Raw genomic sequence first — 57,671 nt, 5'->3', positions numbered from 1 at the left:
AGTCTCAGCATTTACTCATCGCGAGTATTTCGAGTTGGGAGTCGATGGTGAGCATCAGCGAGCTGCAGTACGACCACGCCGCGGCCTACGAGGCGGTCCGGCACGTCATCCCCGAGATCGAGTGGGCGATGTATGCCGACGACATCGAGGCGATCCAGCGCCTCAAGCGGGAGCAGGACGCGGTCATCCTGGCGCACAACTACATGACCCCTGAGGTGTTCCACGGTGTCTCCGACATCAAGGGCGACTCGCTCGCGCTGGCCCGCGAGGCGCAGCACGTCGACGCCGGCACCATCGTGCTCGCCGGCGTGCACTTCATGGCGGAGACCGCGAAGCTGCTGAACCCGAGCAAGCGGGTGCTGTTGCCGGACCTGCGCTCCGGCTGCTCGCTCGCCGAGAGCATCACCCCCGAGGACATCGCGCAACTGCGCAGGGACCACCCCGGCGCACCGGTCGTCACCTACGTCAACACCTCGGCCGCGGTGAAGGCCGCGAGCGACATCTGCTGCACCTCGGGCAACGCCGTGAAGATCATCACCTCGCTCGGCGTCGACAAGGTCATCATGATCCCCGACCAGTACCTCGCGAGGAACATCTCCGCACTGACCGGTGTCGAGGTCGTCACCCACCCCGGCGCCTGCGAGGTGCACGAGCGGTTCACCCCGCTGGACATCGTGCAGATCCGCGAGGGGCATCCCGGCGTCACCGTGCTGGCGCACCCCGAGTGCCCGCCGGAGGTGGTCGCCGAGGCGGACTTCGCCGGTTCGACCGCCGACATGCAGCGGTATGTCGAGACCGAGCGCCCCGCCAGCGTCGCGCTGATCACCGAGTGCTCGATGAGCGACAACATCGCCGCGCAGCACCCGGACCTGGAATTCGTGCGGCCGTGCAACCTGTGCCCGCACATGAAGCGAAACACGTTGGGCGCCATACGGGCTGCGTTGGAAACCGGTGGCCCCGAGATCGATGTGGACCCGGCGGTCGCCGAGCCCGCCCGGCGCGCCATCGAGCGAATGTTGCAGGTGAACTGAGATGAGCGAGAAGCCGATCGTCGTCGTCGGGTCCGGGCTCGCCGGCCTGACCTGCGCGTGGGCCGCGACCACCCCGGTGGTGCTGGTGACCGCGGGAACCTTGACAGAGGGCGCCGCCAGCATGTGGGCACAAGGCGGCATCGCGGCGGCCGTCTCACCGGACGACTCGACCGCGTCACATGCCGAAGACACCTGGCGTGCGGGGGCTTTCGCGGGTGACCGGCCGGTCATCGACCGCATCACCGGCGAGGCGCCCGAGATCGTCCAGGTGCTCGCGGACCTGGACGTACCGTTCGACCGGGCGTCCGACGGTTCGCTCGACCTCGCGCTCGAAGGCGGCCACAGCCGACCCCGCGTGGCGCACGCAGGCGATCACAGCGGTGCCACGATCACTGCCAGTATGGCGGCAGCCGTCCTGGCGGCGGCGGACATCGAACTGCGCGAGAACCACACGGTGACAAAGCTGCTCACCGATGACAGCGGCGCGGTGAGTGGCGTCGTGGTGCGCCGCGCCGACGGCACCGAGGAGACGATCGACACCGACCGGGTCGTGCTGGCGACCGGCGGTCTCGGCGGCCTGTGGCCGCACACCACCAACCCGCGGACCGCGCTCGGGCAGGGTGTGGCACTGGCGGCCCGCGCGGGAGCACGCACCGACGACCTGCACCTCGTGCAGTTCCACCCGACCGGGTTGGACGTGCCGCGCGACCCGATGCCGCTCCTCACCGAAGCCCTCCGGGGCGCCGGTGCCGTGCTGCTCGCCGACGGCGAACGCTTCACCGACGAGTTGCAGCCCCGGGACGTCGTCGCGGCCGCCGTGTGGGAGCAGCTGACGCACGGTTTCGCCGTGCGACTCGATGCCCGTGGAATCCCCGACGTGACAACAAGATTCCCGGCCGTTGCGGAGCTGGCTGCGGCGTCCGGCCTCGACCTGGCGAACGATCTGCTGCCGGTGCGCCCGGCACTGCACTACTCGATGGGCGGTGTCACCGTCGACGGGCGCAGCCGCACGTCCGTGACCGGGTTGTGGGCGATCGGCGAGGTCTCCCGCACCGGCCTGCACGGTGCCAACCGTCTGGCGTCCAACTCACTGCTCGAGGCCGTCGTGACCGGCCGTGCCGCTGCTCGCGACAGCAGTGCATGGCGCACTGGCTGGGACGTCCGGCTCTCCGCCACCGACCGAGCAACCGTGCTCCCCCGCGGCGACGCCGAACCGATCCCGGTGCAGGAGGTGCGCGACCTGCTCGGCGCGTCCTGCGGTGTGCTCCGGGACGGCCCGACACTGCAGGCCGCGGTCGATGCCCTCCAGCCCCACACCGGCGACGACGTAGCGTATGTCGCGTGGCTGATCGCCCGGTCCGCCCTCGCGCACCCGCACAGCGTCGGCGCGCACCGCCGCACCGACTCCGTCGAAATGCAAGGAGCACGAGTATGAACCGTCCCGGCCTCGACCGCGTCGTCCGGACCGCGCTCGAGGAGGACCTCGGCCTCGGCGGCGACATCACCTCCCGCCTCACCGTGCCGGACGACGCAGCGGGAACGGCATACATCGTCAGCCGTCAGACCGGTGTGCTCTCCGGAGTCGACGCGGCGACCGCGACCTTCATGGCCGTCGACCCGGACCTGCAGCTGGCCTGGGCGAAGGCCGCCGGTGACAAGCTGGCGCCCGGCGACCTCGTCGCGACGGTCTCCGGCTCGGCCCGATCGGTGCTCACCGCAGAGCGCACGGCACTCAATTTGCTGGGTCATCTGACCGGTATCGCTTCTCGCACCAGCGTTTTCGTCGACCTGGTGGACGGCACCAACGCCCGCATCGTCGACACCCGCAAGACGACACCGGGACTGCGCGAGCTGGAGAAGCAGGCCGTCCTCGACGGCGGCGGCACCAACCACCGTTTCGGGCTGTATGACGCGATCCTGGTCAAGGACAACCACATCGGGCTGGGTGGTGGTCTCGTGCCGGTCCTCGAGCGCCTCGCGGCCGGCTCCGGCCACCTGGTGCGCGTCGAGGTGGAGGTCGACACGACCGCGCAACTGGAAACTCTGTTGGCCTTCGACGCGCAGCGCGTCGCCGACGGGCAGGCGCCGGTCGTGCACGCGGTGCTGCTGGACAACATGGAGGCGTGGGAGGTCGCGACGTGTGTCGCCCGCATCCGCCGCCACCCGGCGCCGCTGATCGCCGAGGTGTCCGGCGGCGTGAACGAGGAGACCGTGCAGGACCTGGCGCGCGCCGGCGCCGACGCGATCTCGATCGGCGCGCTCACCCACAGCGTCCGCTGTCACGACTTCGGCCTCGACCTGCAGGTCTGACACCACCGGAGTCTCAACCCGGGATCAGTCCAGGACCAACCACTGGTGTCCGTCAATGAGCTCGCGTGCAGCATCCAGATGCCCTGCGTGCGAAGCTGTTTCGACGATCACGTGCATCACCGCCTCACCGACCGTCGCGAGCCTCCAGTCGCCGAACAGGTCCGCCGGCCACCATGCGGGAGGCGCGTCGAACTCTGTGTCGGCAAGGACACGGTCCGCCTTCGCGCACTCGTGGCGATAGGCCGTGAGCACGAGGTCCGGCGGAGCATCCGTCGGGACGCGCCAGGCGTTCGACGGGCGGTCGAAGTGCGCGATCGCGGCTGAGTCTCCTGCCGCCACGGCGTTGAACCACAGGCGCTCCACGTCGATCGTGAGGTGCTGTACGAGGCCCAGCATGTTCCACCCGCTGGGCAGCACGGCCCGATGCAGGTCTGCCGCTTCCAGTCCGTCGACCGCCTCGAGCACGTGGTTGCGTGCCTCCTGCAACGCCGCCAGGCAGGTTGCCTTCAGGCTCTCGTCAGTCATGTCGTCCTCTCCTGTCCACTGACCCCATCGTCCTAGCGCGGGCCGAGTCCGGTGCGCCCGTCGAGAAGTTCACGCGCGATGTCCAGATGCCCGGCGTGCCGGGCAGTCTCCTCGATCATGTGCAGCACGATGGTTCGCACGCTGGTCCCGAGCTCCTCGTGCCCCGGAGCGACCGGGCCACGCGGCGCCGCATCCAGTGACGCCGAGGCAAGCACCTCGTCCGACGCACGACATTGTGCCCGGTATGCCTCCAGCACCTCCTCGATCGGGTCGTCCGTGCGGAATCCCTCTGCCGGTGCCTCCTCATCCGGCTCGTCCTCGTGCTCGTCGTCATCGGGCACCCGGTCGGCCAGCACGATCTGGAACCAATACATCTCGGCGCCACCGAGGTGCCAGATCAGCCCGATCGGTGTCCACCCCGACGGCACCACCGACGCCCGGAGCGCTGCCTCGTCCAATCCCTCGACGATGGCGAGCACCGCCGCACGCTGTTCGCGCAGGTAGGCCAGCAGCGTGGCCTTCTCGACGCCCGTACCGGCCTCGACAATCATGTTCATTCGTTCGGCTCCTTCTACGGGCTCATGTCCCGATCGCTCATGTTCCGACATGGGTGAGACGCCGCATTCGCGGCATACTCATCGGGTGTGAGCAACATTTCTTCCCAGGTACCCTCCGCCGTGCCGACCCCGGGCGTGGACAACGACCTGGCACTCGCCCGCGGGGGCGACCACGCGGCATACGACCGTCTCGTACGACCGTTGCTTCCCGAACTGCATGCGCACTCCTACCGGATGCTCGCATCCTCGCACGACGCCGACGACGCGCTGCAGGACGCGCTGGTGAAGGTGTGGCGGGGACTCGGCGACTTCGAGGGACGCAGCACGCTGCGTACCTGGCTCTACACCGTGGTCACGCGATCGTGCATCGACCTCGCTCGCGCCCGTGGTCGACGGGCGCTGCCGATCGATCTCGGACCGTCCAGTGCCCGGGCGGTCGTCGACGACGCACCGAGCGACGACATCACCTGGCTCGGCCCGTATGTCGGAGACGATCCAGGAGGCTTCGCCTCGCCCGCAGCACGCTACGAACAACGAGAAGCGGTGGAGCTTGCCTTCGTCGCGGCGTTGCAGCACCTACCGGGAAACCAGCGTGCCGCACTGCTGCTGTTCGAAGTGCTCGGCTTCCCGGCCGACCAGATCGCGACGATGATGCGCACCACGACGGCATCGGTCAACAGCGCCCTGCAGCGAGCCCGCGCGACGGTCGCGCTGCGCGTGCCCCAGCAATCGCAACAGGCGACCGCGCGCAGCATCGGCGATCGACAGTTGCACGCGGTCGTCGAACGCTTCACGACGGCGCTCGAGCGCCGTGACACCGACGCGCTCGTGGATCTGGTGACCGAGGACGTTACGTGGGCGATGCCTCCGATGCCCCACTGGTATGCCGGGCTGGCGGCAGTCGGCGATTTCGCGGCGCAGGTGCCGATGGGCAGTTGCGGCAGTTGGCGGACCCTGCCGACAAGTGTCAACGCGCAGCCCGCAGTTGCGTGTTACCTACGACCGGAGGGCGCGCCGGCCCATGGGGCGTGGGCCATCACCGTCCTGACCCTGCGCGACACCCGAGTCTCGGGCCTCACGTCATTCCTGGGTGTCGAGCACTTCACCGCACTCGGTCTGCCGACGCAGCTGCCACCGATCGATCAGTAGCCGAGCAGTCGCCGCACCACCGTGTCGGCGAGCAACCTGCCACGCAGCGTCAGCCGCGCCACGGCGTCATCACGCCGCACCGCCGCGGCGCCGTCGAGCAGGCCGTCCGCGATCAGCGCCGCAACCGCATCACGGCCACGATCATCCAGCACGACGAGAGGCAGTCCGTCCGTCAGGCGTATGCCGAGCAACACCTGCTCGTCATACGCCTGATCCGCGGTGAGCAGCTCGCGCCCAGCGCCCGGCGAGCCGCCCGCCAGCACTCGATCTGCATATGGCGCAGGGTGTTTGACGTTCCACCACCGCACTCCCCCGACGTGACTGTGCGCACCCGGCCCGATGCCCCACCAGTTGTCACCGCGCCAGTAGAGCTCGTTGTGCCGGCACCGGGCATCCGGGCAGAGCGCCCAGTTGCTGATCTCGTACCACTCCAACCCGGCGTCCGACAGCGCCCGATCGGCGTATTCGTACTTGCTCGCCTCGTCATCGTCGTCCGGCATCCGCACCTGCCCGCGCCGCACCTGGGCAGCCAACTTGGTGCCCTCCTCGACGACGAGCGCATAGGCGCTGAGGTGGTCCGGCTCCAACGCAAGCGCAGCGTCGATGCTGCGTCGCCAGTCGTCCAGACTCTCACCCGGTGTGCCGTAGATGAGGTCGAGACTCACCTGAAGACCCGCTGCCTGCACCGCACGCGCTGCGCGCACCACGCTCGCCGGGTCATGGGTGCGCTCCAGCGTCGAGAGCACGTGCGGGACCGCCGACTGCATGCCCAGGCTGACCCGGGTGAAACCACCGGACGCAAGAGCTTCTGCGACGGCGCCGTCGACCGTGTCCGGGTTGGCCTCTGTTGTCACCTCGGCGTCGGGCTGCAGGCCGAAGCGGGACGAAACCCCGGACACCATACGGCCCAGATCCCGCGCGGCAAGCATCGTCGGGGTGCCGCCTCCGATGAAGATCGTGCTCACCGCGGGCGCTCGCTCCCCCAGCACCCGCTGGGCCAGGTCCAGTTCGGCGAGTGCGGCGTCTGCGTAGGTCCCGACCCCCGCACCGTGCCCACCCAGCTCGGTTGCGGTGTAGGTGTTGAAATCGCAGTAGCCACAACGGACCCGGCAGAACGGCACATGGAGGTACACCCCGAGGTCGCGATCCGCCAGTCCGTTCAATGCAGGCTGCGGGAGCGCACCATCGGCGGGGACGGGCTCACCATCGGGCAGGGCGGAAGGCACCGGACCATGCTAGGTGCGCGAGCCGCGACCCGAAGCGGCACCACCGCACGGATGACCGATTGAATGGACCCATGGACCTCTTCCTCACTCTCGACGCCGGTGGCACATCCACCCGCGCCGTCGTGCACGACGCGACCGGCACCTGCCTCGGCTATGCCGTCGGAAGCGGCGGCAACCCGACCGCCTCGGGGGTGGAAACCGCCTCCGCCACAATGCGTTCCACGACCGCTGAAGCGCTGGAACACGCGGGGGCTCAGCCGAAGCACGTCGGCCACGCGCTCGCCGCGATGGCCGGGTCCACGGTCCGCCTGGCGGGGGTCGACGACGGCCTGCGCGCCCTCGGCGTGCCGGTGCCACTGCATCTCGGCAGCGACATCGAGGCGATGTTCTTCTCGGGAACGGCTGCACTCGACGGAGCCGCCCTGGTGTCCGGCACCGGCGCGGCCGCGATCGTGGTCACGAACGGCACCACCACCGCCCGCAGCGACGGACGAGGCTGGTTGCTCGGTGATGCCGGCTCCGGCTACTGGATCGCGCACCACCTCGTGCGCGCCGTGACCGCGGATCTGGACCACCGGGGCCCCCGCACCGCCCTTACCGATGCGCTGCTGTCGGCCGCCGGCGTCGCCAGCGGCCGGACCGACGACAAGGATGCGTTGCTCGACCAACTGGTGTCGATCCTCTATGCCATCCCGACACCGGGCATCGCCCGCTTCGCGCCGCTCGCGTTCGACCTCGCGGACAGCGACGCGGTGGCCGAGGACATCGTGCAGACCGCCGCTGAGGGCCTCGCCGACACGGTCCTCGCTCTCCCGTCAGCGGACCGGAGCGCGCCACTCGTCGTCGGCGGCAGCGTCCTGTTCCATCAACCCGGGTTGCGCTCGCTCGTCGCCGAATTGCTCCGCGGCAGCGGCTGGACCGGTCCGGTCAACGCGGTCTCGGACGGCACGGCCGGCGCCATGAGCATGAACCTGCGTAGCGCGGGTGTGGTGATCGACGAGTCGTCACACGCACGAATGCTGGCCTCGTTGGCCGACGTTCGCACCCGCAGCTGAGCAGGGCGGCTCAGAGGGTTCCGGTCAACGCCTGCAGGCCGAGGCTGGCCGTTGCGACGCAGATCCACAGCAACGCGCCGAGCAGCAGCGGGCGGTGGCCCGCCTGTCGCAGCTGGGCCGGTCGCATCCCCAGACCTATCGCTGCCAGAGCGACGGTGATCAGGAAGGTCCCCACGAAGGTCAGCCCGTCGTGCCAACCCGTCGGGATCAGGCCGAGCGAGTTCAGCGCCGCCGCGATCAGGAACCCGATCAGGAACGCCGGCACGACCTTCCGCCACGGGATCCGCACCTGCTCGCCCTGCCGCGCCGCATCACGGCGCGCGGTGAGCAGCGCCAGACCGATCACGATGGGGATGATCATCAGCGATCTGGTGAGCTTCACCACGATCGCGTAGGGCCCTGCACCGTCCCCGAAGCTGTATGCCGCCGCAACGACCGACGAGGTGTCGTTGACCGCGGTGCCGCTCCACAGCCCGAACGAGTGACCCGTCATACCCAGCAGGTGACCGATCGGCGGGAAGAGAAGCACCGCAAGGATGTTGAAGGTGAAGATGGTCCCGATCGCATAGGCCACATTGGACTGTTTCGGGCGCATCACCGCGGTCGCGGCGGCGATCGCCGACGCACCGCAGATGCCCGTTCCCACGCCGATCAGGGTCGACAGTTCGCCGTTGATGCCGAGCAACCGGCCGAGCACGAAGGCACCGCCCAAGGCGACCGCGAAGGTCCCGAGCATCACCGGCAGCGAGCCACCGCCGACCTGGACCACCTTCGCGAGCGAGAGCCCGGTGCCGAGAACCACGATGGACAACTGCAGCACAGTCTTGCCGGCAAAGCCGACGCCCGGAGCGAGGCTGTCGTGCCGCAGGGCCGGGATCGACGATCCTGCAACGATGCCCAGCACGATCCCGAACACAGGCCCACCCACCACGGGAGCGAAATGACCGAGCACGGTGGCGACCGCAGCAACCAGCAGCGCCACGGCGAGCCCGGGCAGCAGCGCGGACGGACCAGGTCTCGCTACGCCGCCCCTGCTGCGCCGAGCGCGCACTCCATCCGCGAACCCGCAATCCTGGTCGCCAACCTGCGTCGAAATTCCCACGACTACATCTTCCGGGCACGGGCAGTGGCGCGGTAGCCGTCATTCCGCCATGACGATATATCCTGTGCATATGCCCACGACTTGGCCGGATCTGGCCGCACTGGAACTCCTCGTCGCGGTCGCGGATCACGGCAGCCTCTCCGCCGGCGCCCGCGCCGCGGGTATGGCGCAGCCGAACGCCAGCCGTTCCATCTCCCGCCTGGAACGCCATCTGGGTGTCACCCTGCTGCACCGCTCGACGCGCGGCTCCACCCTGACCGACTCCGGGCTTCTGGTGGTCGAGTGGGCCCGCGCTGTGGTCGATGCTGGGCACGAACTTCTCGACGGCGCAAGGTCACTCGCGTCCGGGACGACCGAGTCGATCGTCGTCGCTGCGAGCCAGACCGTCGCCGAACACCTCCTGCCCGCCTGGCTGGGGGCGTTGCGTGCGGTGCGGCCCGACCTGCGCGTCGAGGTGCACGTCCGGAACACGCACGACGTGCTCAACGAACTGCGGGACGGACGCTGTGATCTCGGCTTCATCGAGGGGCCGCGGCCGCCCCGCGGCGTCAACCATCTCGTGGTAGCGCACGACGAGCTCATCCTGGTGGTGCCGCCGGGCCACCAGTGGGTCCGCCGTCGGCAACCCGTGACCGCGGACGAGTTGCGCAGCACACCGCTGGTGACCCGCGAGGCCGGCTCCGGCACCCGCAACGCCCTCGACGACGCTCTCGGCGGTCCCGCGCAGCCCGCCCTGGAGCTGTCCAGCAACGCCGCCGTCCGGGTGAGCGTCGCGTCGGGCACAGCGCCGGCCGTGCTCAGCCGGCTGGCCGTCACCGAGGCCCTGGCGGCGGGCACCGTCCGCGAGGTGCCGACGGCCCTCGGCATACGGCGGGACCTGCGGGCGGTCTGGACCGGTCCGCGCCGCCTGCGTGGGGTGGCCGCCGATCTGGTCACCATCGCGGGTCGGCCCGGAGGCTCAGGAGGTCGGCCGCTCGGTCACCCATAGGGGTATGACGCCACGGACGACTTCCGTGCCGTCGGCCAGCCGGCCGCTCACCCGCACCCGGACCTCGTGCGGTGTCTCCTGCTCCCAGTCCTCCGGGTCGGTTTCCGCGACGCACTCCACCGCGGTCGGAACCTTGGCGAGGTATTCGAGCTCGATTCCCTTGGGGATCCAGCGCGTCCCCCGCCTCACGGTCGCTTCGGCGAGCAGCCCCATCGCGGCCTCCATCCCGTTGGCGACCGCGATCGCGTGGATCGTGCCGAGGTGGTTCTGCACGCCACGCCAGTTGCGGATGCGCACCGCGCCGCGATTCGGCGCCATCTGGCGGATCTGCGGCTGCACGGTCGCGAAGTACGGAGCGCGCCACATGAAACCGAGGCCGAAGAGCTGGCGGCCGAGCGGTTTGGCAGTCAGGCGCTGATAGAGGCGGTACGTGGACGTCATGCCCGCAGATGTTACCGGTCAGTAGCGACCCGGGTGCCCAAACCGGCCTCGCGGGTCACGAGCGGGGTGTCGCGCAACTCGTCCGGAGTCACCGGGGTGCGGCGCCGCGTCCAGGGTGATCGCGCGGTGCGACCAGCACCATCTCGTCGTGCGCGACCGTCAGGTGGTTGACTCCGCGCGGCGGTCTCGGGCCCTCAATGAAGCCGACATCGCACCCGCCCTCCCGCAGGCTGTCCAGCACGTCGTGCGTGTTGTAGACGTGCACCTCCACGCGCACGCCGGAGTCGGTGAGGGTCGATCCTCGCGTGGACCGGTGCAGCAGGGTGACACCGGGGTGCCGCTCCAGGCGGGAGATGGAACGGCTGGCGTTCGGCTGCGCCATACCCGCGGCACGGACAGCCGCCGACAGGCTGCCGTGCTCGGCAACCGCGACGAGCAACTCAAGGACGCCGAGGTCCGGCCAGGGCGTGGACATATGCACAGGACATATCGGCATGGTGAACCGACGCTACCGCATGCTTACCCCTTGTTCGACAGGGCGCTGTCCGCGCGTTGCCAGAAGTCCTCGGCCAGACCGTTGAACGGATTGCCGACTTGAGGGACCATATGGCGTCGCCCCGGCAATGTGCATCGTTCGGCAACGGTGCGACGGGCGATGGTGTCGGCGATTTCCTCAAAGCCGGCGTGGTGACCACCGGAGATGACGAGCTTGGGAAACTGCGCGCTGCGCAAGGTCGTCCAATCGGGCCGGGCCTCCCACGGCCCTCGCGAGTGCATCAGGGCACGAACCCCGTCATCCAGCTGCGGAGGCAACGGACGGCGTGGCCACGGAGGCTCTCCAATGAGTTCGCAGAATCGCGACCAGAAGTCGAAGCGGTCAATGCTATGGTCTGCCCACAGTTGTTTGAGCTGGTCGCGAGTGGCCACGACCTCGGGCGAGTCTGAGATGCCGAACGCCGGTGGTTCGACGAGCGTCAAAGACCGAATCAAACCCGGAGCTGCCGCGGCCAGATACATGGCTGCGACGCCACCGTAGGAATGGCCAACCACGTGCGCTCCGCTGCCGAGCAGTGGTATATAGCAACCAGACTCGGCCTCGAAGTCGACTCGTGGGGACGGGCTGCGACCATAGCCGGGGCGGTCGGGAACCACGAGTCTCCATCGATCGGCCAGCGGCATCTGTGCGCGCCACGCACCGAGTCCAGTCGCAGCGTCGCAATGGATCAGCACTGCGCGAGTGCCATGCCCGAACTCGGCTGTGTGAGGGACCGTGCAGGTGCTGGCCTGGCTCACTCGTGTGCTCCGATCGCGCTGTCCACGAAGTCGGTCCAGAAGTCGAGCGCAGCGTGCTCGAGTCTGAGCCCGAGTCGCAAGGGAACGAGTCGCGCCTGCACCTCAGGGATTTCGTCGTATCTCACGAGCATCGCGTCATAGGTCGCTATCCGTTCCGTGTGCTGTTTGATTTGCTCCTGCGCGAGTTCGAGTGTGTCTTGTTCCGTGGACAGCTCCGCGAAGAACAACTTGAGCTCGGCGATGTCGCGAACTTGCATCGGGTCGGTGACTGGCTCTGCGAGCCACTCTTGCAAGCGCTGCTTGCCCGAAGCGGTCAACGAGAAGGTCTGGCGACGTCGCCTACCGTCCTCGGTCGCGACATCCAGTAGTCCAACGTCAGCCAGTCGACGTGGCTCGGAGTACAGCTGTGCATGTGGGAACGGCCAGAAGTAGCCCACCGACCGTCCGATGGCGCGTTTGAGGTCGTACGAGGTAGACGGTCCGCGAAGTCCGATAAGTCCAAGCACAACGTAAGACGTCGTCGACAGGCGAGGCGTTGACACAGACACGACGCTACATTACCGTCATCATCCATGACAGACCATATGAAAAAGATCGTATGAATCAGATGATAAGGTCATGTGTATGACTCCGGACACCTCGAGCAGCGCCCGATTCGTCGGGCAGCCACTGGCTCGAGTGGAGGATCCTGCTCTGCTGACCGGTCGTGGTCATTTCCTCGACGATCTGGATCCACTGCCGGGGACCCTGGTGGCGGCGGTGGTGCGCAGTCCGCATCCGCATGCGCGCATCGTCGATATCGATCTCGATCGAGCCCGTCAGCACGACGGAGTTGCCGCGGTGATCGGGCCCGACGAAGTGCTCCGGACGCTCAAGCCCTTTCCGCTGTCCTTGCGTGCCCCGATGCCGTATTACCCGACGGGGACCGACAAGGTGCGCTTTGTCGGTGAACCGGTCGCCGTGGTCGTCGCGACCGATCGCTACACGGCTGAAGATGCAGCCGAACTGGTTCGCGTTCAATACGATGTACTGCCCGCAGTTGTCGACACGACGAAGGCATTGGCGCAGGACGCGCCACGGCTTCATGACACGGCCGACAGCAACGTGGCCAGTGATCGAGAATTTGTCTTCGGTGACGTCGAGGAAGTATTCGATAACGCAGACCACGTCATCACCGGCACCTACAGTTTTCCGCGCTATTCCTCCACCCCGATGGAATGCTATTCGGTCATCGCCGACTGGCAGCAAGACGTTTCTGGACCACAGATCACGGCGTACTCCAACTTCCACGGGCCGTTCTCGATGGTGCCAGTGCTCTCCGGGGCACTGGGGGTCGGACCGTCCCAGCTTCGTCTGATCGTGCCCCAGGACAACGGCGGAAGCTTCGGCATCAAAGCAGGCATCTATCCCTACATCGCATTGATGGCGTTGGCGAGCAAGTACGCGGGTCGTCCGGTCCGCTGGACCGAGGATCGGATAGAGCACCTCACCGCGTCGTCGGCCGGCTCCGACCGGATCATGCGAATGTCTGCCGCAGTGGATGCCGACGGTGTTGTGCAAGCGCTCGACATCGACTTCAAGGAGAACGTCGGTGCCTACCTCCGGCCACCTGAGCCGGCAACGCTCTACCGCTGTTTCGGGAACCTCACCGGTGCCTATCGGATCGATGCTGTGCGATTGCGCTCGCGTGCTGTCGTCACGAACAAGGCGCCGACTGGACTGAATCGAGGTTTCGGGGGCCAGCAATTGTATTTCGGTCTTGAACGCATGATGGACAAAGTGGCAGACACCCTCGGCATCGATCCGTTCGAACTGCGTGAACGCAATCTCATCGGGTCGGACGCGTTCCCATATGCGACTCCGACGGGTGGCATTTATGACTCTGGCGACTATGCGAAGGCGCTGCGCATCTTGAAAGAGTCAAGTCAATACAGTGAACTGCGGCGGACTCAGGCGCAGGCACGCGAGCGCGGCGAGCTTGTCGGCTGCGGCATTGCTGTCGTTGTCGAGCCATCGGCGACGAACATCGGTTACGTCGGCCTGGCGACCCCGAGCGACCAACGTGCGGCAGGACGCGACAAGTCGGGTTCGACCGAACATGTGCGCATCAGCGTCGACCTCTTGGGCGTGGTCACGGTGTTGCTGGGCACCGTCCCGCAAGGCCAAGGTCACGCAACGGTTGCCCGACAAGTCGTCGCCGACCAGCTCTGCCTGCCGCTGGAGTCCGTGGTTGCCAAGGTGGACATGGACACTTCGACAACTCCGTGGACGGTGACCTCTGGAAGCTACTCTTCGCGATTCTCACCACTCCTCACCTCCGCGATCGTGGAGGCGTGCGACCGGATCGCAGCCGCAATCAAGGTGGCTGCCGGTGTGCTGCTCTCGGCTGATCCTGAGGAGCTGGAGCTGCACGAAGGCACGGTACGGGTGCGCCATGAACCGGACAAAACGGTCAAGTTCCGGCACGCCGCAGGACTCATTCACTGGGATCCCGGCGCATTGCCCGCGGGAGTCAAGGCCAGTTTGTATGCCGAGGCAGCATTTACGCCCCCGGAGGCCAAGGCACCTTCACGCACAGACCAGGTGAATTCGTCGCTCTGCTATGGATTCGTCGCCGAACTCGTGCAGGTTCGGATCGATCCGGCCACCTACCAGATCGAAATCGAGAAGGTCACCGCCGTTCACGATGCCGGAACGGTTCTCAACCCGTTGCTGATCGAAGGGCAGGTGCACGGGGCAGTTGCGCACGGTCTCGGCGGGGCGCTGTACGAGGAGCTGGCGTACACGGACGCTGGCCAGCCCACCTCGACATTCATGGATTATCTGGTCCCGACCTCCGCAGAAGCGATGTTCCCGCTCGACGGGCACCGCATCATCACTCCGTCGCCGGTGACCCGGCTCGGTGCCAAGGGATCCGGGGAGGGCAGCTCGATGAGCTTCCCGGTCGCCGTCGCGAACGCAGTGCAGGACGCACTCAGCGCACATGACGTCGAGATCACCGCGTTGCCGTTGCACGGCAACGTCATACACAACTTGTTGTCACCCACCATCAACTCCAACAGAAACGAGAAGTGATGCCACTGACAGGCGGAGAAGTCCGATTGACCCGAAGCCATGACGGGCGTGTCGCGAACCTGAGTCTCGATCATGGCCGCTACAACATTGTCACGATGGCGATGCGCGCGCTAGTGGCGGAGCGCTTCGCCGAAATCGATCAGGATGACGAAGTTGCTGTCGTGGTGATTCGCGGAGAGGGAGACCATTTCACGTCCGGCGGTGACATTGCTGGGTTCATGGAGGTCGCGCCGTTCGACCTGACCGATCTCGGACACGATGTGACAGCAGCATCACGATCGCCGAAAACGGTGATCACGGCTGTTGACGGCTACTGCTTCGGCGTAGGACTCGAGCTTGCGCTATCCACCGACATTCGACTGGCCACGACCCGGTCACAGTTCGCTCTTCCGGAGATGCGGCTCGGCATGATGCCAGGAAGCGGCGGCACCCAGCGCCTTGCGCGCTTGATCGGGCTGTCGCGCGCGAAGTATCACATTCTCACCGCCGAACGGATCCGAGCTGCGCAGGCGTTGGACTGGGGCCTGCTCGCGAGTGTTTCGGAGGACCGCGCAGCGCTGGAGAACGAGGTCGAACGGGTGGTGTCGACATTGCTGGGTTATTCGCCGATCGCACTGCGCACCGCCAAGGAGGTCCTGGACCGCGGCGTGGACGCGCCGTTGGCAACCGGCGTGGAGCTGGAGCGCAAGTCCTACTCCCTGCTGCGCTCGACACACGACTTCGCCGAGGGCGTCGCCGCATTCGGCGAGAAGCGTACTCCGAGGTTCGAGGGCCGCTGAGATGAAGCCCGCTCCCTTCGGATATGTCCGACCGGCCGAGGTCGGGGACGCTGTCGCCGAACTTGTCCGTGCGGATCAGGAAGGCGGCGGCAAGGTGCTTGCCGGAGGTCAGTCCCTGATGCCGGTGCTGGCGATGCGGCTGGGCCGGCCCGCCACGCTCGTAGACATCACCCGCATCGCGGAATTACAGCAGGTTCAGGTCGCAGACGGTGAACTGCGCATCGGTGCTGCGGTGCGCCAGCGCCGGATCGAGCGCGACTTCGGCGGCGTCGTCCCACTGCTCAGCAGGGCACTGCCCTGGATCGGGCATCGGGAGATACGCAGCCGCGGCACTGTGTGCGGGTCGTTGGCACATGCGGACCCGTCCTCGGAGTTGCCCGCTGTGGCCACCTGTCTAGGAGCGACGTTGGACGTCATTGGCCCGTACGGCAAGAGATCGGTACCGGCAGCGGAATTCTTCACGGCCGCGATGACGACGGTATTGGCACCGGTGGAACTGGTCGCTTCGGTTCGGGTGCCGCTGCCGTCGTCCGGCTCAGGGTTCGGTTTTGCCGAGGTCGCCCGACGGCATGGCGACTTCGCGCTCGCCGGCGTTGCGGTCTCGGTGACTTCGCGCGAAGGCGTCCCGCGGTCGGCAGTCGTCACGGCATTCGGAGTGTCGGATAAACCGCAGCGCCGGGATCTGACGCGGCAAGTCGTTGCGGCCGTCAATGCAGTCGGCCCGGCACCCGAGGCGCTCACCTCGCAGTTGGTGGCGGCCACCGAGGAGTTGGCCGACGAGGTGGTGACGACCGAGGGCGACAGCAGCGGATCTCCTGCTTACCGCCGCCGGTTGATCAGCGCACTGGGCGCGCGGGAACTCGCACGCGCCTTCAACTCAAGCATGGAGCGGAGCACTCGATGAGTACGTTGCATCGGTTGAAGCAGACAGTCAGCACGCGCATCCAGCAGCGACCCGTGACGCAGGCGGCCACTAGTCGGATCGCGCCTGACGAGACCGTTCCGGTCAACTTCACCGTCAACGGACGTCCGGCGACCGTGCATGTCGCGCCTCGGGTGACGCTGTCCGATGCGCTACGCGATCATCTCGGACTGACCGGGACGCACATCGGGTGCGAACACGGAGTGTGCGGAATGTGCACCGTGCTCGTCGATGGTGATGCTGCACGGGCGTGTCTTCTGCTGGCATGTCAACTGGACAGTGCGGAGATCATGACCGTTGAGGGCTTGGGCAAGCCAGAGGACCTGCACCCGTTGCAGGCATCATTCGGCAAACACCACGCTCTTCAGTGCGGCTTCTGCACGCCCGGTCAGCTGATGAGCGCCTACGACCTGTTGGACAAGGACCCTGGCATCGGGCGGGATGAATTACCCGAGCAATTGTCCGGAGTTCTGTGTCGGTGCACTGGCTACCGCAACATCGTCGATGCCGTCGCGGAGGTCGCCGAGACCCATCCCAATGGTCTTCCGGCGCCGCGAAACTGCGCTGCTACGGAGCTGTTGCCCCGTGCCAGCGTCGGCGGGCCGTCACGTTCTGCTGTTGGTGTCGACGAGGTCGACCTCGAAGGGATCGCTGAGATCCGTATGCCACAGGCCGAACCCACGGTCTCCATCGCCGTGCATCAACAGGTGCGGGCTGAGCCGCAGCAGCTGTGGAGCGTTATGTCCGATACCGAGCGCCTGGCGCGCTGCCTGCCCGGCGCAGAACTGGTCGTCGACTTCGGTAACGACCGATACAAGGGCCGTGTTCAAGTGGCTCTCGGCCCCGTCAAGCTGGCATTCCTGGGCGACATTCATGTCGTGGAACGCGACGAGACCACACACACGATCCGCGCACTTGTCCAGGCTGCCGATGCCAGTAGCGGCAACGTTCAGGCAGAGGTGGTCGTGGCTGTGGACGCTGCGGGTAGTGGGAGCGCGGTCCGCGCTGATGCCCGCGTCCATATGACCGGTCGGATCGCTCAGTTCGGCAGGTCGCTCGCAAGCGATGTCAGCAAGGACATGTTCGGGCAGTTCACGGCGGCGCTGGACGCGATGGCGCGCGGGGAGGAACCGGCCGAGGTGAAGCCACCGAGTGCGCTGGCCATGACCTTGCGCATCCCTGCAGCTCGCGTCCGCGCGCTACTTAACCGCATCAGAGGAAGGAACTGAGCATGGAGATCGGTCGGATGCTGACGTGGTCCGCAGAGCGGTTTCCGGAGCGGCTGGCAGTCGCGGGATCGAGGCGCATGACCTATCGCGAATGGGACGAGCGCACGAACAGGATCGCTTCGATGATGCTTCGCCTGGGCGTCCGGCCGGGCGATCGGGTGGCGATGTTTCTCTCCAACTCGGAGGTGATGGCATCGACCCACCTCGCGCTCCAGAAGATCGGGGTCATGTCCACGCCGTTGAACATCCGGCTCGCGGCGTCAGAGCTGGCGTACTGCGTTCGCGACGCCGATCCGAGGGTTGTCATCGTTGACGACCTGGCGCGAGAGGTTGCGGAGCAGGCACTCGCACAAGCACCGGTCGATCCGGTGCTGCTGTATGCCGGGTTGGATCCGCTGGGCGGGGCACGTTCATTCGAGGATTTGGTCGCCGATGCGAACCATGACGCGCCAGATGTCGTTGTGCGGGACGCCGACCCGTCGGTCATGCTCTACACCTCGGGCACCACGGGCAGGCCCAAAGGGGTGCCGCGCACGCAGCACGCCGAGGTTTCGGCCTCGGTCGCGCATGTGATGCAGTGCCAATACGCGTATGGCGAGTCCACGCTGGGGGCGATGCCCATGTACCACACCATGGGACTGCGCGCGTTGCAGTCGATGATCGTGGTCGGTGGCACATTTGTCGAGATGCCGGTGTTCGAAGCGCCAGCCGCGATCGAGTTGATCCTCAAGGAGAAGATCTCCGCGCTCTACCTCGTTCCGACCGCCTATTGGGCGCTCGCGGAGACCGGCCGACTGGATGAAGTCGGTCAGTCCGTCCGAAAGCTTGCGTTCGCAGGGGCAGCGATGACCTCGACACTGTGCGAGACGCTCGAAGCGTCGATCGCACCCGAAGTCTTCGTCAACCACTATGGCTCAAGTGAGGTCTATACCTTCGCGGTGGAAGAGCGCGCATCGCGGAAACCAGGCAGCGCCGGACGGCCAGGACTGTTTACCCGGCTGCGCGTGGTCGACCCGGCAGTCGGAGGTTCGCACGAACCATTGGCGCCGGATGTCGTCGGCGAAATTGTGGCATCGCTGGACGCCGACGAGGCATTTCAAGGCTACTGGAATCGTCCAGATGCGGATGCAAAGAGCATCCGTGGCCGGTGGTACCACACGGGCGACCTCGGTCACTTCGATGCCGATGGAGATCTATGGGTCGATGGTCGTGTCGACGACATGATCATCTCCGGAGGAGAGAACGTGCATCCCGTAGAGGTGGAAGACGTTCTGTCACGTCACCCTGATGTGTCTGAGGTTGCTGTTGTAGGACTCCGAGACGAGAAGTGGGGTCAGGCTGTCACCGCCTTTGTAGTGCCGACCAACCTCGCAATCGATCCGGAGACGTTGGTGGCCCGATTGGAGCAGTGGTGTCGAAACGATGCGCCATTGTCGCCGTACAAACGCCCAAAGCGGTTTCGAGTGATCGCATCCATCCCCAAGAGTCCAGTTGGAAAGATACTACGTCGGAAACTAGTTGTTGATGATGAAGTCTGATCGAGACTTCATTGTGGGCACCATCATATGGTAATTATTTGAGAAACATCTGTCCAATCCCATTGGAAATCTCCAGTGCGAAATTTGTGGCAAGAAATCGGCAAATAGGTCGGATAAACAAACAACGGCTCCGTCCCGGGCCGTTAGATATACCGGAGGAACGTAATCGTGCCTGTCGAGACAATTGTTGATAGGACCTCGCAGATTGATGACACTAAGCGTGAGTCGCAAGTCAATCCTGCGCCGCTCGCATTCGGAGCATTTGCAGGAACCACTTTTCTGCTCAGCTGGGTGAACGCAGGAATGGTTGGCGAAGTGAGTATTGATGCTGCGGTGTCAACAGCATGGATTTTCGGCGGAACAATCCAGATCCTGGTCGCATTCTGGCACTTGCGCAACAACGAGCTCTTCCCAGCTGTAACGTTCGGGTCATTCGGATCATTTTGGTGTTCATTCGCACTCTTTTCAACCCTTTACCTTGACAATATTCCGCCTGCGGAACACGGCGTGGTTACCGCGTTGTTCCTCTTTCCATGGGCCGTGTTCAGCCTATACATGCTGGTCGGAGCACTCCGAGTGAGTATCGGCATTGTCATTGCATTCGTCGGAGTTGAAGTGACCTTGATTTCCCTGATCATCGGAAACGCAACAGGCGTCGAAGCATACGTTCGAGTGGGTGGATGGGCCGGTGTTGCGCTTGCTGCCGTTGTCTGGTATCTCGCAGCCGCTGAGGTGATAAACCATCAGTTCAAGCGTCATCTTCTCCCGATTGGCGATCTCACGCGCTGACCGGGAACTGCGCCCGACGCGATGCTGAATTGCGCGCCACCCCTATCTTTGGCCTGAGACCAGAGGCTCGGCAACGTCGGGGCATGAGGTGGACCCGATTGAGGCTGATATGGAGTACATCTTTGTCAAGAGGGCAAGGGGTATTTCTCCCGAATAGTGAGATGCACTGTTGGGAGGAATGTTTCGTTCTGTGGCGCGTGGGGGCCGGCGCCGGCCGGTCTGGTCAGCGTGTCTTAGCGACGCGTGGTCCAGGCTGATATGCGCGGGTTGGTTACCGCAGGACCGTGTGTTCGGCGGGAACGGGAGCCGCTGTCTAGAGATCGAACGTAACCAGTGAATGTCGTTGACACTCTTGGCTGTTCATAGCCTCGAGGCGGGTCGTTCCACACGCTGCAAGCCCATGTCGTGGCGCTGGCCCCCACGGCCAGCTCAAAGGGGCTCTTCCCAGATGAGGGTGTAGGTCGGCCGGGCGCGTCGGTCCGCAGATAGACGTCGAGGTCTCCCGACGATGGAGGTTCCTACGCCATCCATCCGAAAGACCTCGACGTGACCGACGCTACCCCGCCGGCCGGCTTCGGCCGCCCTGACCTGAGCGCCTTCGCGTCTCATCCCAATCGACCCTGATCGAGTCTGCTGACCCCCTCGACGAGAACGCAGCGACATCACAGCCACCCAACCCCGACCGTCCGGGAAGCCGGGACACGTCACATGGCTTGTGCTGCGGGCGTGTCGAGTGGGTCGTCCAGGGGCGACGCAGAAGCGTCGACGCGACGTGCTGAGACCTGAGTTGGCTCACGGTGCCGCGGTTCGGGACTGGGGGTCGCTGTGACCTGCGGTGATTCGTTCGTGGCGGTGGTTTTGAGGCACTAATTGGTGCGTTCTATGGTCTGCAGGTGGCGTGGATTCGACGGGTGAGGACGGCTTCGGGCGCGACCGCGGTGCAGATCGCGGAGTCCGTGGGTGGCCGGCGCCGGATCGTGGCGCACGTGGGCTCGGCGCATACCGAGGCCGAGCTCGGACAGCTGCTGGTACGGGCTCGGGAGCTTTTGGACGATGCTGCGCAAACACGTTTCGACCTGGGTGTCGAGCCCACTCCACGGCCGGTGCCACTGGTCGCTCAACCCGCCGACCTGACGCTGCCGGTCTCGCAAGAACCTGATGCCCCGCCGACGTCTGTGAACGGTGGTTCGGCCCGGGTGACCGCGACCAGCTCGCGGGTGTTGTTCGAAGCGCTGACAACGGTCTTCGCCGACCTCGGCTTCAGTACCGCTGTCGGTGACAGTGTGTTCCGGGATCTGGTACTCGCCCGAGTCGTTGAGCCCACCTCGCTATTGGACGTCGGCCGGGTGCTGACCGACCTGGGACAACGTCCGGCCTCGTACGCGACGATGAAGCGCACCCTGGGCCGGTGCCTCACGGGCGGCTACCGGGACCTGATCGCTTCGCAGTGTTTCGAGCACGTCGTCACTACCGGTGACATCTCGTTGTGCATGTACGACGTCACCACGCTGTATTTCGAGGCTGAGCACGAAGACGCGCTACGCAAGGTCGGCTACTCCAAGGAACGCCGCGTCGACCCACAAGTCGTCGTCGGGCTGCTGGTCGACCGCAACGGATTTCCGTTAGAAATAGGGTGTTTCGAGGGAAACAAGGCGGAGTGCGACACGAGGTCGCATGCGTTGAGTGGATCGCGACGAAGGAGGCACCGATGGTGACGTGATCCCCGGTCCGTGCTCACTGGCCGGTCTCCTCCCTGGCGTGCGTCGCGGGTAACTGCGGGGTGCGAAGCCCAGGGTTCAAGCCGAAGGGTCCTCGCTTCTTCCCGAGGACCACGGGCGAGGAGAAGGATGGGCGGGCGAACACGTGAACCCTTGGTTGATGCCTCGTCATGTTTGAAGGTCCGAGCGGAAGGATTGCAAGAGCCGGGCCGAGAGTAGGGACATGCCGCTGAGATGCGGCGGATGCCGGCTGCTGATCGGCACGTGGCTGGATGAGCACCATCGTCCCCGGGGTATAGAGGGCGCCCACACCATCCGTGTCTTACGCATGTGGAACGTGGAAACCCCGTCTGGGTCCAATCGCGGCCGCTGCTGGGATTGGTAGGCCGACCGTGAGGAAGGCGTAAACCCCAGCCGGGAACAGGATGACCCGAGAAGCGAATGTCGGCGCGTCGAAAGACGACGGGAAGGGCATCACCAGATGCGGCGATCTCCAGCGCCGCGGTGACGTCGAACCGGCCGGATACGAGCGGTGTGCTCGGCCCGAGAGGGAGCCCACGCGGGTCAGGTGAGTTCGTGGAGAGAGACGATGATCGTGACGTCAGCACCCGCGGGGACGTTGGACACCGCCGCCATCGCGGCGGTGAACGGACCGCGAGACTTCTTGCAGGAATGGGACCAGATCGATTGGGACCATGCCGAAACGGAGGTACGACGACTGTGGCAACGCATCTTCACGGCGTCGAAGGCAGGCGAGCACCGCAAGGTGCGCAGCCTGCAACGGCTGATGCTGCGATCCCGGACGAACGCGCTGGTCGCGACGCGACGGGTCACACAGATCAACCAGGGACGGCGAACGGCGGGGATCGATGGCCGGGTCGTGCTGATGGACCAACACCGGGTGCAACTCGCTCGGTGGGTCCAACACCGCGGCCACAAACCACCGGCCCTGCCGGTCCGCCGGGTCTACATCCCGAAGACGAACGGTAAACAGCGTCCGCTCGGCATCCCAGTGATCGCCGACCGCGTCGCTCAAGCCGTGACGCTCAACGCGTTAGAACCTGAGTGGGAGGCCCGGTTCGAGACACGAAGCTATGGCTTCCGTCCCGGACGGGGCTGTCACGACGCGATCGAGGCCATCTACACCGTGTGTAAGGGCAAAAGCCCTGCCCGCGCGTGGGTCCTCGACGCTGACCTGACAGCGGCATTCGACCGCATCGACCACGACCGGCTGCTCGACCACCTGCACGGGTTTCCTGCGAAACAGCAGGTGGCCCGGTGGCTGAGGGCCGGAGTGATCGACAAGGGCCGATACGCCCCGACCGCCGAGGGAACGCCACAGGGCGGAGTCATCAGTCCATTACTGATGAATATCGCCCTACACAGGATGGAGACAGCTGCCGGTGCCCGGTACAAGCCGTGGCGCTCAACGCGGGGCTGGTCCGCACCGGGAACACCGGTGCTCATCAGGTACGCCGACGATTTCGTTGCCTTGTGCCACACCCGGCAACAGGCCGAACAAGTCAAAGAGCGCCTCGCCGAGTGGCTGACACCTCGAGGATTGTCGTTCAACGAAGACAAGACAAGGATCGTCCACTTGTCCGAGGGGTTCGACTTCCTTGGGTTCAATGTCCGCCACTACCCCGACCCAGGAAAACTGTTGATCAAGCCGTCGAAAGCAGCGATCAAACGGTTCCGTGCCCGACTACGCACGGAAGTGCGCGGCCTTCACGGCGCCAACGCTGCGGCGGTCGTCAGCAGATTGAATCCCATCTTGCGGGGATGGTCGGAGTATTACCGGACGGTTGTGTCCAAGAAGGTTTTCGCGAGCATTGACTCCACGTTGTGGTGGCTGTTGTTCAAATGGGGACGCCGCCAGCACAACACGAAGACCGGCCAATGGATTGTGGACCGCTACTTCGGGCGGTTCCACCCGCGACGACAGGACCGCTGGATCTTTGGTGACCGGGCCACCGGCGCCTACCTGCGGAAGCTGTCGTGGACGCCGATCCGTCGCCACCGTATGGTCAAGGCCGATGCGTCCCCGGACGACCCGGCACTGGCGGATTACTGGCAGCGACGGCGAAGTCGTCATCGGCCACCAGACACGCCAGCACCACAGCCCCATTACCTTCGACGTCCATAGGGACTTGCTTGAGCCGGATGCGGTGAAAAGTCGCACGTCCGGTTCTGAGGGGGCTCCGGCCCGGCAACGGGCCGGAGCTACCCGACGAAGCTCACGATCGTGCCGATCGTGCAACAGTTCATCGAACGCCACCAGCTGGCCGACCTGGTCATGGTCGCCGACGCGGGCATGCTGTCCGCGGCCAACCTCAAGGCCCTGGATGAGGCGAACCTGCGGTTCATCGTCGGTTCCCGCAGCACGAAGGCGCCGGTCGACCTGGAGTCTCATTTCCGGTGGCACGGCGATGCGTTCACCGACGGGCAGGTCATCGACACCATCACTCCGAAGTCCGGCAAACACCGCCGGGAGAACGACCCGAAGCACAAGGCTGAGCCCAAATGGGATCCGAAGGAGCATGAGGCGTCGTGGCGGGCGGTGTGGGCGTACTCCCACAAACGCGCCGTCCGAGACCGCAAGACCCTCGGGCTACAGGAGGACAAGGCTCGGGCAGTCGTTGCGGGCGAGAAGGCAGCGCACAAGCCGAGATTCGTCAAGACCACCGGTGACGCGAACGTGGTCGACGAAGCGTCGCTGGCGCGGGCGTACCGCCTGGTCGGGCTCAAGGGCTACGTCACCAACGTGGCCGTCGAGACGATGTCGGCGGCTGAGGTCATTGCCAGCTATCACGATCTGTGGCACGTCGAGCAGTCGTTCCGGATGTCCAAGACCGATCTTGCCGCCCGGCCAATGTTCCACCGCAAGCGCGACGCGATCGAAGCGCACCTGACCATCGTGTTCACCGCCCTGGCCGTCGCCCGCGAAGCTCAAGCACGCACCGGACTGGCGATCCGCAACATCGTGCGCCAACTGCGGCCACTACGCAGCGCGACCATCACCATCAACGGGGCGACGCAGACCCTCCCGCCCGCGATCAGCCTCGACCAGCAAGCAATTCTGGACGACCTGATCGACCCATCAGCGAGGCACTAAACCTGGATCCACCGATGAGCCTGCGGTGTCGACGTGCTCGGTGTGATTGGTGGGATCTGGGGTCGCGGACAGGCTGACGCGCCGGCCTCGCTGCCGGGGTTGTTCCACTGTGTCCTTGGTTGCGCAGTGACGGGCTGCTGGGTGGTCAGGCCGCGGGGACGGCGGGTGGGTCGCTGACGCGGTCGAACATCGCCGCCCACGCGGTTTCCCATGGCCAGTCCCGTGGCAGGTGCACGGTGATCCGGCGCGCTGAGGTCGCGACTCGTGCGGGCACGGTGATCAGCTTGTGCCGGATCGTGGCGGTGGTCGCCGTGGCCAAGTCAGTGCCGGACAGGGCCGTGGCGGCACGGGTGAGGTTGAACGCCATTACGGCCAGCACCAGCCAGGCAGCGTTCGCGTTGAACCGTCCGGAGGGTAGGTGGGCCAGGGCTGAGTTCTTCAGGTCCGCGTGGACCTGCTCAATGATCGCGTGATGCCGGTGGGTCTTGTCCGCGGCCACGGTGTCCAACACGGTCTTATCGGAGGTGGTGAAAAACGCGTGGAAGCGCCACACGTCGAACAGGGTGTCCTGCCCGGCTGCCTTGTTCCTGTCGGCGTTGAAGTCCGGGATTCGGCGCACCACCAACCGGCCGGGGACCCGGTCAGCTTTCTTCGCTGAGGCGAACGCGGTGAAGTCGATTTCGGTGACCTCGGCCCGCGAGATCCACGTCTTGGTTTCTTCGTCGAAGATGGCGTCGGTGTACTCGATCGGGGTCCATCCGTCATCACCGATCGCCGAGATCGCTTTCTTCACCGCGGTGTTCATCCTAACCGTGACCGACACCGCGGCACCCCCTTTGAGAGCGCCGTGGACTGCCCCGCGGGTATAGAAGGCCGAATCCGCCCGAACCAATACCGGCCGGTCTTCACCCAGCACGCGGCGGGTGGTTTTCACCGCGTCGGCGACCAGTCGTTTCGCGCCGCGTGGTGACCCGCACGCCCCCTTGCGCAGCCGTTGGGCCACGATCACCGGCGCGCGGCCGGCCGTGGTGACCGTGGCCAGGAGCGCGTTCAAGCCGCGGACCCCGGAATAGCCGAACCCGGCACCCTGCTTGGCGTGCCCGTGGACCTCGATGATCGTGTCATCGACATCGAGCAACATGTAGCCGCCGTCGGTACCTGGCCCGGTTTCAGTGCTCCGGGCCCGATCGGCCAGGCCGATCAGGAACCGGGAGGCGACCGCGTCCAGTTGGCGGACGTGACCGAAGGTGAACGCTCGCAGGAACGATCCCAGCGTCGAGGGGGCGTACGCCCGAGTGAAGACCCGGCCCATCCCGCCGTGTCGCAGGAGCGCCATGTCGTCGATGCTGTCCGCGCCGGCGACCATCCCGGCGACCAGCGACGCCACCTTCAAACCAGCGTTCGCGCCCTTGTCCGTCGGCACCGACAACCGCTCATCGGTCAGTTCCTCCAGCCCCGCGGACTCGGCCAGCGCCAGCACCGGGACCAGTCCGCCAGCCGACACGAGATTCGGATCATCGAACGCTACTGAGGTTCGCCCAAGAGTGTGAGAGAGTCGCACCTACGAGATGCCCTTCGTGTCGCGGTCGAATTGTTGCCTCAAGAACTCCAATTCTCCCGCCCCACAAGGGCATTCTCACTTCACGACGCGCTCAACCAACCGATCCCATCGGTGGATCGAGGCTAAACGAATGAGCCAACTCAGGATCGAGTCTGCTGACCCCCTCGACGAGAACGCAGCGACATCACAGCCACCCAACCCCGACCGTCCGGGAAGCCGGGACACGTCACATGGCTTGTGCTGCGGGCGTGTCGAGTGGGTCGTCCAGGGGCGACGCAGGAGCGTCGACGCGACGTGCTGAGAGGTGGTTCCAGTCGAGCACTAGGACACCGGCTACAGGCATGGCGATAGGTCAGGAACGGCGTCGCTCCCTGCGCAGGAGGGAGCGCAGAGTCTCAGCGTTCGCGTAGCCGACCCGTAGCGCGATCTCGGCGGAGGTGAGGTCCGTGGTTGCTGAGAGGTGCCGAGCTCGTTCGATGCGAAGCCGTTGGACGAAGCCGAGCGGAGTGAGGTTGAGCGCCGCACGGACTCGTCGTTCGAGGGTGCGCCGGCTGGTGCCGAGCGACTGCGCGACGAAGGCGACGTTGAACGGTTCGTCCAGGCGGGCGCGCACGAAGCGTTCGAACTCGACGACGATCGGGTCCTCGTGCCGGAGATGTTCGTAGGCGACGAAGGCCGCCTGCGACGGACGCTCGTCGATGATGAGGAGCTTGGCGACATGTTGGGCCAGGTCGGGGCTGATCGATCGCACGAGTGAGAGCGCGAGGTCGATGTGGGCGAACGCGGCGCCGGCGGTGACGAGGTTCCCGTCGACCACGACCATGGTGTCGAGATCGAGGGCGACGGTCGGATAGCGCTTCAGGAACTCCGGCCCCAGGAACCAGCTGGTCGTCGCCCGCCGATGATGCATCCGTCCGGTCTCGGCGACAGCGAACACGCCGGTGCACGCCGCGGCGATCCGGGTGGTCGCCTCGTCGAGGCGCCCGAGCGAGGCGATGACCGAACGAGCATCTCGGCTCTGGAGGACGTCGTTGGTAGCGGCGGCCGTAAGGGTTCCAAGCGCAGGCACGACGACCACGTCGAACTCTGCCGACTCCGACAGCGGGTGGTCCACCGACAGGGTCATCGATGCCGTCGTGGTCACTCTCCGTTTCGGTCCGAGGATGGCGAGTTCGATCGGGCCGATCCGCGGGTCGACATCGCCGCGGGCTCCGTCGGCCACCCGCACGATGTCGATGACCGACGCGACAGCCGAACCGAAGCAGCCGTCGATCGCGATCAGTCCGATACGCATGGCGTGAACAATAGCAATACTGCCGTATACGCCACTTCTCACATGCCCTTGCTCGTCATACGCTGAACTCGTCCCACGAAGAACCCCGACGTCAAGGAGAGTCCCTCATGTCCACACCCGCATCACTTCCGTATGCCTTCGTCGCCAAGATCGTCGCGGCCGATGGACAGCACGACGCGCTCGCCGATCTGCTCGCCGGCGCTGTCGCACTCGCCAACGAAGAAGAAGGAACGATTGTCTGGTTCGCGGTCAGGACCCACGCCGACACCTTCTGGATCTTCGATGCATTCCCCGACGAGGCCGCTCGCGACGCCCACGCCAACGGCGCCATCGTCGCAGCCCTGACGGCCAACCAGCACCTCCTCGGCGCAGCACCCGAGATCCTGGCGGCCGACGTCCTCGCTTCCAAGCTCCCGTAGTCCGCCAACGCACGAGACGATCGCGCCCCGCCGAGCCGTCGCCAGGTCGCGACGCAACGCCACGCTGCGTTGCCGAGCGGTGCGAGGCCTATCGGCACACGGACAGGATGCCGGCCGCGAGCGCTCAGCCGGCGAGGGGTCCGTCGCAGAGGAGAGCGACGTCGGTGTCGGGCAGAGCCGTGAGGCCAGCGCATCGCGCGACCACCAGAGCCGAACCGCCCCTGCCCTGCGTTTCCGCAGGTCAGGGGCTGTTCGCCGGAGCCGCCTGTCGGAATCGAACCGACGACCTAATCACGTCGGCTTTGCGTCTATCGCTTGATGCGCCCACTGGGCGAACGAGCCGCTGACCTGCGTAAACGCCGAGCGTGGAGGACGCCGCCATCCGGTGGTGACCGACGACGACCGACCAGTACCGACCGTTTCACCGGAGCTTTCGGGGCTCTTCACGATCCAGGGTGTAGTTGTGGTCTGAATCCGCCTGATTCCAGCAGGCTTCGGGCGATGGTATGTCGACCTCGGGGTTATGTTGACTGGCTCGGTCGATGCCCTGCTCCGGAGGGGACCGGGCGCTGAGCTGGTCAACATAACCGTGCCGGGCTCAGCGGTTCTTGAGGAACGCGATGAGAGCGTCCGAGGCCTGGTAGCGAGCTGGGGGCCGTTCATCGATCGCGGGGACGCGTTCCAGGGTTCGTCGTTTGATTTCGAGGTCGGCGTGGAGGTAGATCTGCGTGGTCTGGATGTTCGCGTGACCGAGCCAGAGCGCGATGCTCGCGGTGTCGATCCCGGCGTGCAGCAGGCTCATCGCGCAGGTGTGCCGCAGCGTGTGCGGGGTGACGTTCTTCCCTGCCAGCGAAGGGCATCGCTTGGCCGCGGTCGCCGCATGTCTGGTGACGAGCTTGCCGACGGCGGCTCTGGTCAGCGCGGTGCCTGTACTGGTCGGGAACAGCGGTCCCTCTGCCTGCGGTGGGCGCTCGGCGAGCCAGGCCGTAACGAGTTTCACGGTGTTCTTCTGCAGCGGGATCACTCGCTGCTTGCGGCCTTTCCCGACGCACTCGAGTTGGCTGTGCGGTCCGATGGTGATGCTGTCGATCCGCAGGCTGATCAGCTCGCTGACACGCAGCCCGGTTTGGATGCCCAGGTGCAGCAGGAGCCGGTCACGGCGCCCGAGCCAGGTGCTGGTGTCTGGAGCGGAGATGAGGGCTTCAGCCTCGGCCGCGGTGAGGAACGACACGAGGGTGGTCTTGGTGCGTTTCGCGGGGATTGCGAGGACCTGGCTGATCGTGGCGATCGCGTCCGGTGCCCGGTAGCTGGCGTAGGTGAAGAACGAGCGCAGCGCCGCGCGGCGCGTGTTGCGGGTGGCCGGGGAGTTCCTGCGCTCGGTTTCCAGGTGCTGGAGGAACCCGCCGATCAGGTCCGCGTCGAGGTCGGCCAGAGTCAGCGCGGACGGGGCGATGCCCGTGGCCCGCTCGGCGTAACCCAGCAGGAGGCGGAACGTGTCGGCGTAGGCCGCTTTCGTGTGGACGCTGGCGTTCAGGTGCCGGTCGAGCTTGTCGGTGAAGAACCGTTGCAGCAGCGGTGCGAGCTCACTCATCATCGGCCCCACTCGCCTGGATACGTTCGGCAAGAGCGGCTGCCAACTCCGGGGTGTTCGACAGATACCAGTACGTCGCTTCCGGGCCGACGTGCCCGAGGAACGCCGACAGCACCGGCATCATCGCATCGACATCCCCGCCGCCGCGGATGTGACCGATCAGCGTGGTTGTCGCGAACGAGTGCCGAAAGTCATGCAGCCGGGCAGCCGGCTGGTTCGGGCCACCAGCCAGACCGGCCATCTCTCGGATCTCTCGGAAGGTGTTTCCTGCGGTCGAGCGAGCGAGTCGGGTGCCGCGCCGAGCGACGAACACTGCCGCGGTCTTCGGGACCGGGAACGTCTTGTCCCGAAGGCGCTGATATCTGTTGATCGCTGCCATCGTCGATGAGCGGAGCGGAACGAGGCGGGACTTGCCGAACTTCGTGTCCGTCACTCGTGCCCAGCCGCTGCCATCACCGGACTCGTCCAGGGCGATGTCCCCGTCATCGAGGTTGCGGGCTTCGCTGATCCTCATCCCGGTCACTGTGAGCAGCCCGAGCAGTGTTTGCCAGGATGCCGCACGGACCTGTGGAGTCAGCCTGCCCGCCGCAGCCAGCAGCATGTCGATCTGGTCGCTGGTGAAGATCAGCGGGCGAGGACGATGCGCCCCGTAGGGTCGCCCGTCGAGGATCGGAATCTCGGTAGCGGGGTCGAACCAGGCGACGTGCGCAGCGAACTGACGGACGTAGTTCAAGTACTCCAACACGGTGCCACGGGAGAACTGTGAAGCCCAGGCGGTCGCCAGATCGTGTCGGATGGTGGGTTCGCCTGCTTCTTCCATCCACCCCACGAACGCGTCCAGGGCCTTGCCGGGCGTGGCCAGTTTGAACCCGAGCGCCCTTCGGGTCGCCAGGTAGCCTTCCAGGAGTTCACGCAGGCCGGTCATCGGGTCCGCCTGCTCGACGCGGCAGCAGGCCACTCGGGAGCCAGCGCGGCCAGTCGGTTCGTGTCGACCTTGGTGTAGATCGCGGTCGTGCGCAGGTGAGCGTGCCGTAGCAGCCGTTGGATCTCCTGCAACGTGGCCCCGGATGCGAGCATCCCCGTCGCGAACGTGTGTCGCAGACGGTGCGGGCCGAACTTCTCCACCCCGGCCTTGATACAGATCTGTCGGACGGTCCCGCAGACACCATTCGCCGTCAACGGCTGGACCGGATCGATCACGGTGAAGAACACTTCCTCGCCGACGATCCGGCCGCCGCGGCCGTGAAGAACGTAGTCCTCCAACGCTTGGCCGATCTCATCCGGCAGTGGGAGCTCATCGACACGGTCACCCTTGCCCCGAACGCGCAGGGTTCCGGTGCGCCATCCGATGTCGTCGAGTCGCAGCCCGGCGATCTCACAGGCCCGCAGCCCCAGACCGGTCAACAGCAACAGGATCGCCCGGTCACGCAGCCCTTTCGCCGAATGCAAATCGAGAGTGGCGAACAGCGCCTCGATCGTCCCAGCAGGCACCGGGTCAGGGATCGACGACAGCCGCCAGGCCGCCGCGTGCGGCACCACTCCGGACAGGTCCTGCCCCGTCCGGCCTGAGCGGTGGGCGTACTGCAAGAACGAGCGCAGCATCACCAACTGCTTGCCCAGCGTGGACGCCTTCAACCCTCGTGCTGCTTCCAGGTTCACCCATTCGGTCACCTTCGCCGCCGTCAGCGTCGCCAGCGACTGATCGACCGGTGCGGGCAGCCACTCCACAAACGCTGCGACACGGGCCGTGTAAGCGGCAGCGGTGCGCTCCTGCGCTGACCGCTCCCGCAGCAGCCACTTCTCGAACTCGTTCAGCGCCTCCCGCACGTCGGCGCGGCGCTGATCACGATGAATCACCATCCCTGGTCCTCCTGACCTGACGCCAGGCGATCCCAGCGACCGCCCAGTCAGATCAAGCGAACCCCGACACAGACGCTCATCGTTATCTTGACCAGCTCAGCGCCCGGTCCCCTCCGGAGCAGGGCATCGACCGAGCCAGTCAACATAACCCCGAGGTCGACATACCATCGCTTATGCGGAATTCCGCATAAGCGATGTAGTTGGTCAGGTTGCGGAAGCCGAGGGCGGATCCGCGGAGGTGTTCCAGGCGTCCGTTGATGGCTTCGGTGGGTCCGTTGCTGGTGCCGGGCCGATCAAAGTAAGCCAGGATGTCGGCGGCGCGGCGTTTGAGCGTTCGCCCGAGGGTGACGATCTCGGCCAGTTCGGCTGGGACCCCGGCGCTGATCTTGGCGATCAGGACGCGTAGAGCTTTGCGGCCGGCGGCGCGGTCCGGGTCACGGTAGGCGGCGACCATGTCCTGGTAGACGCCCCAGGTGATCTCGACCTGCACGTGCTCCTGGTCGGCGAACACCGCGTCCAGGCGGGTCTTCTGCTTGCTGGTCAATAGTTCCTTGCCGGTGTGCAGCGTGCGGCGCACCCCGTACAACGGGTCGCCCTTGCGGCCGCGGTGCCCACGGGTGGCCTGCTGCACGCGTTGCCGGCACCGGTCCAACCCGTCGCCGGCGAGCTGGATCACATGAAACGGATCCATGACCGGTGTGACATCCGGAAGTTGTTCTGTGGCAGCGGTTTTGAACCCAGTGAACCCGTCCATCGCGACCACCTCAATCCCGTCACGCCACGCCTGCGGGCGCGCTTGCAGCCAAGTCGCGAACACCTGCTTGGAGCGTCCCTCGACCATGTCCAACAACCTGGCCGGACCCGTCTGGTTCCGCACGGCGGTGAGGTCGATGATCACCGTCACGTACTTGTCGCCCTTCCTGGTATGCCGCCACACGTGCTCGTCGACGCCGATTGTGGTGACGCCGGCGAACCGGGACGGGTCGGCGATCAGCACCCTCCTGCCCTCGGCCAGAACCGCGTTGTTCGCCGTATCCCATGACACGGCAAGCGATTCGGCGACCCGGGCCACCGTCAGGTGCTGACACACCAGCGCGTTCAGCGCCCACCGCAGCGCCTGCCGGGACAGTTTCGCTCGGGGCTCGGCCGCCTTGCTGGTGTCCTGACGCCACACCCGCCCGCACCCGGTGCACCGGTACCGGCGGACCGTCACCACCAGCGTGGTCGGACGCCACCCGAACGGCTCGTGCGCCAGTTTGCGGATCACCGTGTCCCGAGCCGCTCCCTGGCAGCCGCACACTTGGCACCAGTCGTCGAACTCGCCGGCTACGACCCGGCACGCCAGCACCGCCCGACCGGGCTCCAGCCGCTGCCCCGTTACTTCGAGGCCGAGACGATCGAGCCGACAGAAAGTAGTCACATCAGGACAAGCGAAGGTAGCGTCAGGCACGTCGAGGTACTACCTCCGCACCAGCCACATCTTCGGGCCTGTCCAGGAGATCCCAACAGCCAACAATCGTGTCACCCTCGCGGAGGGGGTTACCGACAGCGTGGGTCAGCCCGTCGCGCACATCCACCAGTCGCTGCACCCCGAGACGATCAAGGCGGCAAGTGCTCATCGCGGGCGCGCGGAAGAGTGGTTGAAAGCCAGCGGCGCGCACGAGATCTGGGGCTCACCCCTGACCGCCTTCTGGCCGGCCGGGCAGCACCAGGCAGGAACACTGCGCATGGGGGCCGATCCGCGCACGTCGGTCGTCGATCCCTCGGGTCGCGTGCACGGCCACGATAACCTCTGGGTGATGGACGGTTCACTACACCCGACCAACGGCGGGTTCAACCCGGTGCTTACGATCTACGCGATGGCGCTCTACTGCTCTCGCCAGCTGCTGGGATCCTCCAGCCCGCCGGAAAGCGTCGACTGACCTGCCCTCGTCGCTTCCACGCCTATGCGGCATCGAACAGCTCTCCGCGTAGGAAACGCTTCGTCCATGACTGAGACCGCTCGTTGATGCCAGCCGCGCTAGAGATGACGTGAGTCAACATGGCGGGTGCCGACGACGTCCCGCACGACCCGACCGGCTGCCAGGCCCTTGCGCTCGAACCGGGTCTGCACCCGGCCCTCGAAACGTGGCGCGAAACCACCGTGATCACCACGCGGGTCGACGTCGATGTCACCGGGATCCGCGAGGCGCCCGGCATACGGATTGGTCAGCCCGGAACAGCCCTCCACCACGTCACGGAACTGCCAGGCGTAGCCCGCCCAGTCGGTCGCCAACCGCCAATTGCCTTCGGGTTCCAGCAGTTCGGCGATCTTGCCGGCGAAGTCCGGCTGCACAAGGCGGCGCTTGTGGTGCTTCAGCTTCGGCCACGGGTCCGGGAAGAAGGTCCACACCTCGCGCACGCTCCCGGGTCCGAGCATGCTCGGCAGCGCCTGCGCGGCGTCGGCACAGATCAGCCGGACGTTGTCGACGCCCTCATGCACGGCCTTGGCGACGGTCTGCGCGACGCCGGGCACCCACACCTCGATGGCCAGGAAGTTCCAGTCCGGGTGCTCCCCCGCAGCGTGGACGGCGCAGTCGCCACCCCCGGAGCCGATCTCCACCACGAGAGGCGCGCTCCGCCCGAACGCAGCCGCGACGTTCAGCGCGAAGGAAGGCTCCACCGTCGTGCCCTCGCCCACCATCGGCACATCGAGCAGGTAATGCGGCCCGTGCTCGGCGAGGGCGCGATGATGGCGCTCGACCATCCGGCCGCTACGGCGCGTGAAGGAGCGGGTCCGGGCCAGGTGGACCGGTGGATCGGGTTGCGACACTTACTTCTTCGCCTTCTCCGCGCCGGAGTCCTGCGACAGCGCGGCGATGAACGCCTCCTGCGGGACCTCCACGGAGCCGACCATCTTCATCCGCTTCTTGCCTTCCTTCTGCTTCTCCAGCAGCTTGCGCTTGCGGCTGATGTCGCCGCCGTAGCACTTGGCGAGCACGTCCTTGCGGATGGCGCGGATGGTCTCCCGGGCGATGACCCGCGTGCCGATGGCGGCCTGGATCGGCACCTCGAACTGCTGACGCGGAATGAGCTCCTTGAGCTTGGTCGCCATCATCACGCCGTACGAATAGGCCTTCTCGCGGTGCACGATCGTGGAGAACGCGTCGACCTTGTCGCCCTGCAGCAGCACGTCGACCTTGACCAGGTCGGCATCCTGCTCACCGTCGGGTTCGTAGTCCAGAGAAGCGTATCCGCGGGTCTTGGACTTCAGCGCGTCGAAGAAGTCGAAGACGATCTCAGCCAGCGGCAGCGTGTAGCGCATCTCGACGCGCTCCGGCGACAGGTAGTCCATGCCGCGCAGCGTGCCGCGGCGCGACTGGCACAACTCCATGATGGCGCCGATGAATTCGCTGGGCGCGAGGATCGTGCCCCGCACGACCGGCTCGGTGATCGCGGCGACCTTGCCCTCCGGGAACTCGCTCGGGTTGGTGACGGTGACGGTTCGCCCGTCGTCCAGCGTCACCTCGTAGACCACGCTCGGTAGAGTCGAGATCAGGTCGAGGTCGAACTCCCGCTCCAGCCGCTCACGAACGATCTCCAGGTGCAGCATGCCGAGGAAGCCGACGCGGAAGCCGAAGCCCAGCGCGGCGGACGTCTCGGGTTCGTAGACCAGCGCGGCGTCGTTCAGCTTCAGCTTGTCGAGGGCGTCGCGCAGGATCGGATAGTCCGAGCCGTCAATGGGATACAGCCCGGAGAAGACCATCGGCTTGGGGTCGCGGTAGCCGCCCAGCGGCTCGGTCGCGCCACCGCGAGCGGCGGTGACCGTGTCACCGACCCGCGACTGGCGCACGTCCTTCACCCCGGTGATCAGATAGCCGACCTCGCCGACGCCGAGCCCGTCGGCCGGCACCGGCTCGGGCGAGATGACACCGATCTCGAGCAGCTCGTGGTGCGCGCCGGTGGACATCATCTGGATCCGTTCGCGCGGGTGCAGCGCCCCGTCGACGACGCGCACGTAGGTCACCACGCCGCGGTAGGTGTCGTAGACCGAGTCGAAGATCATCGCGCGGGCGGGTGCGTCGGCGTCACCGGTGGGCGCCGGGAACTGACCGACGATCTCGTCCAGCAGCGCCTCGACACCGACGCCGGTCTTGCCGGACACCTGCAGCACCTCGTCCGGCTCGCAGCCGATCAGGCCGGACAGCTCCTCGGCATACCGCTCCGGCTGCGCCGCCGGCAGGTCGATCTTGTTGAGCACCGGGATGATCGTGAGGTCGTTCTCCATCGCCAGATAGAGGTTCGCCAGGGTCTGCGCCTCGATGCCCTGCGCCGCGTCGACCAGCAGGATCGCGCCCTCACACGCTGCCAGCGAGCGCGACACCTCATAGGTGAAGTCGACGTGGCCGGGTGTGTCGATCATGTTGAGGCAGTACGTCGTACCGCCGGCCTCCCACGGCATCCGGACGGCCTGGCTCTTGATCGTGATGCCGCGCTCGCGCTCGATGTCCATCCGGTCGAGGTACTGCGCCCGCATCGCGCGCTCGTCGACGACGCCGGTGATCTGCAGCATGCGGTCGGCCAGTGTCGACTTGCCGTGGTCGATGTGGGCGATGATGCAGAAGTTGCGGATCAGGTCCGGCGGCGTGGCGGCTGGCGGCAGCGCCTTGCGAGCCATGGGTGACAACGTGGCTTACCTTCGGGATTGCAGGATCGGGGTGACTGGTCACAGTCTCCCATGTGAGCGCCTCGGCCACCGAACCGGCGAAAGGCTCGGGTGTATGGCGCGGCGCTAAGCGCCGGCCACCGCCTCCCGACGCGCCAGCACGGCGCTGGCGGCGGCGATGCCGATACCGCCGACCGCGAGCAGGGCACCGATCCGGCTCGGCCACTCGTAGCCGAGGCCGTGGGAGAGGACGACGCTGCCCAGCCAGGCGCCGAGCGCGTTGGCGATGTTGAGCGTCGAGTGGTTGAGCGCCGCCGCCAGTGACTGCCCCTCCCGGGCGACATCCATCAGCCGGGTCTGCAGCAGCGGGACCAGCACCGACGGCAGCATTCCCAGCAGGAAGACACCGATCACGGCAGTCGCCTTCAGCTGGGCCAGCTCGCCGAAGACCGCCAGCAGCACCGCGATCGCCGCCAGCGCGGCCGTCATACCCCGCAGCATGCCGTGCGCTGCGACGCGCCCGGAGAGCATGGTGCCGACCGTCATACCCACGCCATACACGACCAGGATCAGCGGCACGGCGCCGTCGGCGAAGCCGGCCAGGTGCGTCATCGTCGGCGTGATGTAGGAGAACGTCGCGAACATCCCGCCGAAGCCGACGGTGCCGACGCCCAGCGTCAGCCAGACCTGCGGCCGGCGCAGCGCGCTGAGCTCGGAGCGCGCCGACGAGGCGTCGTCGACGCGACGGCCCGGGACCCAGACCAGCACGGCGAGGAGCGTGACGAGCGCCACCAGGGTGACCAGCACGTACGGCCACTGCCAACCCAGGCGCTGGCCGAGCAGTGTCGCGACGGGCACGCCGACGACGTTGGCGACCGTCAGGCCGGCCAGCATCATCGCGACGGCGGAGGTGCGCCGGTGCCACGGGACGAGCGATGCGGCCACCACGGACCCGATGCCGAAGAAGGCTCCGTGCGGCAGGCCGCTGACGAAGCGCGCGACCATCAGCGCCGGGTAGTTGGGAGCCAGCGCCGACGCCAGGTTGCCCACGGCGAACGCCACCATCAGCCAGAGCAGCACCGTCTTGCGCGGCCTCCGGGCCGCGATCGTCGCCACGAGCGGTGCGCCGACGACCACTCCGAGTGCGTATGCCGAGACGACGTGTCCGGCGACCGGGATGCTGATGTGCACACCGTCGGCGATCTGCGGCAGCAGGCCCATCGTGACGAATTCGGTGGTGCCGATGGCGAATCCGCCGAGCGCGAGGGCGATGAGCGCCAGTCGGGTGCGGCTCGCGGGCAGCGCGACACCCGTCGTGTCGTGCGCCGGTGCGGCTGTCGGGGTCTCGCTCACCTCACCAGCGTTCCCCGGATCGGTGGCTACTTGCTAGTAGCGTCCAGTGAACGTGACCGGACTCACCCCTCGGTGCGTCGAACGCTCACAGCAGCCGGTCGGCTCCATCCGGGTTTGGGGCCGAGAAATGTGCCCGGGCAGGGCGCCTTCTCCGGACGCTTGTGCGGGCGGTTGTCGTGGAACGCCCGCCGCTGTCATGTGGGTATGTCGAACGGCTATCGGGACGGGTGGTGCCCGAGCCCGTCCAGGAGGCCCTCGCAGGTCGAGTCTGCGAGCCCCCTTGCGGGTCGAGTACGCGAGCCCGCAAGGGCGAGCCGTATCGAGACTCCGCAGCCCGGTGCCCCGCACACACACCAGTGCTGGCCACTTCAGCGGCGTAGATTTCAGCGGTGGCCGAGTAGGTCGAGCCGTTAGGCGAGACCGTGATCGAGGTCCCGCACACACCCGCGGTGGCCGAGTAGGTCGAGCCGTGAGGCGAGACCGTGATCGAGGTCCCGCACACACCCGCGGTGGCCGAGTAGGTCGAGCCGCTAGGCGAGACCGTGATCGAGGTCCCGCACACACCCGCGGTGGCCGAGTAGGTCGAGCCGCTAGGCGAGACCGTGATCGAGGTCCCGCGCACCCGGTGATCAGGCGACTTTGTCGGCACGCCAGCCGGGCATGGCGCCCTCGGTCAGGTCCCAGTGCACCCCGTCGGCGGTGATGGTGGCGTAGTAGCCGTGGCGGTGCACGATCTGGTGATGTCGCCGGCACAGCATGGCAGAGTTGTCCAACGCGGTGTCACCGCCGGCCCACCAAGGCAGGATGTGGTGGATCTCGCAGAATCCTGGTGGCCGGTCGCAGGTGGGGAACGTGCATCCCATGTCCCGGTGGACCACGGCGGCCCGCATCCCTTTGGTGGCCAACCGTTTCTCACGCCCCACATCCAAGGGTTGACTCTTGGTGCCGAGCACCATCGGGATCAGGTCCGCATCACACGCCAACCGGCGGGCGGTCCCCGCGTCCAGGATCTCCCCGCCGACGGTGACCGCACCGTCCAAGTCGGCCAGGAGCCGGTGCAGGTCCATCGTGACCAACACGGCGGCACCCGCACCGATGCCCATCCCGTCCCCGCACACCGTCTTGGCGCCCGCAGCGACCAGATCCATCAGCGCGTCCACCCGCCGTTTCCCCGGGGTCCGCTCATCCCGCACCCGCCCGGGCACGGCGCCCGTGCTGGTGCCGCCCGTGCTGGTGGCGCCGGAGGCCGTTCCATCGAGGTCACCGTCGCAGTCGTCGTGCTGGACATCGGGGTGCAGGCCGAACGCGGCACCGGCGTGACTGGTCGTGCCACCGGTGTCACCGGCGTCACCGGTGTCACCGGTGGTGTCCTGGAGGTCACCGGTGGTGGTGTCCGCGTCGTGGGTGGGCCCGGGCCCACTGTCGCCCACGGCACCACCGGCGTCGGCACCACCGGCGGCGGCGCCGGTGGCGTCGGCGGGGTGTGTTTTGTCAACTGGTTGTCGGCCGTTTGAGCGCTAATTTTCCGGCCAGGGTGGCGGGGTTTCCGGCCGGGTGAGCTGTGTGGCTGTTCTTGGTGGGTGGTTATTTCATGAGGGCGTGGTTGACGCGGTAGGACTCGCCGCGGAATTGCAGGAGTCGGCCGTGGTGGACGAGGCGGTCGATGATCGCGGCGGCGATGTTGTCGTCGCCGAATACGCTTCCCCAGCGGGAGAATTCGAGGTTCGTGGTGATGATCAGGGAGCGTTGTTCGTAGGCGCCGGCGATGACTTGGAAGAGCAGCCGGGCACCATCGGTGTCGATGGGTAGGTAGCCGAGCTCATCGATCACCAGGAGTTGGTTGCGGGCCAGGGCGGCCAGTTGGTGGTCCAGCCTGCCGGTGTCTTTGGCGTGGCGTAGCTGCATGACCAGGGAGCTGGTGGTGAAGTAGCGGGCCGGGATCCCGGCCTGACAGGCCGCGGCTGCTAGGGCGGTGGCCAGGTGGGTTTTGCCGGTGCCGACGTCGCCGAACAGGATTAGGTCTTCGGCGCGGCCGAGGAAGTCCAGGCTGGTCAGTTGGGTGCGGCCGTAGTCGGCGGGGAAGCTGATCGCGGACCAGTCGTAGCCGTCCAGGGTTTTACGGGCGGGGAGTTTGGCGGCTTTGAGCAGGCGTTGCCGGCGGGATTCTTGCCGGGAGTCGTGCTCGGCCTGTAGTAGCCCGAGCAGGTACTCGCGTTGCTTCGGGGTGCCCTTGGTCGCCCAGTGTTCCAGCACGGCGGAGGTCAAGGAGGCGCGGCGGCCGGCGTCGATGACCTCTTGCACACTGGCGGTACTCACGCGCACACCCCGCTGTGCTGGTCGTGCTGCTGGTCGTCGTGCTCGACGTCGGGTTGGTCGCCGTGGTTGTGCTGGCCGGTGGTCAGGGTGTCGTAGACGTGCAGGTCGACGGTGCTGGCGGCTGGTTCGGTGCCGGTGGCCAGGCGGCGGGCGAGCATCCCGATCGCGGCGGTGCCGGGGTCGTCACCGGCGCGGATGAGGGTGTCGGCGGCGGTGATGGCGTGCTGGTACCCCGCGGCGGTGCCGGCCGCGTGCAACGCGGCCAGTAGTTGCCGCCGGTCGGTGGTGTCCGCGGTATCGAGCCAGTCGCGCACGGGGTCGGTGACGGTGGCTCGGGCCGGGGAGTGGGTCCAGGCGCCGGGTTTGGCAATCAGCACCGGTAGCAGGCTGATCGGGTCGAACACGGTGTCGGCTTGGTGTCCGAACGCGCGGGGCAAGGTCACCACGGGGCGGGCGTGTTCGTCGAGGATCTCGACGCGGTCGTGGCGGATCCCGACGGTCACTTTCCGTCCTCCGAACGCTGTCCCGGCGGCGTACGTGTTGGCGTCGATGAGCAGGTTGCCTGTCTTGTCCGCGACCCGGGTTTCGTACCGGACGGGGTCGAACCCGGCCGTCGGCAGCGCCAGGCATGCGGTCACGTCGTCGGTGAACAGGTCACCGATCGGGACGCCTTTGCGGTAGTGGACGCCGGCGCCCAGCTGGTCGCACTGGGCCAGCAACACCTGGTTGAGCCCGGTCAGGGTCGCGGCGACCGGTTCGGGGACCATCAAGTTGCGGCGCAGGAACCCGACCGCGTTTTCCACGTTGCCTTTCTCGTTGCCGGAGTACGGGTTGCAATATCGTGCGGTGCACCGGTAGTGCAGTTTGAACGCGGCGAACAACTTCGACTCGACCACCTGCGCGCCGACCCGGCGGCCGATGCCGGTCGCGTTGTCGAAGACCAGTTGCCGAGGCGCGCCGCCGGCGTGTTCGAAGATGGTGCGTAGCCCGTGGCACACGCACTCGGCGGTTTCCCCGGCGTAGGCCTGCGCGAAACGCATGTTGGAGAACGGGAACGTGACCACCAGCACGTGCAGCACCTGCAGCACGCCGGCGATGACCGCGTTCGCCTGGCCGAAGTCGACCTGCGCGGTCCCAGCAGGCCAGGACAGTTCGGCATACCCGTCCCCGGCGCCGCGGCGGTCCTGCTGGTACGCCTTCACATACCGTTGCACCGGCGAGTACGACCCGGCGTACCCGTGTTCGGCAACGAGGCGGTCGAAGATCCGCCGGGCAGTGTGGCGTTGCTTACGCGGACGGCGCGCATCATCGGCCAACCAACCCTCGATCACGTCGATGTACCCGGTCAACACCGACGCCCCCGGGCGGCGTACCGGTGTCGCGGGCCGGGGCGAATAGTCACTGATGTCAGCGTATTTCGTCACCGAGTCGCGACTGATACCCAGGTCCCGGGCGATTTGACGGGCCGGGACTCCCTCGGAGTCCAACCGGCGGATCTCTTCTTGAACGGACATGCTGATCGTCATCTACTTTCCGGCTCCTCCACGCATCACCCGTCACACCGGGAACAATGAAGGAAACCTATGGAGGTCGGTGGTGCACGCCAGGCAGCGGTCACCAGCAAGGGGAATCAAAAGGACCGAACCGACTACCGCGTCCAGCAGTCCAGTGGCCGGATTCTTAGCGCTCTTTTGGCAGGAAACCAGCCACTACCTCGGCAGGAAAACCCCGCCAAAACGGCCTACAGAAAGTTGATCACAGACACGGGGTCGGTGGCGCCGGTGGGGTCGCTTTCCTGGCTGGTGGCTCGCCCGCCCGTGGTCTCGGTGGTGCTGGTGTCCTTGGTTTGGGCGGGATGGGGTGCGGACAACGCGTTGACGGCCTGCTTCAGGATCGCCGCGTTGGCCGGGCACAGATCCGCGATCAACCGGATCATCCCGGTCGGCAGGGTCCGCCAGGTCAACGACTCGACCTTTTCCAGGTGCGCGTCCTCCCCGGAGAGTTTGTCCGCGGCGTAGTTGGCGATGATCCGCCGGGTCAGCTCCGTCACGCCCCGGGACCCCAGCGCCGGGTCCAGTTGCAGGAACCACGCCTGGATGTCTTCGCGGGCCGCGGTCGGCAACACCTCGGCGACTTTCGCGGTCTGCCGCAACGCCGTCCGGGCGGTGGCCAGCGTGCAGGACCCGTCCCGGACCGCGGCCGCGATGACGTGGTTGCGCCGGTCCCGGCACGCCTCGGCCACCACCGACACCGTGGACGCGGCCGAGGGTTCGATACTGGTGCCGGCGGCCTGCGCCCGGGCGCGCACCCACCCGGTGGTGTTGGCCGCGTCCGAGGCATCCACCACACCCCGTTCGCACGCGTTCGCCGTCGCCAGCGTGGCCACCTGCCCGGCCCGCTCCTGCACACCCAGCAACACACTGACCAGGTCGGTGAGTTGGCCCTGACCGAGCTGGTCGAACACGCGAGGTAACTGGTCCAGCGCGCCGGCCACGGCCCTCACCTGCTCGGCCAACCGTGGCCCCAGGCCCGGCACCGGCCGCCGGGCGGGATCGGGCCCATCCCAGCAACTCGTATCCGGTTCCACCGGATCCGGTCGGTCGGGGATGCGCAGGGGTGAATCGATGGCCATGGTGGTCGAGTCCCCCTGTCCCCTGGGTGCTTTCGTTGTCATGATTCTATCGGGTGACGTTCAGGAAGTACACAGATATACTCGAATATTTTTTCGAATTATGTCAGCGAGATCGTGATGTTGCCCGCGCTGCTCGATACGTCCGCTCGCCCCTCGTGGCCTACCCAGGGCGGCGCTCGACCCCGCAGAGAAGAAGGGAACAGATCAACCGCGAGCGGGATCAGCAGCCGCTGAGAAGAGACGCAGGGGGCGCACGACGATAGAACCCGCACCGGCCGAGGCGACGCGCTGAAGTGCCGCGATATCCGGACCATCAACTCCGGGGATGGGCACCGCATGCTGATGCGCCGGCTGGCAGGCCGCCGGGGTTGCTCCTGCGTGACTCATGGGACCCCCTCATCCGTGCATGACGTGTTCTTTCAAGACTAGCCAGGTTCCGTGCCTGAAGTTCGACGCACCGGCTCGCGACGGCCCCTTGCGCAGTTGCCCGAGGGCCGAAATGATCGAAGCACGCGGGCACGCTATAATTCCGCTCAGTGAGCCAGAGATTCCACCATACGAAAATTACATCCATTGTGGAGGTTGCTTAAATGCCCGACTCGAACATCGCCGATCTTCCAGCCGGCGTGACAGTCACGGGTCCGATCAAACCGCGCTATGACGAGATTCTCAGCTCGCCCGCCCTGGCGCTCGTCGCCGAACTGCACCGCGCACTGAACGCTCGCCGCCTGGAGGCACTGGAAGCACGCAAGCAACGCGTCGCCGATGTCGCGGCCGGCAAGGACCTGGACTTCCTGGAGGAGACCCGCGCGGTCCGCGAGGACCCGGACTGGAAGGTAGCGCCGCTCGCCCCCGGTCTGGAGGACCGGCGCGTCGAGATGACCGGCCCGACCGACCGCAAGATGACCATCAACGCGCTCAACTCGGGCGCGAAGGCGTGGCTGGCCGACCAGGAGGACGCCAACACCCCGTTGTGGGAGAACGTCGTCGAAGGTCCGCTCAATCTCAAGGACGCGCTCGACGGCACCATCGACTTCACCAGCGAGGAGGGCAAGGAGTACAAGCTCGTCCCGCCGGAGCAGCAGCCCACCATCATCGTGCGCCCCCGTGGCTGGCACCTGCCGGAGAAGCACATCCTGGTCGACGGCGAGGAGACCTCCGGGGGTCTCGTCGACTTCGCGCTCTACTTCGTCGCGTGCGCCCAGAAGCAGCTCGACCGCGGCAAGGGCCCCTACTTCTATCTGCCGAAGATGGAGAGCCACAAGGAGGCCCGGCTCTGGAACGACGCGTTCAAGATCGCCCAGGACCGGCTCGGCATCCCGCAGGGCACGATCCGGGCGACCTGCCTGATCGAGACCCTGCCGGCCGCGTTCGAGATGGAGGAGATCCTCTACGAGCTGCGCGACCACTCCTCCGGCCTCAACGCCGGCCGCTGGGACTACCTCTTCTCGGTGATCAAGACCTACCGCACGCGGGGCGCGGATTACACCGTGCCGGATCGCAATTCGGTGACGATGACGGTTCCGTTCATGCGCGCCTACACCCAGCTGCTGGTCAACACCTGCCACCGTCGCGGCGCATCCGCGATCGGTGGGATGGCGGCGTTCATCCCGAGCAAGGACGAGTCGGTCAACAAGGCGGCATACGAGAAGGTCACCGCGGACAAGTCGCGCGAAGCCGGTGACGGCTTCGACGGCTCGTGGGTCGCGCACCCGGCGATGGTCGACACCTGCAAGGACGTCTTCACCGGCGTCCTCGGTGACAAGCCCAACCAGATCGACAACGTGCCGGACGCGGACGTCAAGGCGGCGCAGCTGCTCGACGTGAAGTCGACGCCCGGCGACGTGACCTCCGAGGGTCTGCGCAGCAACATCGACGTGGCACTGCAATACCTCAAGTCGTGGCTGGAGGGCCGTGGTGCGGTCGGCATCTACAACCTGATGGAGGACGCCGCGACGGCCGAGATCAGCCGCTCGCAGATCTGGCAGCAGATCCAGAACGACGTCAAGCTCGCCGACACCGGCGAGACCGTGACCAAGGAGATGGTGCTCGGACTCGTCGACGACGTCATCGCCGGTCTGCCGGGCCAGCCGAGCGACTACGACGACGCCAAGGCGACCTTCCTGGAGGTGGCCGTCGCCGACGACTACGCAGACTTCCTCACCCTGCCTGCCTACGAGCGCATGCCCTGAGTCGTATGACGCACACCGATGCACCGATCGCAGCTGTGACAGCACAACTGCGGTCGGTGCTCGCGTCCGACCGGGTGATCGACGACCCGACGCAGCTGGCGACCTATGACTGCGACGGCCTGCTGCACTACCGGGTGACACCGGCACTGGTCGTGCTGGCGCGGGATGCACGCGACGTGCAGCTGACGGTGCGGACGTGTGCCGAGCACGGTGTGCCGTTCGTGGCACGTGGGTCGGGCACCGGGCTGTCGGGAGGCGCACTCCCCCACGCCGACGGAGTGCTCATCGTGATGAGCGGATTCCGTGAGATCACAAGCGTTTCCGCTCGCGATCAGCGTGCCGTCGTCGACCCGGGCGTTATCAACCTCAACGTGTCGGCACGCACCCGCCCCGAGGGCTACTACTTCGCGCCGGACCCGTCCAGCCAGCAGGTCTGCAGCATCGGGGGCAACGTCGCGGAGAACTCCGGCGGCGCGCACTGCCTGAAGTACGGCTTCACCACCACGCACGTGCTCGCCGCGGACGTGGTGCTGCCCGACGGCGAGCGCACTCAGCTCGGCACGGTCGCACCGGATGCTCCCGGGTATGACGTGCTCGGCGCGTTCGTCGGGTCCGAGGGCACCCTCGGCATCGCAACGCAGGTGACGGTCCGGCTCACCCGGACCCCCGCAGCCGTCGAGACGTTCCTCGCCGGCTTCTCGGACACCGACTCGGCGGGCGCGGCGGTCTCGGCGATCATCGGCGCCGGCATCGTGCCCGCCGCCATCGAGATGATGGATGCGCTGGCGATCGAGGCAGCCGAGGCAGCCGTCGCCTGCAACTACCCGGCCGGCGCCGGCGCGGTCCTGGTGGTCGAGCTCGACGGCCCGTCGCACGAGGTCGCCGTCGAGCTCGCCGCAGCGGAACAGCACTGTCGTGACGCCGGTGCGTTCGAGATCCGCATCGCGGCCGATGACGAGGAACGACAGTCTATTTGGCGTGGACGCAAGTCAGCCTTCGCGGCGGTCGGCCGGATCAGTCCGGACTACATCGTGCAGGACGGCGTCATCCCGCGCACCGCGCTGCCCGAAGTGCTGCGGTCCATGACCGCCCTGGCGAAGGAACGCGGGGTCCGGGTCGCGAACGTCTTCCACGCGGGTGACGGCAATCTGCACCCCTTGGTGCTCTTCGATGAGCGGGTCCCCGGGCAGGCCGATGCGGCGGAGGAGACGTCCGGCGCCATACTCGACCTGTGCCTGGCGCACGGCGGCTCGATCACCGGCGAGCACGGCGTCGGCGCGGACAAGGCCAAGCACATGCCGAAGATGTTCAGTGCGCAGGACCTCGACACCATGCAGCGGGTGCGGTGCGCGTTCGACCCGACCGGCATCTCCAACCCGGGCAAGGTCTTCCCGACCCCCCGGCTGTGCGGCGAGGTCCCTGGCAAGCGGTCGGCCGCCCACCCGGTGCAGGCGGCCGGCCTCGGTGAGGTGTTCTGACCCGATGGACCTGTTGTCGGCGCTGCAGGACCGTGAGGTGCAGGTGCGCGCGGGAGCGGCGGACGACGCCGTCGACGACCACATCCCCGGCTGCGTCGCCCGGCCGGTCGGCACCGGGCAGGTGGCAACCGTTCTGCGCGAAGCACATTCGCGGGGCGCCGTCGTGGTGGTGCGCGGCCACGGCTCGAAGCTCACCTTCGGCGGAGTGGGTGTGGCGCCCGACCTGCTGCTCGACCTGAGCGGCTGCGGCCGCCTGCTCGAACACCAGCCGGGAGACCTGATCGTCCGGGTCGAGGCCGGTATGCCGCTCGCGGCGCTCCAGGACGCGGTGCGCGGCAGCTCACAACGGCTCGGCATCGACGAACCGGTCCCGGGCAGCACCGTCGGCGGGCTGATCGCCACCAACACCAGCGGCCCCCGCAGGCTGCACACCGGTACCGCTCGCGACCTGTTGATCGGCGCGACAGTGGTGCTCGCCGAGGGCACGGTCGCGCACTCCGGCGGCAAGGTGGTCAAGAACGTCGCCGGCTACGACCTGGGCAAGCTCATGGTCGGCTCACTCGGCACACTGGCGGTCGTCACCGAGGCCACCTTCCGGCTGCACCCGATCCCCGCACAGGGGGCATGGGTGTCCACGACCGTCGAGGCTGCCGATCTCGAACAACTGCTGGCACGGCTGTGCGACACCCAGCTTGCACCGTCTGCGCTCGAGATCGACTGGCCGACAGAGGGATCGATCACCGTGGCGATGCTGCTCGAAGGCACCACCGACGGCGTGCCGGCCCGCATCGAGGCCGCACGTGCCGAGTTCGGCGTCCCGGCCGCGGTGGACGATGCACTCGACTGGCCGTGGCACCTGCCGGCCGCCACGGATGGCTCCGAAACCCTGCTGAAGCTCACCAGTCGGCTGGGTGCAGTCGCCGAACTGGCCTCCGCAGCACACGATCTCGGGCTGCACGTGCGGGGCGCAGCCGGCAGCGGGGTGCTGTATGCCGGAGTACCGGCGTCGACCGGAGTCGACGATCTCGACCGGATGGTGCAGGACCTGCGGGCGCGGGCCGGCCGACAGGGCGGTGCGGTCGTCGTGCTGACAGCGCCACTGGAGATCCGCCGCAACGTGGACGTGTGGGGGCCGGTCAACGGGCTGCCGGTCATGCAGCGCCTCAAGCAGGAGTTCGATCCCGGGCAGCAGCTCGCACCCGGACGATTCGTGGGAGACATCTGATGCCAGGCGCTTTCGACACCCACAATCCACCGTCGCAGGAGCTGATCGCCGACTGCGTGCACTGCGGCTTCTGCCTGCCAACCTGCCCGACCTACCAGCTGTGGGGCGAGGAGATGGACTCCCCCCGCGGCCGCATCCACCTGATGCAGGCGGGCCTGGAGGGCAGCCCGATGACCGATCAGATGGTGGAGCACTTCGACGCCTGCCTGGGGTGTATGGCGTGCGTGACCGCATGCCCCAGCGGCGTGCAGTACGACCGGCTCCTGGAGCAGACACGCGCCCAGGTCGAGCGCCACCATGAGCGCTCGAAGTCCGAGAAGGCACTGCGGGCAACCATTTTCAACCTCTTCCCCTACCCGGGGCGGCTGCGCAAGCTGCGCGGCCCGTTGCGGCTGTCCCAGCGGCTGCGGCTGGATCGCGCGCTGCGGCGGACCGGACTGCTCGACCGGTTCCTCCCCGGGCTCGCCGCGATGGAGCGACTCACACCGTCGCTCGGGAGACCGGAGCAGGTGCCGGACCAGGTGCCCGCCGTCGGCGAGCAGCGGGCCGTCGTGTCGATGCTGACCGGATGTGTCCAGGACGTCTTCTTCTCCGGCGTCAACGCCGCCACCGCGCGCGTCCTGGCGGCAGAAGGATGCCGGGTCGTCATACCTCCCGGGCAGGGGTGCTGTGGGGCGCTGTCCAGCCACTCGGGTCGCGAGCCGGAGGCGCAGCGTTTCGCACGGTCGACGATGGCGACCTTCGACACCGCGGTGGATGCGATCGTGACGAACGCGGCCGGCTGCGGGAGCGCGATGAAGGACTACGGCGAACTGTTCTCGGGCGAGAACGACCAGACCACAACGGATTCGGCGACCAGTTTCGCCGGCAGGGTGCGCGACCTCAGCGAGGTGCTGGTCGAGTTGGGCACCGTCGCCGAGCGCCACCCGTTGCCGATCCGGATCGCCTATCACGACGCCTGCCACCTCGGACATGCACAGGGTGTCCGGTCCCAGCCGCGGCAGTTGCTGCGGGAGATCCCGGGTGTCGAGCTCGTCGAGATCGCGGACGCGGCCATCTGCTGCGGCTCGGCGGGGGTCTACAACATCCTGCATCCGCAGACGGCCGCGGAGCTCGGCGAGGCCAAGGCCCGCAACATCCTGGCGACCGGTGCCGACCTGATCGTGACCGCGAACCCGGGGTGTCTGATGCAGATTGCCACCGCACTCGAGCGGCTCGGCACACCGATCCCGATGGCACACACGGCCGTGGTGCTTGACGCGTCGATCCGCGGCCTACCGGTGGAGGAGTTGCTCGGATCATGAATTCGCGGTTTGCTGCGGCGACACGCCGGTTCACCGACGCGGTGCGCGGTTCACTGCGTTCCGGCGACCGGGGCGGCCGACGCCGCACCGGTCACCGGGAGGCGGAGTCCCACCGGTTGCCGCAACATCCCGCCTCCGACTACCCGGGCGACTTCACCGGCATCCCGCCGCTGGACTACTCCCCCAAACCCGACGGTCGTCCCGACCCGGGCGAAATCGTCTGGGGCTGGGTGCCTTTCGAGGAGGACCACGCGCAGGGCAAGGATCGGCCGGTGCTGCTCGTCGGCCGGGACGGCCCGTGGTTGCTCGGGCTGATGCTGACCAGCAAGGACCACGACCGCGACGCCGCGCAGGAGCGGCACGAGGGCCGGCTCTGGTGCGACATCGGCACCGGTGACTGGGATCCCCGGCACCGGCCCAGCGAGGTCCGCGTCAATCGCGTGATCCGCCTGTCGGAGGAGGCCATCCGCCGCGAGGGCGCGGTCCTGCCCCGCGACCGGTTCGAGGTTGTCGCGGACGCCGTACGCGCGGCATACACCTGAGCGGCACACACCACCTGGGCGGCATACACCTGGGCGGCACACACCACCCGAGCGGCATACTCCTGACACCTTCCGGGGCCGACCACGCCTCTTCGTCCACCCGCAACCCCGCCCCGCGCGCCGACCTTCTCTCCTGCACCCCGCATCCCCTCCAGCGACGGGCTCACAAACTCTCGACAGGCCCAGAAACTCGGCACTACATCCGCCCAGGAAGTAGCGATTAAGTGGGCCTGTCGATAGTTCCTGGGCCTCTCGGCGATCTTGAATCAGGTACCCGACACCCGATACCCGATACTCTTTGTTTCCGGTACCGTAAGTTACGGTAATAGTGCTCGCCCGACGGACACCCCGTCGGCGTCCCGATCCGACGGAAGGCAGTCATGAGCCACCCGCACGCCAAGCCGAGCCTGGCCGATCGCGGCCAGTCCTTCGGTATGCGCCTGATCACCCGGGCCGGAGGTCTCGAGGCGATGAAGAACCCTGCGCTGCGAGCCAAGGTCGAGAAGGTCCTCTACCGCGGCGCACGCCAGGGCTTCCGGGCCCAGGTCGCCGCGGGGCGGATGTTCACCGCGCGGACCGGCTCGGGCGATCCGACGCGCAGCAGGCCCGCGAGACCACGTCACGAGTTCGACCTGACGCCGACCGACGACCAGCAGATGATCCGCGAGGCCGCCCGAGAGCTGGCCGACGAGGTGCTTCGGCCCGCCGCCGCCCAGGCGGACACCGACCGGGAGGTTCCGGACCAGGTCCGCGAGCAGTCATCACAGATGGGTATGGCGCTGCTCGGCGTTCCCACCGAGCTCGGTGGCGTCGCCGAGGAGGCCTCAGCCGTCACGAGTGTCCTGGTGCTGGAAGAACTCGCGCGTGGTGACATGGGCCTCGCGGTCGCCGTCATGTCCTCTGCCGCTGTCGCGAACTGCCTCGTCAACTATGGCGATTCAGCGCAGCAGGCGACCTACCTGGCCGCCTTCACCGATGAACACGACCCCGCGACCGGTGCACTGGCCGTGATGGAACCCCAGCCGCTCTTCGACCCAGCGCAGCCGCAGACGCGCGCCCGACGTGAGGGAGCGGAGCTCGTGCTGCACGGCACCAAGTCGCTGGTTCCGGGCGCGGCCGGCGCCGACCTCTTCATCGTGTCGGCTCTGCTCGACGGGGACGCACGACTGGTGATCGTTCCGCCCTCGAGCCAGGGCGTCACCGTCTCGGACGACCCGGCGATGGGCCTGCGAGCGCCGCACACCGGCTCGGTGCACCTGGACGGTGTGCGCGTGCCGGCAACGAACCTGCTGGGCAGCGCCGCCGACCACGCCGATGCCGTCGCACGCGCCCGCCTGGCCTGGGCTGCCGCAGCGGTCGGCACCTCGCAGGCGGTGCTGGACCAGGTGACGGCATACACCAAGGAGCGCAAGGCGTTCGGGGAGCCGATCGCCCATCGGCAGGCCGTTGCGTTCACTGTCGCGAACATCGCCATCGAGCTCGACGGTCTCCGTCTGGTCGTATGGCGAGCCGCGGCCCTCCTGGACCGTGGCCTCGACGCCACCGCGCAGATCGCCCACGCCAGGTCGCTCACCGAACGGCACTGCGCCCAGATCGGATCCGAGGGTGTGCAGCTGCTCGGTGGACATGGCTTCGTGAAGGAGTTCGACAACGAACGCTGGTATCGCGACCTGCGGGGCGCGGGTCTGATGGAAGGCGTGCTGCTCGTATGAACACCCCACAAAGTTTCTCCTCCGCTCCGCTCCCCCGAATACTTTGCGGGGACCCCGTTCTCCTCCGAAAGCCTGCTCAGCTCAAAGGATTCCACCCATGATCGATCTCGAGGTTCCGAAGAAGTTCGTTCCGCTGGTACGTCAGGCGGCCGGCCTGGCGGACCAGGTCTTCCGGCCGATCAGCCGCAAGTACGACCTCGCAGAACACGAATACCCCCACGAACTCGACCTGATGTCGGCAGTCATCGACGGGCTGTCCGACTCCGGCGCGTCCCAGGGCGCCGGGGCCCGCACCACGAGTGGCGGATCCGGCGAGCCGGCCGGCGTCGGCGCCGGCTCGCGCGCGAAGCGGCGCAAGAGCGGCAACGTCAACGGTTCCAACCTGTCGTCGGTGCTGTCGATCATGCAGACCTGCCGCGGCGATGTCGGTCTGACCCTGTCCCTCCCCCGCCAGGGCCTCGGCAACGCGGCCATCGCGGCGGTCGCCACCGACGAGCAGAAGGCTCGCTACGGCAGCAAGTGGGCGGCGATGGCGATCACCGAGCCGGACACCGGGTCCGACTCGGGTGCCATCCGTACGACTGCCGTCAAGGACGGCGATCACTACGTGCTCAACGGGGAGAAGATCTTCGTCACCAGCGGGGAGCGCGCCGAGTTGGTGGTCGTCTGGGCGACGCTCGACCGGTCGCTCGGCAAGCGCGCGATCAAGTCGTTCGTCGTCCGTCGCGACAACCCAGGGTTGAGGCTGGAACGCTTGGAGCACAAGCTCGGCATCCGGGCGTCCGACACCGCCGCGTTCACCGTGGTCGACTGCCGGGTCCCCGCCGAGGACCTGCTCGGCGATCCCGAGATCCGCATCGAGGGCGGTTTCGGCGGCGCGATGCAGACCTTCGACAACACGCGCCCCCTGGTCGCCGCGATGGCGGTCGGTCTGGCGCGGGCGAGCCTGGACCTGACCACCGAACTGCTGGGGCGGGCCGGTGTCACCGCCGACCCGGGCGCACCGACCACCACTCAGTCGTACGCCGCGGCCCGGCTGCTGCAGATGGAGGCGGACTACGAGGCGGCATACCTGCTGACGCTGCGGGCAGCGTGGATGGCCGACAACGGCAGGCCCAACTCGATGCAGGCGTCAATGGCCAAGGCGAAGGCCGGGCGCACCTGCGTGGACATCGCGCTCACCTGCGTCCAGCTTTGCGGCGCAACGGGTTACGCGGAGACCGAGCTGCTGGAGAAGTGGGCTCGCGACGCCAAGATCCTGGACATCTTCGAGGGCACCCAGCAGATCCAGCTGCTCGTCGTCGCCCGCCGCCTGCTGGAGCTCAGCTCCAGGGACCTGAAGTGAGGTCCGCGTCGAGCGGCACCTCGAGCGTTGGTGTCAGCGGTTGCTCTGCCGCTGCATGGCCATGATCAGGTCGTCACGCGCGCCAGGAGTCGTGGCGTTGTTGATCGCCCGCATCAGCTCCCGCCGGCTGCGAGCGGACTCACGGTGGTTGCGGATGGTGCGGGCGAGCGAGGTCATGCTGGTGTCTCCTTGACGAGGGCTTCAGTAACGAATATTTCGTTATCGAAATTTTACGTCGCCGTGAGCCGACGCCGCCACTCGCCGAGGGGTGATGTCGCACACACCGTCGGGCTCGGTCAGAGCTTGTCCAGCGCCGCACGCACCATGCGCACCAGTTCGTCCGTGCCGAGCCCCAACCGGTGCACCCGCGCTGCGAATTCAGCCGCCGCGGTGGCGGCCAGTGCCCTGGTCGAATCGCGGCCGGCCGCCACCTGGGTCCCCGCGCGCCCCTTCGCCTCGACGACACCGGCGGTCTCCAGTTGGGTGTACGCCTTGGCCACCGTGCCCGGGGCCACGCCCAACTCGGCGGCGAGCCCGCGCACCGACGGCAGTCGCGCGCCGACCGCCAGCTCGCCTCGCTCGATCCGTGCGACGATCTGGTCGCAGATCTGTTGGTATGGCGGTACAGCCGAGTCCTCATCGATCGTCATCATCCGACCATCGAAGCGGATAATCTTCCGGGCGTGATGCTTTCCGTTCCCACCCGTCGTCGTGTCGGAGTAGATCTCGCACCGGGCACGGCCCGATGAGCGCCGCACCGGGCCACCGCACGAGTGCGGATCCGACCGTCGGCCGACTGATCCACACCGTCCTGCAACCGGGCTTCGCCGGCTCGCAGCGCCCGCCGGACTGGCTGACCGCCGCCGTCGAGCGCGGTCTCGGCGGCGTCGTCTACTTCAGCCACAACATCGGTGACGTCGCGACCACGCGCGGGCTGTCGGACCGGCTGCACGACGCCGGCGAGGTGCTCATCGCGACCGACGAGGAGGGCGGCATCGTCAGCCGGTTGGGTGCCCGCGACGGCTCCCAGCATGTCGGCGCGGCCGCGCTCGGCCGGGCCGACGACGTGGCGGCGACCCGCGAGGTCGGCGGGGCGATCGGTGCCGATCTGCGCGCCTCGGGCATCGATGTCGACCTGGCACCGGTCGTGGACGTCAACAGCAATCCGGACAACCCGGTGATCGGAGTTCGCTCGTTCGGCGCCACTGCGCCGCTGGTTGCACGTCATGCCGTTGCGTACGCCGCGGGCCTGCAGTCCGTCGGCGTTGCGGCCACCGCCAAGCACTTCCCCGGTCACGGTGACACCGCAGTGGATTCGCATGTCGGGGTGCCCCGGGTCGACGCCTCTCTGGAGGTCATGCGGGAGCGCGAACTCGCCCCGTTCGCAGCGATCGTCTCCAGCGGGGTCCGTGCGGTCATGACCGCCCACGTGATCGTCCCGGCGATCGACCCGCGGCGGCCGGCGACCATCAGCCCGACGGTGCTGTCCGTGCTGCGCCGCGACCTCGGTTTCGACGGTGTGATCATCAGCGATGCACTCGACATGGGCGCGATCCGCGACACGATCGGGCTCGGCGAGGGTTGTGTCCAGGCGCTGCTCGCCGGCGCGGACGTCCTCGGTCTGGGCAACCCCGTCCTGGGCGCCGATCGCCCGGACAAGGATCTGCGCGTCTTCACCGAGGCGTATGACGCGCTGCTGCACGCGGTGCAGGATCACCGACTGCCGGTCGACCGGCTGGAGGAAGCGGCCGAGCGCATCGACGCGCTCCGCGCCTGGCGACGCGCGCAACCGACGTCGGTTGCCGCCGGCACCAGCGCGGACCGTTCCGTTGCCCGGCGCGCGCTCGCCCGCCGCGGCGCGGTGACGCTACCGCACGGACCGTTGCAACTGCTGGACGTCCGCCGCCTGCGCAATGTCGCCGCCGGTGCGCTCCCAGCGACGACCGTGCAGGCGATCGTGGAAGCACACCCGGGTTCGACGATCACCCCGGCGTTCGCGCTGCCTGCCGCCGTCGAGGGGCATGCCGACCGGGACGACCTCATCGCACGCGACGACCTCCCGGTCGCGGACGTCATCGTGACCGGCTCACCCGGTCACGACGTCGTCGAGGACGAACAACGCCGAAAAGCGTTGGCGGCCAATCCGGATGCGCTCGTGGTCGTCCTCGGCTACGCGCGCGGTGACGAACCCCTGGACGGCGCGCGCCGGGCGATCTGGACGTTCGGGGACAGCGTGCCGACCGCCCGGGCCGTCGCGGAGCTGCTGGCCCGCTGAACCGCCCGGGGAGCACGCGCGTCAGCTGCGCTGCTGCTCCACCGTGTGCCGCACCGCCTCGGCCACCGCGGGCGCGACGTGCGAGTCGAACACACTCGGCACGATGTAGCTCGCGTTCAACTCGTCGGCCGTCACCGAGTCGGCGATGGCCCGCGCGGCCGCGACGAGCAGCTCGGTGCTGATCTGGTTGGCCGACGCATCCAGCAGACCGCGGAAGAGCCCGGGGAACGCCAGCACGTTGTTGATCTGGTTGGGGAAGTCACTGCGCCCGGTGGCCACCACCGCGGCGTGCTTGGCGGCCTCGGCCGGCGGCACCTCGGGGTCGGGGTTGGCAAGGGCGAAGACGATCGCGCCATCGGCCATCTTCGCGATGTCCTGCTCGCCCAGGATGTTCGGACCGGAGACACCGATGAAGACATCCGCGTCGGCGAGGACCTCGGACAGTGATCCGGTCAACGACCGTGGGTTGGTGTTCTCGGCGATCCACTGCCGGTGCTCGTCGTGGTAGGTCTCGCCGGAGTGGATGGCGCCGGACCGCCCGGCCGCCACGATGTCGGAAGCCCCTTGGGCGGAGAGCAGCTGGATGATCGCGTGCCCGGCGGCACCGACGCCGGAGATCACGATGCGCACGTCCTCGATCTTCTTCTCGACCACCCGCAGCGCGTTGATCAGCGCAGCGAGCACGACGATCGCGGTGCCGTGCTGATCGTCGTGGAAGACGGGTATGTCGAGCTCGTCGCGCAGTCGTCGCTCGATCTCGAAGCAGCGCGGCGCGGCGATGTCCTCCAGGTTGACCCCGCCGTAGACCGGCGCGAGCGCCTTGACGATGGAGATGATCTCCTCGGTGTCCTTGGTGTCCAGGCAGACCGGCCAGGCGTCGACGTTCGCGAACTGCTTGAACAACGCCGCCTTGCCCTCCATCACCGGCAGGGCTGCCTCCGGACCGATGTCGCCGAGACCCAGCACCGCCGTGCCGTCGGTCACCACGGCAACCGTGTTGCGCTTCACCGTCAGCCGGCGCGCGTCGTCCTTGTTCGCCGCGATCGCCAGGCAGACCCGGGCGACACCCGGCGTGTACGCACGTGACAGGTCGTCGCGCGTGCGCAACTCCACCTTGGGCTCGACCGACAGCTTCCCGCCCAGGTGCATCAGGAACGTCCGGTCGCTGACCTTGCGCACGTCGTAACCGCCTGCGGCCACGAGTGATTCGCGGATGCGAGCGGCGTGGTCCTCGTCCGCCGTGTCGCAGGTGACGTCGACGACCAGACCCTCGGGGGTCGACTCGGTGACGTCGAGCGCAGTGACCGTCGCCCCGGTTGCGGCGACCGCGGACGCCAGATCCGTCGCGGTGCGCTTGCCACGGTCGAGGCCGACGCGCAGGGTCACCGAATAGCCGGGGCTGGTGTGGGTCATGAGAACTCTCCAATCTGGCGGGCATCGGTGCCCGCCCCGCTGCAACTGCGACGAAGTATGCCGCACCGGCGGCATACCGCTGCCGATCCGGGTCGGCCCGTGGACCCCCTTGACGGGAGCCCCTCAAGCTTGGCACACTTTCGCCATACAACATTTATATTCCGCAATTCGGAATACCTACGATCGAGGGACTGACCCGGATGACCCGCTACGCCGTCAACGCTTCCATCCTGCTGACCGACCTCCCGATCCTCGAGCGTCCCGCGGCCGCGCGTGCGGCCGGTTTCGACGCGGTCGAGTTCTGGTGGCCGTGGACGACCGCGGTGCCCGAGAAGAGCGAGGTCGAGGGTTTCGTGGGCGCGATCGAGCAGGCAGGTGTGCAGCTGACCGGCCTCAACTTCTTCGCCGGCGACATGCCCGCCGGTGACCGCGGCGTCGTGAACAACCCCGGCCGGCAGGACGAGTTCCGCGCCAACGTCGAGCTCGTCGTCGACATCGCCCAGCGCCTGGGCTGCAAGCACTTCAACGCGCTCTACGGGTTGCACACCGAGGGTGCCGACGCGGCGGCCGAGTCGGGCGCCGCGCGCGAGAACCTCGCGTATGCCGCCAAGGCGGTCGCGGCATTCGGCGGCACCGTCCTGCTGGAGCCGGTGTCCGGAGCCGACCGTTACCCGCTGAAGACCGCGGCCGACGCACTGGCCGTCATCGATGCGGTCGGCGCGGACAACCTGCGGTTGCTCGCCGACTTCTACCACCTCGCCGTCAACGGTGACGACGTCGCAAAGGTCGTCGCCGAGCACGCCCACGAGTTCGGGCACATCCAGATCGCCGACGCACCGGGTCGCGGGGCACCGGGCACCGGCGATCTCCCCCTCCAGGACTGGATCAGTGCCGCCCAGCAGGGCGGTTACGACGGACCGATCGGCTTGGAGTACGTCGCCGGCGACACCGACCCCTTCGCCTGGTTGAACAGCTGAGACCCCGACCTACATCTGCAAGGAGCCAACCGCATGAGCAACACCACTTCAGTCGCCGTCATCGGCCTCGGCATCATGGGTGCGCCCATGGCCGCCAACCTGGTCAAGGCCGGTTACCAGGTCGTCGGCTACAACCGCAGCCAGGAGCCGATCAACGAGCTCGTCGCGCTCGGCGGGAAGGGCGCCGGCTCGGTCGCCGAAGCCGTCAAGGACGCCGACGTCATCATCACGATGGTCCCGGACTCCCCCGACGTCGTCGCCGTCGCACGCGGCACGGAGGACGAGCCCGGCCTCATCGCGTCCGCCAAGTCCGGGGCGACCTGGGTCGACTGCTCGACCATCCGCCCCGACGTCGCCCGGCAGGTCGCCGAGGAGGCGAAGGCCGCGGGGCTGAAGCCGCTCGACGGGCCCGTCTCCGGCGGTGAGGCCGGCGCGATCGAGGGCAACCTGTCGATCATGGTCGGTGGCGAGGCCGCCGACCTGGAGGCCGTGCGACCGGTCCTCGAGACCGTCGGCAGCACCGTGGTCCACGTCGGTCCGAACGGTTCCGGCCAGACCGTCAAGGCCGCCAACCAGCTCATCGTCGCCGGCACCATCGAGCTCGTCGCCGAGGCCCTCGTGTTCCTCGAGGCGTACGACGTGGACACCACCGCCGCCGTCGAGGTGCTGGCCGGCGGGCTCGCGGGCAACCGCAT

The 57,671-nt window shown here is 67.2% G+C and carries 50 protein-coding genes and 2 pseudogenes (1 of these 52 running past the window's edge); 28 read left to right on the top strand and 24 right to left on the bottom strand.

Annotation, left to right across the window (positions count from 1 at the left end):
- The first annotated feature begins 47 nt into the window (after positions 1 to 47).
- Genes nadA through nadC form a run of 3 tightly spaced genes read left to right on the top strand, consistent with a single transcriptional unit; the run spans position 48 to position 3,341 of the window.
- Positions 48 to 1,031 (top strand): quinolinate synthase NadA, encoded by a 984-nt coding sequence (gene nadA, locus FHU39_RS05205; RefSeq protein ID WP_343065742.1) that lies wholly within the window; start codon positions 48 to 50, stop codon positions 1,029 to 1,031.
- A 1-nt stretch (position 1,032) separates the two neighbouring features.
- A complete protein-coding gene (locus tag FHU39_RS05200; protein WP_183319371.1) occupies positions 1,033 to 2,466 on the top strand; it encodes an L-aspartate oxidase in 1,434 nt (477 codons plus the stop codon).
- Complete coding sequence (gene nadC / locus FHU39_RS05195) at positions 2,463 to 3,341, top strand: carboxylating nicotinate-nucleotide diphosphorylase (protein ID WP_183319370.1); 879 nt, start codon at positions 2,463 to 2,465, stop codon at positions 3,339 to 3,341. Before FHU39_RS05200 ends, nadC begins: the two co-directional genes overlap by 4 nt.
- Before the next feature lie 24 nt (positions 3,342 to 3,365).
- Here nadC and FHU39_RS05190 read toward each other — a convergent pair whose 3' ends face one another.
- On the bottom strand, positions 3,366 to 3,866 hold the full coding sequence (locus tag FHU39_RS05190) for a mycothiol transferase (RefSeq protein WP_183319369.1): 501 nt from the start codon (positions 3,864 to 3,866) through the stop codon (positions 3,366 to 3,368).
- A gap of 32 nt (positions 3,867 to 3,898) precedes the next feature.
- Positions 3,899 to 4,423, bottom strand: a complete 525-nt coding sequence (locus FHU39_RS05185) for a DinB family protein (RefSeq protein ID WP_183319368.1) — start codon at positions 4,421 to 4,423, stop codon at positions 3,899 to 3,901.
- 87 nt (positions 4,424 to 4,510) lie between these two features.
- Here FHU39_RS05185 and FHU39_RS05180 point away from each other — a divergent pair, with 87 nt between their 5' ends.
- Positions 4,511 to 5,572 (top strand): RNA polymerase subunit sigma-70, encoded by a 1,062-nt coding sequence (locus tag FHU39_RS05180; protein WP_183319367.1) that lies wholly within the window; start codon positions 4,511 to 4,513, stop codon positions 5,570 to 5,572.
- Here FHU39_RS05180 and hemW read toward each other — a convergent pair.
- Positions 5,566 to 6,798 carry a radical SAM family heme chaperone HemW gene (hemW, locus tag FHU39_RS05175; RefSeq protein ID WP_183319366.1) on the bottom strand — a complete coding sequence of 411 codons (1,233 nt, stop codon included), beginning with the start codon at positions 6,796 to 6,798 and terminating at the stop codon, positions 5,566 to 5,568. The genes FHU39_RS05180 and hemW overlap by 7 nt on opposite strands.
- A gap of 71 nt (positions 6,799 to 6,869) precedes the next feature.
- Here hemW and FHU39_RS05170 point away from each other — a divergent pair, with 71 nt between their 5' ends.
- Entirely contained in the window at positions 6,870 to 7,853 is a 984-nt protein-coding gene (locus FHU39_RS05170) for an N-acetylglucosamine kinase (RefSeq protein WP_183319365.1), read from the top strand.
- Positions 7,854 to 7,863: 10 nt separating this feature from the next.
- Here the strand turns inward: FHU39_RS05170 and FHU39_RS05165 are convergent, their stop codons facing one another.
- A complete protein-coding gene (locus tag FHU39_RS05165; RefSeq protein WP_343065864.1) occupies positions 7,864 to 8,835 on the bottom strand; it encodes a YeiH family protein in 972 nt (323 codons plus the stop codon).
- Here FHU39_RS05165 and FHU39_RS05160 point away from each other — a divergent pair.
- Complete coding sequence (locus FHU39_RS05160) at positions 8,794 to 8,991, top strand: hypothetical protein (RefSeq protein ID WP_183321051.1); 198 nt, start codon at positions 8,794 to 8,796, stop codon at positions 8,989 to 8,991. The genes FHU39_RS05165 and FHU39_RS05160 overlap by 42 nt on opposite strands.
- Positions 8,992 to 9,025: 34 nt before the next feature.
- A complete protein-coding gene (locus tag FHU39_RS05155) occupies positions 9,026 to 9,943 on the top strand; it encodes a LysR family transcriptional regulator (RefSeq protein ID WP_183319364.1) in 918 nt (305 codons plus the stop codon).
- Here FHU39_RS05155 and FHU39_RS05150 read toward each other — a convergent pair.
- The 4 genes from FHU39_RS05150 to FHU39_RS05135 all read right to left on the bottom strand — a co-directional run bounded on the left by FHU39_RS05150 (position 9,914) and on the right by FHU39_RS05135 (position 12,183).
- A complete protein-coding gene (locus FHU39_RS05150; RefSeq protein ID WP_183319363.1) occupies positions 9,914 to 10,384 on the bottom strand; it encodes a hotdog fold domain-containing protein in 471 nt (156 codons plus the stop codon). The two genes, FHU39_RS05155 and FHU39_RS05150, sit on opposite strands and share 30 nt — an antisense overlap.
- Before the next feature lie 88 nt (positions 10,385 to 10,472).
- Positions 10,473 to 10,859 (bottom strand): LysR family transcriptional regulator, encoded by a 387-nt coding sequence (locus FHU39_RS05145; RefSeq protein WP_221185142.1) that lies wholly within the window; start codon positions 10,857 to 10,859, stop codon positions 10,473 to 10,475.
- A 44-nt stretch (positions 10,860 to 10,903) separates the two neighbouring features.
- Complete coding sequence (locus tag FHU39_RS05140) at positions 10,904 to 11,614, bottom strand: alpha/beta fold hydrolase (protein ID WP_343065863.1); 711 nt, start codon at positions 11,612 to 11,614, stop codon at positions 10,904 to 10,906.
- A 59-nt stretch (positions 11,615 to 11,673) separates the two neighbouring features.
- Positions 11,674 to 12,183 carry a PadR family transcriptional regulator gene (locus FHU39_RS05135; RefSeq protein ID WP_343065862.1) on the bottom strand — a complete coding sequence of 170 codons (510 nt, stop codon included), beginning with the start codon at positions 12,181 to 12,183 and terminating at the stop codon, positions 11,674 to 11,676.
- 118 nt (positions 12,184 to 12,301) lie between these two features.
- Here FHU39_RS05135 and FHU39_RS05130 point away from each other — a divergent pair, with 118 nt between their 5' ends.
- The 9 genes and pseudogenes from FHU39_RS05130 to FHU39_RS05090 form a co-directional block, all read left to right on the top strand.
- The gene (locus FHU39_RS05130) at positions 12,302 to 14,752 is read left to right on the top strand and encodes a xanthine dehydrogenase family protein molybdopterin-binding subunit (RefSeq protein ID WP_183319360.1); all 2,451 of its coding nucleotides are present in this window, start codon (positions 12,302 to 12,304) and stop codon (positions 14,750 to 14,752) included.
- Entirely contained in the window at positions 14,752 to 15,531 is a 780-nt protein-coding gene (locus tag FHU39_RS05125) for an enoyl-CoA hydratase/isomerase family protein (protein WP_183319359.1), read from the top strand. The genes FHU39_RS05130 and FHU39_RS05125 overlap by 1 nt, the downstream gene beginning before the upstream one ends.
- 1 nt (position 15,532) lies before the next feature.
- Positions 15,533 to 16,435: an FAD binding domain-containing protein gene (locus FHU39_RS05120; RefSeq protein WP_183319358.1), complete on the top strand. Its 903-nt coding sequence runs from the start codon at positions 15,533 to 15,535 to the stop codon at positions 16,433 to 16,435.
- Positions 16,432 to 17,682 carry a 2Fe-2S iron-sulfur cluster-binding protein gene (locus FHU39_RS05115; RefSeq protein ID WP_183319357.1) on the top strand — a complete coding sequence of 417 codons (1,251 nt, stop codon included), beginning with the start codon at positions 16,432 to 16,434 and terminating at the stop codon, positions 17,680 to 17,682. Before FHU39_RS05120 ends, FHU39_RS05115 begins: the two co-directional genes overlap by 4 nt.
- 2 nt (positions 17,683 to 17,684) lie before the next feature.
- Complete coding sequence (locus tag FHU39_RS05110) at positions 17,685 to 19,220, top strand: AMP-binding protein (protein ID WP_183319356.1); 1,536 nt, start codon at positions 17,685 to 17,687, stop codon at positions 19,218 to 19,220.
- A 168-nt stretch (positions 19,221 to 19,388) separates the two neighbouring features.
- A complete protein-coding gene (locus FHU39_RS05105; RefSeq protein WP_183319355.1) occupies positions 19,389 to 20,009 on the top strand; it encodes an acetate uptake transporter in 621 nt (206 codons plus the stop codon).
- An 893-nt stretch (positions 20,010 to 20,902) separates the two neighbouring features.
- Positions 20,903 to 21,676: pseudogene (locus tag FHU39_RS05100) on the top strand (IS1634 family transposase); the annotation flags it as partial.
- A 640-nt stretch (positions 21,677 to 22,316) separates the two neighbouring features.
- Complete coding sequence (gene ltrA / locus FHU39_RS05095; protein WP_183319354.1) at positions 22,317 to 23,873, top strand: group II intron reverse transcriptase/maturase; 1,557 nt, start codon at positions 22,317 to 22,319, stop codon at positions 23,871 to 23,873.
- A gap of 93 nt (positions 23,874 to 23,966) precedes the next feature.
- Positions 23,967 to 24,842: pseudogene (locus FHU39_RS05090) on the top strand (IS1634 family transposase); the annotation flags it as partial.
- A 145-nt stretch (positions 24,843 to 24,987) separates the two neighbouring features.
- Here FHU39_RS05090 and FHU39_RS05085 read toward each other — a convergent pair.
- Positions 24,988 to 26,403: an IS1380 family transposase gene (locus FHU39_RS05085; protein ID WP_183319353.1), complete on the bottom strand. Its 1,416-nt coding sequence runs from the start codon at positions 26,401 to 26,403 to the stop codon at positions 24,988 to 24,990.
- Between the two features lie 352 nt (positions 26,404 to 26,755).
- Positions 26,756 to 27,697, bottom strand: a complete 942-nt coding sequence (locus tag FHU39_RS05080; protein ID WP_183319352.1) for a GlxA family transcriptional regulator — start codon at positions 27,695 to 27,697, stop codon at positions 26,756 to 26,758.
- A gap of 107 nt (positions 27,698 to 27,804) precedes the next feature.
- On the opposite strand from FHU39_RS05080, the gene FHU39_RS05075 reads away from it, so the two are divergent.
- On the top strand, positions 27,805 to 28,116 hold the full coding sequence (locus FHU39_RS05075; protein WP_183319351.1) for a putative quinol monooxygenase: 312 nt from the start codon (positions 27,805 to 27,807) through the stop codon (positions 28,114 to 28,116).
- Between the two features lie 598 nt (positions 28,117 to 28,714).
- On the opposite strand, the gene FHU39_RS05070 is transcribed toward FHU39_RS05075, so the two are convergent.
- The 4 genes from FHU39_RS05070 to FHU39_RS05055 all read right to left on the bottom strand — a co-directional run bounded on the left by FHU39_RS05070 (position 28,715) and on the right by FHU39_RS05055 (position 33,017).
- Positions 28,715 to 29,710: a tyrosine-type recombinase/integrase gene (locus FHU39_RS05070; RefSeq protein WP_246336165.1), complete on the bottom strand. Its 996-nt coding sequence runs from the start codon at positions 29,708 to 29,710 to the stop codon at positions 28,715 to 28,717.
- On the bottom strand, positions 29,700 to 30,632 hold the full coding sequence (locus FHU39_RS05065; RefSeq protein ID WP_183319350.1) for a tyrosine-type recombinase/integrase: 933 nt from the start codon (positions 30,630 to 30,632) through the stop codon (positions 29,700 to 29,702). The genes FHU39_RS05070 and FHU39_RS05065 overlap by 11 nt, the downstream gene beginning before the upstream one ends.
- Entirely contained in the window at positions 30,629 to 31,567 is a 939-nt protein-coding gene (locus tag FHU39_RS05060) for a tyrosine-type recombinase/integrase (protein ID WP_183319349.1), read from the bottom strand. Before FHU39_RS05060 ends, FHU39_RS05065 begins: the two co-directional genes overlap by 4 nt.
- Positions 31,568 to 31,706: 139 nt before the next feature.
- Entirely contained in the window at positions 31,707 to 33,017 is a 1,311-nt protein-coding gene (locus tag FHU39_RS05055) for an ISL3 family transposase (RefSeq protein ID WP_183319348.1), read from the bottom strand.
- 28 nt (positions 33,018 to 33,045) lie between these two features.
- On the opposite strand from FHU39_RS05055, the gene FHU39_RS24050 reads away from it, so the two are divergent.
- Positions 33,046 to 33,489 carry a GMC oxidoreductase gene (locus FHU39_RS24050; RefSeq protein WP_183320899.1) on the top strand — a complete coding sequence of 148 codons (444 nt, stop codon included), beginning with the start codon at positions 33,046 to 33,048 and terminating at the stop codon, positions 33,487 to 33,489.
- 98 nt (positions 33,490 to 33,587) lie between these two features.
- Here FHU39_RS24050 and trmB read toward each other — a convergent pair whose 3' ends face one another.
- From trmB to FHU39_RS05015, 7 genes are all read right to left on the bottom strand, one after another.
- Positions 33,588 to 34,379, bottom strand: a complete 792-nt coding sequence (gene trmB / locus FHU39_RS05045; protein ID WP_343065741.1) for a tRNA (guanosine(46)-N7)-methyltransferase TrmB — start codon at positions 34,377 to 34,379, stop codon at positions 33,588 to 33,590.
- Positions 34,380 to 36,224, bottom strand: a complete 1,845-nt coding sequence (gene lepA / locus FHU39_RS05040) for a translation elongation factor 4 (protein WP_183319347.1) — start codon at positions 36,222 to 36,224, stop codon at positions 34,380 to 34,382.
- A 114-nt stretch (positions 36,225 to 36,338) separates the two neighbouring features.
- Positions 36,339 to 37,565, bottom strand: coding sequence for an MFS transporter (locus FHU39_RS05035; RefSeq protein WP_183319346.1), 1,227 nt, complete (start codon positions 37,563 to 37,565; stop codon positions 36,339 to 36,341).
- Positions 37,566 to 38,194: 629 nt separating this feature from the next.
- Positions 38,195 to 38,995, bottom strand: coding sequence for a DUF222 domain-containing protein (locus FHU39_RS24045; RefSeq protein ID WP_183319345.1), 801 nt, complete (start codon positions 38,993 to 38,995; stop codon positions 38,195 to 38,197).
- A gap of 154 nt (positions 38,996 to 39,149) precedes the next feature.
- On the bottom strand, positions 39,150 to 39,881 hold the full coding sequence (istB, locus tag FHU39_RS05025; protein ID WP_343065740.1) for an IS21-like element helper ATPase IstB: 732 nt from the start codon (positions 39,879 to 39,881) through the stop codon (positions 39,150 to 39,152).
- Entirely contained in the window at positions 39,878 to 41,395 is a 1,518-nt protein-coding gene (gene istA / locus FHU39_RS05020) for an IS21 family transposase (protein WP_246336362.1), read from the bottom strand. Before istA ends, istB begins: the two co-directional genes overlap by 4 nt.
- A gap of 227 nt (positions 41,396 to 41,622) precedes the next feature.
- The gene (locus FHU39_RS05015) at positions 41,623 to 42,555 is read right to left on the bottom strand and encodes a hypothetical protein (RefSeq protein ID WP_183319344.1); all 933 of its coding nucleotides are present in this window, start codon (positions 42,553 to 42,555) and stop codon (positions 41,623 to 41,625) included.
- A 548-nt stretch (positions 42,556 to 43,103) separates the two neighbouring features.
- Here FHU39_RS05015 and aceB point away from each other — a divergent pair.
- The 7 genes from aceB (at position 43,104) to FHU39_RS04980 (ending at position 52,311) form a co-directional block, all read left to right on the top strand.
- Positions 43,104 to 44,705, top strand: coding sequence for a malate synthase A (gene aceB / locus FHU39_RS05010; protein WP_183319343.1), 1,602 nt, complete (start codon positions 43,104 to 43,106; stop codon positions 44,703 to 44,705).
- A gap of 5 nt (positions 44,706 to 44,710) precedes the next feature.
- Complete coding sequence (locus FHU39_RS05005) at positions 44,711 to 46,183, top strand: FAD-linked oxidase C-terminal domain-containing protein (RefSeq protein WP_183319342.1); 1,473 nt, start codon at positions 44,711 to 44,713, stop codon at positions 46,181 to 46,183.
- Positions 46,184 to 46,187: 4 nt separating this feature from the next.
- Positions 46,188 to 47,408 carry an FAD-binding oxidoreductase gene (locus tag FHU39_RS05000; RefSeq protein WP_183319341.1) on the top strand — a complete coding sequence of 407 codons (1,221 nt, stop codon included), beginning with the start codon at positions 46,188 to 46,190 and terminating at the stop codon, positions 47,406 to 47,408.
- Positions 47,408 to 48,712, top strand: coding sequence for a (Fe-S)-binding protein (locus FHU39_RS04995; RefSeq protein ID WP_183319340.1), 1,305 nt, complete (start codon positions 47,408 to 47,410; stop codon positions 48,710 to 48,712). Before FHU39_RS05000 ends, FHU39_RS04995 begins: the two co-directional genes overlap by 1 nt.
- The gene (locus FHU39_RS04990; protein ID WP_183319339.1) at positions 48,709 to 49,254 is read left to right on the top strand and encodes a type II toxin-antitoxin system PemK/MazF family toxin; all 546 of its coding nucleotides are present in this window, start codon (positions 48,709 to 48,711) and stop codon (positions 49,252 to 49,254) included. Before FHU39_RS04995 ends, FHU39_RS04990 begins: the two co-directional genes overlap by 4 nt.
- 380 nt (positions 49,255 to 49,634) lie before the next feature.
- The gene (locus tag FHU39_RS04985; protein WP_183319338.1) at positions 49,635 to 50,966 is read left to right on the top strand and encodes an acyl-CoA dehydrogenase family protein; all 1,332 of its coding nucleotides are present in this window, start codon (positions 49,635 to 49,637) and stop codon (positions 50,964 to 50,966) included.
- Between the two features lie 97 nt (positions 50,967 to 51,063).
- A complete protein-coding gene (locus FHU39_RS04980; RefSeq protein WP_183319337.1) occupies positions 51,064 to 52,311 on the top strand; it encodes an acyl-CoA dehydrogenase family protein in 1,248 nt (415 codons plus the stop codon).
- Positions 52,312 to 52,344: 33 nt separating this feature from the next.
- Here FHU39_RS04980 and FHU39_RS04975 read toward each other — a convergent pair whose 3' ends face one another.
- Both FHU39_RS04975 and FHU39_RS04970 read right to left on the bottom strand, forming a co-directional pair.
- Positions 52,345 to 52,488 (bottom strand): hypothetical protein, encoded by a 144-nt coding sequence (locus FHU39_RS04975; RefSeq protein WP_183319336.1) that lies wholly within the window; start codon positions 52,486 to 52,488, stop codon positions 52,345 to 52,347.
- Positions 52,489 to 52,607: 119 nt separating this feature from the next.
- Positions 52,608 to 52,964 (bottom strand): GntR family transcriptional regulator, encoded by a 357-nt coding sequence (locus tag FHU39_RS04970; RefSeq protein WP_183319335.1) that lies wholly within the window; start codon positions 52,962 to 52,964, stop codon positions 52,608 to 52,610.
- 92 nt (positions 52,965 to 53,056) lie between these two features.
- On the opposite strand from FHU39_RS04970, the gene FHU39_RS04965 reads away from it, so the two are divergent.
- Positions 53,057 to 54,586, top strand: coding sequence for a glycoside hydrolase family 3 protein (locus FHU39_RS04965; RefSeq protein ID WP_183319334.1), 1,530 nt, complete (start codon positions 53,057 to 53,059; stop codon positions 54,584 to 54,586).
- 21 nt (positions 54,587 to 54,607) lie between these two features.
- On the opposite strand, the gene FHU39_RS04960 is transcribed toward FHU39_RS04965, so the two are convergent.
- A complete protein-coding gene (locus FHU39_RS04960) occupies positions 54,608 to 55,999 on the bottom strand; it encodes an NAD-dependent malic enzyme (RefSeq protein WP_183319333.1) in 1,392 nt (463 codons plus the stop codon).
- Positions 56,000 to 56,199: 200 nt separating this feature from the next.
- On the opposite strand from FHU39_RS04960, the gene FHU39_RS04955 reads away from it, so the two are divergent.
- Positions 56,200 to 56,976, top strand: coding sequence for a hydroxypyruvate isomerase family protein (locus FHU39_RS04955; RefSeq protein WP_183319332.1), 777 nt, complete (start codon positions 56,200 to 56,202; stop codon positions 56,974 to 56,976).
- Between the two features lie 33 nt (positions 56,977 to 57,009).
- A protein-coding gene (locus FHU39_RS04950; RefSeq protein WP_183319331.1) for a 2-hydroxy-3-oxopropionate reductase crosses the window boundary here: on the top strand, positions 57,010 to 57,671 show its 5' portion. Its footprint extends 259 nt past the window's final position; only the first 662 of its 921 coding nucleotides appear in the window; its start codon is at positions 57,010 to 57,012; its stop codon lies beyond the right edge, outside the window.

Source organism: Flexivirga oryzae, from assembly GCF_014190805.1.
Taxonomy (GTDB): Bacteria; Actinomycetota; Actinomycetes; order Actinomycetales; family Dermatophilaceae; genus Flexivirga; species Flexivirga oryzae.
This window is presented reverse-complemented; position numbering and strand designations above follow the sequence as displayed.

Bases quoted from the DNA above. Each gene is read 5' to 3' on its own strand.
- ltrA (WP_183319354.1), top strand. From the start codon at position 22,317: ATGATCGTGACGTCAGCACCCGCGGGGACGTTGGACACCGCCGCCATC.
- FHU39_RS05125 (WP_183319359.1), top strand. From the start codon at position 14,752: ATGCCACTGACAGGCGGAGAAGTCCGATTGACCCGAAGCCATGACGGG.
- FHU39_RS05065 (WP_183319350.1), bottom strand. From the start codon at position 30,632: ATGACCGGCCTGCGTGAACTCCTGGAAGGCTACCTGGCGACCCGAAGG.
- FHU39_RS05185 (WP_183319368.1), bottom strand. From the start codon at position 4,423: ATGAACATGATTGTCGAGGCCGGTACGGGCGTCGAGAAGGCCACGCTG.
- FHU39_RS05005 (WP_183319342.1), top strand. From the start codon at position 44,711: ATGACGCACACCGATGCACCGATCGCAGCTGTGACAGCACAACTGCGG.
- FHU39_RS04955 (WP_183319332.1), top strand. From the start codon at position 56,200: ATGACCCGCTACGCCGTCAACGCTTCCATCCTGCTGACCGACCTCCCG.
- FHU39_RS05070 (WP_246336165.1), bottom strand. From the start codon at position 29,710: ATGATGAGTGAGCTCGCACCGCTGCTGCAACGGTTCTTCACCGACAAG.
- FHU39_RS04965 (WP_183319334.1), top strand. From the start codon at position 53,057: ATGAGCGCCGCACCGGGCCACCGCACGAGTGCGGATCCGACCGTCGGC.
- FHU39_RS04985 (WP_183319338.1), top strand. From the start codon at position 49,635: ATGAGCCACCCGCACGCCAAGCCGAGCCTGGCCGATCGCGGCCAGTCC.
- FHU39_RS05190 (WP_183319369.1), bottom strand. From the start codon at position 3,866: ATGACTGACGAGAGCCTGAAGGCAACCTGCCTGGCGGCGTTGCAGGAG.
- FHU39_RS05155 (WP_183319364.1), top strand. From the start codon at position 9,026: ATGCCCACGACTTGGCCGGATCTGGCCGCACTGGAACTCCTCGTCGCG.
- FHU39_RS05080 (WP_183319352.1), bottom strand. From the start codon at position 27,697: ATGCGTATCGGACTGATCGCGATCGACGGCTGCTTCGGTTCGGCTGTC.
- FHU39_RS05075 (WP_183319351.1), top strand. From the start codon at position 27,805: ATGTCCACACCCGCATCACTTCCGTATGCCTTCGTCGCCAAGATCGTC.
- FHU39_RS05160 (WP_183321051.1), top strand. From the start codon at position 8,794: ATGACCGAGCACGGTGGCGACCGCAGCAACCAGCAGCGCCACGGCGAG.
- FHU39_RS05150 (WP_183319363.1), bottom strand. From the start codon at position 10,384: ATGACGTCCACGTACCGCCTCTATCAGCGCCTGACTGCCAAACCGCTC.
- FHU39_RS05015 (WP_183319344.1), bottom strand. From the start codon at position 42,555: ATGACAACGAAAGCACCCAGGGGACAGGGGGACTCGACCACCATGGCC.
- FHU39_RS05200 (WP_183319371.1), top strand. From the start codon at position 1,033: ATGAGCGAGAAGCCGATCGTCGTCGTCGGGTCCGGGCTCGCCGGCCTG.
- FHU39_RS05060 (WP_183319349.1), bottom strand. From the start codon at position 31,567: ATGGTGATTCATCGTGATCAGCGCCGCGCCGACGTGCGGGAGGCGCTG.
- FHU39_RS05170 (WP_183319365.1), top strand. From the start codon at position 6,870: ATGGACCTCTTCCTCACTCTCGACGCCGGTGGCACATCCACCCGCGCC.
- aceB (WP_183319343.1), top strand. From the start codon at position 43,104: ATGCCCGACTCGAACATCGCCGATCTTCCAGCCGGCGTGACAGTCACG.
- lepA (WP_183319347.1), bottom strand. From the start codon at position 36,224: ATGGCTCGCAAGGCGCTGCCGCCAGCCGCCACGCCGCCGGACCTGATC.
- FHU39_RS05120 (WP_183319358.1), top strand. From the start codon at position 15,533: ATGAAGCCCGCTCCCTTCGGATATGTCCGACCGGCCGAGGTCGGGGAC.
- FHU39_RS05130 (WP_183319360.1), top strand. From the start codon at position 12,302: ATGACTCCGGACACCTCGAGCAGCGCCCGATTCGTCGGGCAGCCACTG.
- FHU39_RS05115 (WP_183319357.1), top strand. From the start codon at position 16,432: ATGAGTACGTTGCATCGGTTGAAGCAGACAGTCAGCACGCGCATCCAG.
- FHU39_RS05000 (WP_183319341.1), top strand. From the start codon at position 46,188: ATGGACCTGTTGTCGGCGCTGCAGGACCGTGAGGTGCAGGTGCGCGCG.
- FHU39_RS04960 (WP_183319333.1), bottom strand. From the start codon at position 55,999: ATGACCCACACCAGCCCCGGCTATTCGGTGACCCTGCGCGTCGGCCTC.
- FHU39_RS04980 (WP_183319337.1), top strand. From the start codon at position 51,064: ATGATCGATCTCGAGGTTCCGAAGAAGTTCGTTCCGCTGGTACGTCAG.
- FHU39_RS04970 (WP_183319335.1), bottom strand. From the start codon at position 52,964: ATGATGACGATCGATGAGGACTCGGCTGTACCGCCATACCAACAGATC.
- FHU39_RS04995 (WP_183319340.1), top strand. From the start codon at position 47,408: ATGCCAGGCGCTTTCGACACCCACAATCCACCGTCGCAGGAGCTGATC.
- nadC (WP_183319370.1), top strand. From the start codon at position 2,463: ATGAACCGTCCCGGCCTCGACCGCGTCGTCCGGACCGCGCTCGAGGAG.
- istA (WP_246336362.1), bottom strand. From the start codon at position 41,395: ATGTCCGTTCAAGAAGAGATCCGCCGGTTGGACTCCGAGGGAGTCCCG.
- FHU39_RS04990 (WP_183319339.1), top strand. From the start codon at position 48,709: ATGAATTCGCGGTTTGCTGCGGCGACACGCCGGTTCACCGACGCGGTG.
- FHU39_RS05110 (WP_183319356.1), top strand. From the start codon at position 17,685: ATGGAGATCGGTCGGATGCTGACGTGGTCCGCAGAGCGGTTTCCGGAG.
- FHU39_RS05145 (WP_221185142.1), bottom strand. From the start codon at position 10,859: ATGTCCACGCCCTGGCCGGACCTCGGCGTCCTTGAGTTGCTCGTCGCG.
- FHU39_RS04975 (WP_183319336.1), bottom strand. From the start codon at position 52,488: ATGACCTCGCTCGCCCGCACCATCCGCAACCACCGTGAGTCCGCTCGC.